The organism is Companilactobacillus sp. FL22-3, from assembly GCF_054881455.1.
The window spans coordinates 1-46,152 of sequence record NZ_JBTYYZ010000012.1; the positions used below are offsets into that span (position 1 = coordinate 1).

Here is a 46,152-nt window from a genome sequence, read left to right on the forward strand (position 1 = left end):
AATTTATAATCTGCAAAACACAGTTGCTTTTCTTCGTATTTAGGATTAGTATTTTGCATGCTATATTTCAATAATTAGCGTTGGAGGCAAGCAAATATGAATAAGCAACTAGAACGTGTTTCTTTTGCGGGGGCACTTGTTACTTTAGGAATTGTGTACGGTGATATTGGCACTTCACCATTGTATGTTATGAATGCATTGATTGGTGACGCCGGTAAAATGGGAAATATTTCTCCCGATTACGTGATTGGATCGATCTCGTTGATTTTTTGGACATTAATGATTATTACAACGTTGAAGTATGTTGTAATTGCAATGCAAGCCGACAACAAGCATGAAGGCGGTATTTTTGCTTTATATGCCTTAGTTCGAAAAAATGCAAAATGGTTAATTTGGCCAGCTTTGATTGGTGGGGCGGCTATTTTGGCCGATGGAACATTAACTCCTGCAGTAACTGTGACTTCAGCCATTGAGGGATTAAAAAAACAACACCTTGGCCCTGTGGTGTTTAGTAATTCTCAACATAACGTCTTGATTATCACAACAGTTGTTTTACTCGTATTATTTATGATTCAACGTTTTGGAACAGGTGTGATTGGGAAATCCTTTGGACCAGTGATGATTTTATGGTTTGGCTTTTTGGCTGTCTTTGGAATCGTTAATCTAATCAATTATCCAATGATATTGAAGGCTATTTCTCCCTATTATGCAATTAAGGTACTCTTCAGTCCAGTTAACAAAGTGGGAATCTTTATACTTGGAAGTATCTTTTTGGCAACCACAGGAGCAGAGGCTTTATATTCCGATATGGGTCACGTTGGCAAGCAGAATATTTATGTAACATGGCCACTAGTATATAGTACCCTATTTTTAAATTACTTAGGTCAGGGTGCTTGGATAATTAGACATGCAGGTGATACTGCTTACAGGAACTTATCGAACTTAAATCCCTTTTATGAAATGCTCCCCGGAACTTGGCGCCTAGTTGGCATTTTGCTAGCCACACTCGCTGCAATTATTGCCTCTCAAGCGTTGATTACGGGTTCTTACACTTTAGTCGATGAAGCAATTGGCTTAAAATTTTTACCTAGAATGGTTATTAGACATCCAAGTAATATAAAAAATCAAATTTATATTGCAACTGTTAACTGGATACTATGTATAATAACAATTAGTGTAGTCTGGTTCTTTGGTAGTTCACAAAAAATGGAGGCCGCGTATGGTTTAGCAATCACTATTACCATGCTTATGACTACTGTGCTTTTGCATGAATTCTTAAAGAAACACCTGGCTAAGGGAGCAGCACTTATAATTGCCTTGTTTTTTGGTTTTATTGAGTTAATCTTTCTAATTTCAAGTTTGGTTAAGTTTATTCATGGCGGTTATGTTACGTTAACAATCATGTTGGGCATTCTTTATATTATGTGGCTTTGGTACTTTGGAAATAAACGAAGAGACCATTATGAGAAAGAAAGCGAGTATGTTTCACTTCTTGACTATCGTGATCAACTCTCTAAATTAAGCGAAGACAATACAGTACCTTTGTTCACGACTAACTTAGTGTATATGACTAAAATTAAGGGTGATTACCAAATTAAGCGTAGTACCATGTATTCTATTCTCGACAGACAACCTAAAAGAGCTAAAGTTTATTGGTTTGTTACAGTCAATGGAACCAATGCGCCTTATGAAAGTAATTATACAGTTGATTTACTTGAGACGCATAATGTTGTTAACGTTCAATTTTACTTAGGGTTTAGGAAATCTCAATCCGTTAGTGTCTATTTACATCAAGTTGTAAATGATCTAGTGGAAAAAGGTATTTTAGAACCACAAATACCCACGTATTCAACAGAGCGACAACGGAAAGTCGGCGACTTTAAGTTTGTTATTATAAAGGAACAACCAGCAGATTTAATTGTCAATGATAAGTTAAGCTCGTTAGATAGAAGATTGATTGGCGGGCGCATCTATTTGCAGAAAATTACGGCCTCACCTATTTCATGGTATGGTTTGGAGTTTAGCAATGTAATAGAAGAAAGTTCTCCGTTATTTATTAATCAAGATCAGGATCAATACTTAATCCAAAAGAAAATTTATCATCGAGGCAGATTAAGTAAGACTGAAAAATGAGTATGCAGTAGTTTAAGTGCAACAACTAAGTTAGAAAAATTATATTTAGTTTTAATTAATGGTCTGATCTCAGTACTTTACTGAGATCAGACCATTTTATGGAAGTTTGTCAAATGGTGTTGAAGGATAGTTTCTATCCTTTGGAGATCTCCTCGTGTGGGAGATCTTTTTTGTTGTTTTATTAGTTGCGGCGTTTAATCTGGTGTGTTGTCTGAATATCGTACTTGAAGGCATAACAAATAAGCCTACCATCGTGACGTTATTGTAGTAGATAATCTAGGCAATCAGCTGGTAGACGCGTGTGAACATATTGGCCTGATTGGAGGAGCCATAACAAGCACGTTTGAGCTCCTTGATCTTACGGTTGATGCCCTCTATCGGTCCATTAGAGTAGGACGATTTGGCGGCGTTAATTACTCCATTAAGATTCTTTCGTAGGGTATGCATGGCCGTATCTAGGGGCGTGCCGTTAGGCTGATAGTTAGTGATGATATTCTTGAGTTCATCAGCGTGACGCCCCATCAAAGCATCGTGGAGATCGATGTAGGTTTCATAAGCTGTTTTGAAGGCCGGAAACGTATTGGTTCCAATATCAATAGCGTTCTGTTCGGTCGAGTACTCATTCAGGCCGAAGAGGTAGCGGCTCTTTTGTGCGTCAGGGTTGGCCTTGTGGAATAGGCGCCATAGTGATTTCAGTACTTTATATTCCCGCAAATGCTTGTCGAGTTGCTTTAAACATTGAGTGCGAATGGTATCCATCGTCCGGCCCATTAATTGAATAATGTGGAACCGATCAATAATGAGTTCGGCGTTAGGGAATAGTTCGTGCACGAATGCCTGATAGGAGGCGTTCATGTCCATGATGACGCGTTGAATCGCGGCCCGTTCTGCGGTGCTGTACTGACTAAGAGAGAACTGTTTGATGGTTCTATTAAGGCGGTCGCTAAGTACTTTAACTGATTTGTGAGTGTCGGCGTCAATGCAAATAAACGACATGGAGCCGTGCGTGGAACGGAATTCATCAAAGCATAGATTAATCGGTAACCGGCGGCTCGCGTGTGGATGAATATTAGCCGTCAAAATACGCTGAACTGAGTTTGTCGAAATACCGGTGAGACTGGCGATAGTCTTAGCCGGGAGTGATTTACTGGCTAGCTTCAGCACATGAGTCGCTAGTCCGTTACCGATGGCGTGGTTGGTTGATGCCACTGGAGTGGTGGCCGTACAAGTGCTATGGCAGTTACTACAACGCCAGCGTTGCTTGTTTAGCTCTAGAATTACGGGCCGGTCCATGGGTCCTGCAATGTGGACATGAGTGAGCTTGTGTCCGTTAGGGTGCAACGTATTGTATCTACAGCTGGGACAGCGCCTGAGTGTATAGGTAAGCTCTGCCTGGATGACCAAATACTTTTTGCGACCCGAGCCCCGACCATGAAATTCATCACGAGTACCGAGCACCTGAATGTTTGTGTCTGTAATTCCCAGTAATTTAAGTGTATTATCTAGTTGAGACATCTATTCCTACCCCGCTTATCTTGAGTTTCGTCGCTTAAAGCATAGCACTAGGGAGGCTTAGATGCCTTTTTTTGTTATCAAAAAGGGCCTAGTACTTTTGGAATGGAAATACTTTCCAACACCAAAAATTCTAGACCCAATGGTTCCACCACTAATCGTCAAGGTATCGTTCGCAATTTGCCAAGTGACACCTCCGTCAAGGGTGCCGCTGTTATTGTCCTCTGCTTGGTCTTGAGTGGCAATAGTTGTGATCGGTGATGTTTGGGTCGTGGAAGTGGGGCTGGTGGTAGCAAAAGCTGGCTGCATTGGCGGTGAAGGCTGGTGCGATACTGCCAAATCCTAATAGGGTTGAAGCAGAGATCATGAGTAGCTTTGATGTTAATTTCATTGATTAATCCATCCTTTTTCTATTGGTTTTTATCCGGTAAAATATTGTATTTGGTGACTAAGCGGTGAAACAGCTTCTCCCATGGTTTGTAAAATAGCGCGATGAGAAAGGCATTGGATGCTGCGTGGAACGTGTCAAATGGAAAGAAACTGGCCGCAAAAGCCAAGATAAAACTCTTGATGGTCAGCGGTGATACGTAGGCCAGGGCGTACCAGAGGTCCATGATCCAGCCAAACAAATAGCCCCAGACGCAGGCAAACACGATCATAAAAATCAGACTATGGGACAATCGGGCCTTCATGAAGAGGCCAGCGGTTAACCCCATTAAGCCCCAGGCGACCATCTGCCAAGGCGTCCATGGTCCTTGACCCATAAACATGTTGGAAACCAGTGCCGTGGTAGATCCTGTGATAAAGCCCAGTTCCGGGCCGAGACTGACACCGCTTAGAATTACGACGAAGCTGGCTCCCTGCACACCAGGAATGGCTCCCAGTGGGACCCGGGTGGCAACCGCCAACGCAATCAAAACGGCGACAAACATCAACGTTTGGGTGCTGATTGGATCGTGTTCGAAGCGCCAGTACGCGGGTAAAAGGCTACAGATTAGGCACATAAAGCTAAATAATAGGTAGTGCTTTCCCTTCAATAAGACAATGAATAGAAGAAAAATAAACATTAACAGTAACGCAATTAATAACCGATACCGGTTGAGTAACGAAGATTGTTTCAAGTAACACTCACCCCCTTTCTGGATGGTTCGCCAGCTTCAGATCGACTGGCAGTAGGGCGTCCTTAACCTGATCACGGGCAATCCGGTTAATTGGCGTGGTGAAGAAAAAGTTATCGGCAAAAAATGATTGCGTGGCAAGCAGCGTGTTGAGATAGCCATCAAACATAAACGTGCATTTGTCGGCAAATTTAGCACAGAATTCCATGTCGTGGCTGGCAATCACAATGGTCATACCGGCTTGTTGGTACTGTTTCAGCAGGTTGCCCACCTGAATTTTGGTGTAGGGATCCAGTCCCTTGGTTGGCTCGTCCAGAACCAACAGATCAGGGGTCGCCATCAGTGCGATTGCTAATCCAACCAGCTGTTGTTGGCCGCCACTAATGTCAAATGGATTTTGTTTCTCAATACGGTTCAAATGAAATTGATTAATCATATGGTCAACTTGGGCCTTAGCGTCTGGCAACCGTAATTCAGTCGCCTGAACTTCCAGCTCCTCACGAACGGTATCGGCTGTAAATTGGAGACGGGGAGTTTGCGACAGAAATGCCAGTTTGGCCATTCGCTGGTTAATGGCCATTTTCCAAACTAACTGGTGGACGAAACGAATTTTGCCGTGCTGCGGCGTCATTAGTCCACAAATCAGCGTTAACAGGGTTGATTTGCCGGAGCCGTTTTTGCCGATAATTGCCAACCACGTACCGGGATTAATCGCCAGGTTCAGGTGATGGAGGACGTTATGTTGGCCGTCGAAGCTAAAGGAAATGTTATTGACGGTTAGAATTGGTTTTTCGGCTGGGGGTAATTGCGCAACCTTGCCACCGGTCGTCCCTGATTGAAATTGAAGATGGTGAGTCCGAATCGCCGACTGGGCATCGGCTACTGAAATCGGCAATTGGGAGGTTCGAATCTGTTGATCTAAGAAGAGCTTGGGAATTGACGGTACGAAATAGGTCAAGTGGGCATCAGTGGCCATTTTTGCCAAGCCGCTGTGGGGATCACCGTCAAAGGTCAGGTGGTGATCCTGCAGGAGAATCATCCGGTTGGCCATGGCTGCTACCGTGCTCAGCCGGTGTTCAGTCAACATAATTGTAATCCCTAATTCTTGATTAATCCGCCCTAAAACGGTGAGAAAATGCTGAGCGGTCAGCGGATCCAACTGGGACGTGGGTTCGTCCAGTAAAATTAATTTTGGGCGCAAGATGAGAACCGAAGCCAGGTTTACCAACTGAAGCTGGCCGCCGGATAATTGATGTATTTGGCGATCGAGGTTTTGATCCAAACCTAAGAAATTTGCCAGTTCGGTAATCCGGCGTTCGATTTCATTGCTGGGACAGCCAATATTTTCTAATGGGAAGGCCAGTTCTTCGATCACCGTTGCCATCACCGGCTGGGTTTGTGGATCTTGGGCCACATAGCCGACGGTTTGGGCACTCACCAACTTCGGCATGTCAGCAACCGGTGTTTCGTCAATTTGAACGTCACCAGTTCGGGCTCCTTTGGGCATGAGCTCCTTTTTCAAATGGTTAAGCAGGGTCGTCTTGCCACTGCCGGTATTACCGGCAATCACAATAAAATCGCCGGGGTCAATGGTGAAGTTGACGTCGTCCAGAACGGGGGTTGATTGATCGGGATAGGTGAACGTGAGATGGGTCACGGTAGCTAATTTTTGCATGAACGATAGACCCCCTCTGAGATTAATGGTAGTAAGAATAGGAGTGCCGTGACGACGATGGGCCAAGTATCGCCCGGCGTAAAAATGGTGGTGAAATTGGTGACTGAACGACTGGTGCCCATTGAAAGAATCCGGACGCCGATAGTTGCAACTAGCATGACGGTGGCAATCGTGATGAACAGCAGGTCACTAAACTGCCAGTGATACGAGCGGTAGTGGGTCCGCTTGGCAGCGCCAAATCCGCGGGCGTCCATTAAATTGGCGGTTTCCATCGCAGAAGACAGGGCGTCCTGCAGAAGAATTTCGAAGATGTGGAGCGTCTTTTGGGTGCGGGTCTTCAATGATCCATTAACCACGTCGACGTTGCGGGTTTTTTGCAGGCGCAAAATCCGTTTGAGCCTATCGGTGAAGCTGGTGACCAGCGTAAACGAAATGGTGACCAGTACTGCCAGCCGGGGCGCAATCGGCGAGAATACGTAGATCAGCTTGCTGGGGGTCAGAACCGCGTTTAGGACTGAAAAAACAAACAGCATTGCGATCAGGACAATTGCCATCGCAATGCCGTACAGAAATGCCGGATACGAAAATTTGAACGTCAGAATGCCCCATTTGAAATGCCAAAGAATCGGCGGAAACTTTTGATTGAGGAGCGTATTGAAAAATAGAATCATTAATAGAAATGAAACGGCGTATTTCAGTTGGCGCGCCGTCTTTCGGCCACCAAGGTAGTAGGTGGCTGTGATCGTGAGCGCGATGAACTCAGCCACCGCGACCGCCACGTGATTAAACAGCAGGAGGCAGACGATCAGCTCAGTAAAGTACAGTGTGAGCGCTACTGGATGAAGCTGCGAAAAAAACGTCATCTTTATTGGTGTGTGTGTCATGGAAAATCCCGACTTTCTAAGGTTTAGTAAGCCCTTCCGACAGTATATCATCGTTGCCAAGGGTGGTAAACGGCATATCTTGTGTGGTGGCTAGTATTATTTTGAGGCGTTTTTAAATGGTGAAATTTGCGAACTGATTTATCACCTTTTGGATATTATGTACAGCCTTTTTACACCATTTTTACACTAAATTTACCGTGACCTGCTAAGCTGTCATTTATACGGGTTCATCCGAACAAGCGAGGTGGTTAACACGTAAATAACTTTCTGAAAATCATTGAAAGCAAAAGCTGCAACATCCTTCAAGCAACATCTCGAGGCGGAAAAAGTCATCCGTGTCGGGGCTTTGCTTTGGTAAATTTTATAAGAATATTACTATCTCCCTGGTCGACAGTAGCGCTCTACTACTTAGTAGAGAGAAGCTTGATAAGCTACTAATAATTCCTGGTAATTCAGTTGGTTTTTGTGGATATTTGCCTGGAGAAGCGGCAGCTTATCATCAGCTTTGAATTGGTTGAAACGTCGATAGGTCGGGCTTTCTAGCCGTGGCGTTTTGGAATGAAGATAAATATTTGCCAGTTGGGTCATTAGAATCAAAATAAATTGTTGTTGAAGCTTTATTATCTTAACTAAATACGCTAATAATTGTGTAAGAACTTGTCTAGATCCCTTTCTGGTTCAGTTTTTGTGTTTGTGTGGTGCTTACACTATGCTGGAACTTTAGGGGGAAGGATATTTTGAAATAAAGCTAAATATCCCCACCCATCTCTGATACAATTGAAAAGGAACTAAGATTGATTATTATGAGGAGGATTTTGCAATTATGACACAATCAGATCGACTGAAGCTCCTCACCCTAGCCGCCATGCTCTTGGCGCTCTGCGTGATTGGCGCAAACGTCAAAATCATGGGCTCAGTGGCCTTTGATTCAGCCCCGGCATTCTTAGGAGCAGTGTTGCTAGGCCCGTGGTTTGGCGCAACGTTGGGATTATTCGGGCACCTGGTGTCCGCCGCGTTGGCGGGGTTTCCTCTGACGTTGCCGATTCATTTAATTATTGGCGTTGCCATGGGGATTTGCATGCTGATATTTGGTCTGGTTCGTAAATGGTTGGGCAAGGATACGCTGAAGGGCGTGCTGACTTCTGACGTGCTGGGCTACGCGATCAATGTGCCAATCGAGTTGGTGCTTCTTTATCCGCTTATGAAGCAGGCGGTTTGGGCGTTCTTTGTTCCACTGACCATCGCAACGATTCTAAACTTAATTGTTTGTGAAGTGATTTATGCGGCACTGCCCCATCGAGTGAAGGATGCGCCGTTTCTGACGCCGCAGAAATAGGGGGAGCCGATTAAATGAACCAAATGAACCCACGATTTCGTGATTTATCGGTGGTGCCAACGAGTCCCACAACAGCGCTGGTGATTGCCTGTGACAGCAGTGCGGGGATTGGTGAGAAGCCCTTGGACGCCGTTCAAATTGATTCGGCAATTACCGCGGCGTATTCACTGCGGGTACCGCTATTGGAGCTGCTGTGCTTTGGGGCTCGGCCAATTGCCGTCGTTGACACGGTTGGCAACGAAATGGTCCCAACTGGCCGTCGGGTGATTCAGGGACTTAAGCGTGAATTAACCAAGGCTGGATTTTACGATATTCCATTGAATGGTAGTACCGAAGATAATATGCCGACCCGGACAACGGCGATTGGGGTGACCGTGATTGGCCAAATTAATCGGAAAGATATTCCCACGACATCGATCGATGACTCTCTGATCGTTTATCAGCTTGGAACACCCTACGTTGGGGAGGCGGTCAAAGCCCATTTGGCAACGATTTTTTCTTACGATCAGGTTCGAACCATTCGCGCCACCCCAGCAGTGGTGGATATGCTGCCGGTGGGCTCAAAGGGAATTGCCAACGAACTGGCCCAGATGGCCGCCACCCATACCGCAAAAATTTCCGCCGTGGTTGACCTGGCGGATGCTGAATTTACACAATCTGCCGGACCGGCGACCGTGTTACTAGTTGCCGTGGTGGCCGATAAACGTCAATTATTTGAAAGGCAATTTCCCGAGCTGACCGAAATTGCTCAGCTTCACCAAAACTCAGATTAAGGACGGCATTGATTCTATGTTTGGTTCATTGATATTGTTAACCCAATTTTTCACCAGGATTCCCATTCCGTATGAAATACCGGATGCAGCGGCAAAGTTCAAGAAGAGCATCCGGTATTTTACCCTGTTTGGATTTTTGATTGGCTGCCTCGAGGCCCTCTTTTTCTGGCTGATGACCTTGGTATTTCCCAGCTGGTTTGCTTGGATCTTATTCTGGGTGGCCGATGGGGTTCTAACCGGCGGCTTTCACTTGGATTCCTTGGCCGACACTGCCGACGGTCTTTATTCATCGCGGACGGTGGACCGGATCAAAGAAATTATGAAGGACAGCCGGATTGGCACCATGGGAAGTCTGGCCCTGATCTATTTCTATGCAATTGTCATGGGTGCCGGGGTTGTCTGCAGTCAGTATTTGGCGGCCTGGCAATTCGTTTCATTGGTGGCCTGTACGACCATGGTGGCCAAGACCGGCATGGCGCTGTTATTTTACAAAATGGTTTATGCTGGCAAAACGAAGGGGCTTGGTAATCTCTGGACTGGTGTTGCCACCTGGCAAATCATGATCGCTCAGCTTTTTTCGATTTTGGTATTTGGTGGTCTGTTAGGGACTTTCGGCCTCTGCGGTTATCTCGCAGTGGTCCTGGGAGCTCTTTGGTACCGGCACTACATCACGCATAAACTGGGCGGTTTTACCGGTGACACAATTGGTGCGTATGGTGAGCTGGCTCAAGTCGCGTTTTTATTGGTAGTAACATCGTTAGTGAGGGCTTTTGGATGAAATTATTAATGACTCGCCACGGTGAGACGCGATATAACAAAGAAAAGAAATATTATGGACGTACGGATATTGAATTGGATGGCTTGGGACTCAGGCAGGCGAGAGAGCTTGCCGATAAGCTGAAGGCCACAACGATCGATTACGCAATCCGCAGTGATTTAAAACGGACTCAGCAAACCATGGACGCAATCATGCAATATCATCCGCAAACCAAACAGATTATCGAAAAGGACATTGACGAAATGCCTTTTGGAATCTGGGAAGGTTTGAACGCTGACCAGGTAGAAGCTCGGGATCCAACAACCTGGGCGGCTTGGCTGCAGGCGCCGTTTGATGTCACCCCCGCTGGCGCCGAACCATACCGAGTATTTGAAAAACGGGTGACGACCGCCCTCGACCATTATCGGGAAACGCTGCCGTCAAACAGTACATTGTTAGTGGTTGCGCATCAGGGGGTGTTGCGAACGCTGTACCGTTATTGGACCGGCGGCGACTTTTGGTCGGTGGATTTTAAAGCGGGCTGTTATTCGGTTTTTGAGACGGGAGACGGTGGTGTGTCGTTGGTGAGTCTTAATGACTAGCAAAGCCTGAAAATGCCAGGTTAGTTGATTAATTTTAAAATGATAACCAAAAAGCAGATTTCAGTGAGTAACCAGGAATGGCATGAAAAGTTGAAATCTGCTTTTGAGTATAATTAATCATTTGCGGCCATTACATAACTAAATCTAATCCCAGGATCACAATAAGGCCAACGAATGAAGTTGGATTGAAGTCAATATTTGAGACAGGTTTTAAGAGACATTCAGAACCGCGTTTACCTTTTCGGTAGATTGTAAAATTAATCCGAACGCTGTTCGGACAAAAAAGATCAGCTTCCTTTAAAATGGTGTTTACCACAAACCCATCTTTTAGGAGCTGATCTTTTGTCTAGTATAACCTATTCCGAACGAATTAAAATCGAAACCTTTTGTGAACTAGGGCTGTCCAATATCCAAATGGGCGTTCGGCTGAACCAATCACCGTCAACAATTTCTTATGAATTATCTCGATGTCAACCTTATCAGGCTGAATTAGCACAAACAGATGCCGAATACAAGCGATCACGATGTGGTCGGAAAACTAAGCTGAGCGATGAGTTAAAGCAAAAAATTCTCAACCATTTACGTCTAAGCTGGTCACCAGGAATGATTGCTCACGAATTTAAACTAGCTACTAAATCTATTTATAATTGGCTAAATCAGGGGAGAATTGGTTTCTCCTTGAATGATCTACCTGAACATGGCGTACGCCAACGGCGTAACGTTGACCAACGATCCAAATATAATCAATCTTTGGGGCGATCAATTGAACAGCGTCCCATGATGATTAATCAACGTAATCGCATCGGCGATTTTGAACTAGATACAGTCGTTGGTCCTCGTGGGCATAGTAAGGCAGTTTTATTAACTTTAATCGATCGCAAATCACGGTTCCTTTGGGCATACCGGTTAAAAGATCGGACGACAGCGACTGTTAATGAAGCACTAACTAAGTTCCTAACCACTTTTAATGGTCCGGTGCACAGCTTTACTGTGGACCGTGGCACTGAGTTTAGTGGGCTAGTATCACTTGAATCACAATATGGTATTAAGACCTATTACTGCCATGCTTATACTCCAGCTGAACGTGGTAGTAATGAACGCTTTAATCGGAATTTACGTTATTTTTATCCTAAAGGGACTCGTTTTGAGCACATTAGTGCTCAAGATTTAACGACGACGTTACTCCAAATTAACCAGCGACCGCTTAAAATACTCGACTGGCAAACACCGTATCAGGTTATGCTGACAAATTTGTCCAAAAATTCGGATTAAATTTGCAATCTACCATTAATTAAATTATACGTAGTGTTTAGAATGTAACCAATCAGAAATACGGAGATTAAAGGACCAATAATAAGATGCTGATTAAGCAACCAAGCAATAATAAAGAGACACAGATCTCCTAAACTTCTAATCAACCCAATTGATTTCTTAGTGACCTTACTAATCCAAAAAACACATGCATCATAAGGCACTTTCCCTAGATTTGCACTAGTATATATACCGGCTCCAATCCCAAGTAATAAAATACCCATAATTAAGAAAAGAAAGTTGCCCGGATTACTGAGTCCTCGGTTTAATGTATATTCGGCAGTTGCTCCAACAATATACGGTTGGAGAATACTCCCAATACCTAATTGAGCGCGGTCATAAAGTAAAGGTGAAATCAGCATTAGTAAAGTGATGATCATATTGGATTGATTTAAAGTTAAATTAGTATGAAGTGAAATCCCTTGCCAGACCCAAGAAAGAGAATCGCTCCCATAACCTGTTGATATGGATAATGAAACTCCAAAGCCCATGACTAAAGATCCGAATAAAAGAAGAAAGAAACGAAATAATGAGGTTAGTTTAAATTTATTTTTCATTTAAATTTTCACCGTTACTTTTAATTACTTCTTGATACCAATAAAAAGATTTTTTCGGAATACGTCTGAATGTTCCCTTACCGAAATTATCTCGGTCAACATAAATAAAACCATAGCGCTTAGCCATTTCACCAGTTCCATTAGAAATAGAATCAATACATGCCCATGATGTATAGCCGATTAATTCGACACCATCCAGAGTGATTGCGTCAGACATGGCTTTGATATGTTCTTTATGGTATTCAATTCTATAATCATCATGAATCTCACCAGTTTCTGTCAAATTATCGACAGCCCCTAAACCATTCTCTACAACAAACATAGGTTTGTTGTAACGATCATAAATTTCATTGATTGTAATTCGAAATCCTAATGGATCAATTTGCCAACCCCATTCGCTAGTTTCTAAATAAGGATTGATTTCTGAAGCGAAAATATTGCTTTCGGTTTGATTCGCAGCATCAGGTTGGGCGCTGCTTACTCTTGAAGAATAGTAAGAAAAGCTAATAAAATCTACAGTGTGGTCTCTTAAAACTTCGATATCACCGTCTTTAATAGGAAGAGTGAGGTTTTGTTGTTCGATTTGTTTTAAATAATAATTAGGGTAGCTTCCTCTTACTTGGACATCTGAAAACATATAGCTTTCACGTGAATCTTGGATAGATTTCCATACATCTTCTGGACGCGGCGTCTGAGCATAATAACTTCCAGCAGCCAACATACATCCAATTTGAAAATCAGGGTTTATTTTTTTAGCAAGCTGAGTTGCTTTAGCGCTGGCGACTAATTGATGATGGATCACATCAGTTGTAATCTGCTCTCTATTATACTCTGGTTTAAAAGTTAAGCCTGTTGCTACAAAAGGGAAATGTGAGACCATATTGATTTCATTAAAAGTAAGCCAATATTTGACATAATCTTTATACTGATGAAACACTGTTTCAGTGAATTTTAAATAAAAATCAATAGTTTTACGATTCTTCCATCCACCATATTCGTCAACCAAATACATAGGGATATCAAAATGATTGATGGTTACTAAGGGTTCAATATTATATTTTCGACACTCTTTAAAGACATTCAGATAGTGATTCAGGCCTAACTGGTTAGGTTTGGATTCATTTCCCTTAGGATAAATTCTTGACCAAGAGAGTGATAAACGATAGACTTTGAATCCCATTTGGGCCATCAGTGCAATATCCTCTTTGTAATGGTGATAATGGTCAATGGCGACTCTTGATGGGAAAAAAGTATCCTCTGGTAGAGATTTAGGATCCAAATTTCCTGTACCTATTTGGAAACGTAATTCCCCGTAAGGCATATAATCTAAATTTGAAAGGCCTCGTCCATCAATGTTGTAAGCTCCTTCTGTTTGATTCGCAGCAGTTGCTCCGCCCCATAAAAAATTGTTTGGAAATGACATATATATTCCTCCTTGTTCTTATCACTAAGTATAAGGGGTATATTGCTAATCAAAAAGGAAGTTTCTTTAATGGAAACTTCCTTGACGAACAAGTTTAATAGGTTTGCTTTAAATTGAGGATTAATAAGTCAATAACATATTTAAAAAAGTAGGCATTGAATTTTTCATATTGTATGGGAACATGTAACTGTTTCCCTTTGAATCTTATATTACTTTGACAACTTATGAGCCATTTTGTTCCATTTGTTTCCTCAATTCTCTTCACTACGCGTTTGTTGTACTTGAAAGTATTGCCGTCTATACTGAGTACTAATAATAAATCATTGTCGTTAATATCGTAGGAATGATTAAAATCAACATCGCAAATAATAACATTCTTGTTGATCACTTGTAGTTCTGTTTGGATCTGATGGCAGAGGTAACGAGCATCACCTTGAGCAAACACATATATAGTATTTGCTGAGGTAAGCTGTTTAATTAATAACTCCAGGCGATTATAATCTAAAGAATTTGTTAGAGAGTTAAGAAAATAAATCATAGTATTTGTAAAATTTAAAATATTATCTTTCATATTATCATATACTTTAAAATCGTGACGGCGTCTCTCTAAGGATTCAAGGTATTCTAAGCAGGCGTCTTTAAAGTCAATGTACGTTTTATAGTCTAAATATCTGACATATTTAGAAATTTGACTTTTTGATACAAACGTTCTAATAGCAACCTCATCCATTGTAATATAAGGAATCTCATGAATATGTTCTTGAAAAAATAAACTCAATATATAGAAAGTTGAATTTTTTTTATAGGAATTTGTCACATCATTTAGTTTATCCATTATCAATCGTATCAGTCCTTTATAATGTGAAGTTAAAACAGAGAGAATAAATAGCTCAATGAGTGACTAAGGGCTTATTCAGGTAGCGTCAAGAATCTTGTGTAAATGAAATGCCTTCGTACATATAATATGTATCTAACTTAAATAAATGATGCTTCCAAGGTGTCCTGGAGTCCTTTGAACCCTCGGTGGATCCGCTTCAGAGACTTCTCGTTATAAACATTAAACTGAGAAACCAGGAAGCGATCCAGTGAATCTTCCGTTGGAAATTGTTCTTTGTGGTGGGTGGTGCGCTTGAGATGCTTATTAAAGTTCTCAATCAGGTTAGTGGAGTATAGTGATTGCCGGATAGCTGGTGGAAAGTCCATGAAAGTGAGTAAATTCGGCATTTTAAGCAGATCTTTGATTAATTTGGGATAGGTCTGATGCCAGTTGTTGGCGAACTCATTCAGTTTCAGTTCAGCTGCTTCACGGTTGGCGGCCCGATGAACTTGTTTAAAGTCACTGATCACGGCCTTGCGGTCTTTTACGCGAACTTTGTTCATCAGATTCCGCCCAACATGAACCAGGCAACGTTGTCGTTTGGCTTTAGGGAAATGCCGATTCAAGCCTTCATCCAAACCAACTAACCCATCGGCCACAAACAACAGCACATCTTTAACGCCCTGCTTGATCAAGGTTCCCAGCAGTTCAGTCCAGATTCCAGTCGATTCCGTTGGCGCCACTTGGTAGTTCAGCACTTCTTTCGTACCATCTGGACGAATGCCAATCGCAATATGAACGGCTTCTTTTTGAACGGTATCCCGCTTTAACGGCAAGTAAGTGGCATCTAAGAAGATGGCCGCATATTGTGAAGCCAGTCGACGTTGCTGGAAAGCTTGAACCTGTTCATTGACGGCTTTAGTCATGTTGGAAACCGTGGCTTTGGAGTAGTGAGCACCGTACATTTTCTCAATGAGTTCGGCAATTTCAGCAGTGGTAATTCCCTTGGTATACAACTGAATGACCGTTGTTTCTAAATTATCACTGTGCCGACCGTAGGCTGGCAAGGTATGATTTTCAAACCGGCCATTGCGATCTCGAGGAATGGTTAAGTTAAGTTGGCCGTACTTCGTATCAAACGAGCGCTCATAACTGCCGTTGCGGTTATTACCAGTGTTCATCCCAGCGTATGAGTAGCGTTCGTAACCCAAAAACTCTGCCAATTCGGTTTGAAGCAGCTGGTTAATCGCAATTTCGAGGTGGTGACGAAAAACTTCGTCCAAATCTTGCTTTTGGGCTAGTGCAGCGATAATTTCTGTGGTAAGTTCATTCATGGGGAATGCCTCCTGTGATGTTTTCTGTGGTTACTAAATATCATAAGGGAAGGCATTCCCTATTTCTATACAATTCAGAAATCTTTTATGCATTTACACAAGATATTTTACGCTCTTAATTCTCATTACCTGATTTAACACAACAGGAACGACGTAGCCAATGACACACAAGATAATAACGGTCTTTTGAATAACGGTTAAGTCCTTAAAATCATGCCAGAATCCCACAATTAGACAAATAACACCAATTAAAATTAAGAATGGAATTAAAACTGCAATATTAACCCAATTAATCGTATGATCACCTCATCAACTAGCTATACCAATTTCTACTTCACATAATGTACATAAAGCGAAGTTAGGCCTCTAACTACTGGTACATCAGCATTTCATTTTTGAAAGTTTGTGAAGAATAATTGGTATAGGTCAGGAATGTTGATTTAATGGGATTCAGTCTTTCCCTTTCTTTGTGAAAAACGACTATCTTTCTCTCATTTGATATTCCTGACAATTCCCACACATTTCTATATCATATCCGTAGGTTCCTTGTTTTATTAAATCTCCACAAGCCGCACATTTGACATAACCTTTCTCTTCAATTAAATATTTATTTCTTCTTTCCAAAGCTTGTTCTCTTTCATCTTCCATAATAAATAGATCTCCAATCATATATTTTTTTGTTTATTTGTTGCTTTACCCACGTTAGCTTAGAGGTTTGATCGCTGTTGAACGCAGATTTGTACCCTTAAATTTAAGGATAGGATACAAATCAATTATAGCTCGTCAGTTCTCACGAGTCTCACTTTGTCACTCATTTGCGTGTTGTGTCCAACACATTACTTAATATTGAAACTGCGTTTCAGACCAATAAAAAAACGCCCTTATTGGCGTCATAATCTTTATTTATATTTGTTTGATTATAACTATTGAGTAATACCGTCTCCACCACCTTATGATCAGTGGTTTCAACCGTTTTACCGCCCTGTGCTATTATATAGTAGCTTCGAGTCTACCAGCTAGCACCATGCTGCCCCACGCCTGCGAGTGATACAGTTATTCACGTGAGGACCTATTTTTCTTTTTGCGGTGGCGAGTAGATGGCTCCCCTGTCTATTTGTTTTCACGCTTCCCTCAACGACTGTCACTGGCTTCAATTCACCAGAAGCTGGGTTCACATTATTCCTCGTGGTTTGGCTTCCACGTTTTTAGAATCAATCGCATTGACAATCGAGGAAAACGATTATACAATGAACCTACATATTAATGTTGCTATTCAGGTTGTCACCAATTGGCGTTGGTGGCGATTTTTCTTTTATAAGGGAGTTTCGAGAAATCGGAGCTCCTTTTTTTGTTGTCTTAAATATAACGCATCTTTGTTACATCAGTCAATAAAACTTTTTATTTTTATAAAAATGTCAAGATATAATTTTATAAATTTCCAATTTTATAAAATTATAAATTTATAAAATTATAGGTTTATAAATTTATAAATTTGGAAATTTATACTTTTATACTTTTATACTAAAAATAAAATTAACTATATAGACTTGATTAATCAGCACAAAAAGTTGTATTATATTTTTATAAAGTTATATTTTTATAAGTTTATAAAAATGGAAAATTATAACTTTATAAAAATATAATTTTGGAAATTTATAAAATTATAATTTTATACTTGGAGATTAATTATGACAAAAGTTATAACAACAGGTAATTTTAAGGGCGGTGTAGGTAAAACGACCAATGCCGTAATGTTTAGCTACACTCTATCAAAAATGGGAAAGCGTGTCCTCATCGTGGATTTGGATCCACAGGCTAATGCAACAGACTTACTTCTAAATACAATGAGCAGCGTGTACCAACAGAAGCCAGTATTTAAGGAAACACTCTTTGAATCTATAAAGAGCAAAAAATTATCAGGTGCTCTAATTAGTATAAAAGATAATTTAGATTTGCTTCCTTCCTATGAAGACTTACAGGGTTATGAAAAATTTCTTTATTCAAACTTTGAAGATGACTATTCTCAAGACCATTATTTCAATACTTTGTTAGAACCAATAAAAAAAGATTATGACTATATTATTATGGATGTTCCACCTCAGCTAAATAAATTTACAGATAGTGCACTAGTAAGTAGCAACTATGTGGTAGTAATTTTGCAAACTCAAGAAAGAGCCTTAAAGGGTGCTGAAAAATATATTGAACATCTTTTACAACTTCAAGATGATTATAATCTAGACCTAGATTTATTAGGCGTACTTCCAGTACTTCAACAAAATGGTTCAGACTTAGATTTAGATATAATTACTGATGCAATAAATAGTTTTGGTGAACAGAATATATTTAAAAGTAGAATTAAACAAATGGCGCGGTTAAAGAGATTTGATAGAACTGGAATAACTGATAATGTTAAAGATATTAATGATAGACGGGTTCACGACGTTTACAAAAAGGTAGTCAATGAGTTAATTGAACGCATGAATTTGATTGAAATGGAAGGAAAAGAATAATGACAGATAAAATTGGATTAGAGGCATTTCGAAAAAATAAAACTAAACGGCCTATTACTATTTCTCCAGAAAACTCTGTAGAAGAGAAAAGAAGTATGCCTAATAAAAAAATACTTACTCATCCTAATCGAAGATTAACGTCAAAAGATTTACCTAAATCGATTAGACTTCCTTTAGATACACACTCTGCTATTTCAACGATTGCAAGTATTCAAAATAAAAAAATGTATGAAGTAGTAAATGATGTTATGGAACAATACATACAAGAGCTACCATCACAAAGTAAAAAGCTAGTTAGAAATAACGTTGAAGCAATAAAAAATAATAACAAGCTTAGGGACGAAAGCAATGACTAAATATCATATAGATGGAGATATAGACTTCGTTGAAACTAGAAAAGCCCACAATAAAAAGGGTTTTGCTAATCAAAAAGTATCTATTAAAATTAATAAAGACATTAAAGCAGACCTTGACACAATTAAAATGATACAAAAAATAAAATTTGATTATGAGACTATACAACTACTTGTAGACAATTATAAAAAATATCTATCTTCAGAGGACAGGCGTAGATATTCAACTCTAAAGGACACTATTTTATAAGAAAAATTTTGTTTTTTATTTCTATATTCCATTAAAAACAGCAAAAAATACCCACCACCTAAATTAATAGATGATGGGTATTTGTGCATTTTGAAATTTATTCAATATCAAGTTGAAACAATTATTGTTAAAGAGATTTATTTTTTAACATGGCAAATTACAAGTTTAATCCGAACAAGCCCGGAATCTTTCAATGGCAGTCTGTTGATGATGTATTTTTAATGGTCATTGATTAAACTTGTAATTTGCCCATCATTAAGAAAATATCGTAAACAAGTATTAAATGCACTGAAGCTTAAATATTCCAACGGATTTTTAGAGGGAATCATTGGAAGAATAAAAAAGATAAAAAGTAGTGCCTATGGATATCGTAGTTGGAACAACTTTACTGAACGTATAAATATTCAAATGTTTTGGCTTCGAGCAAGCTCATCAGCCAAATAAAAAAACAGCTAGACCATTTATGGTCTAACTGTTAACTTGAACCGCCATCAACTTGATTTGACGAACAGCCATTATACATAATTGGCCTCAGGGCCATTATTTCTTCAGTTCTTGAAGTCGCTGTTTTAACTCCTCAATTTGTACTTGTATTTCGCGACCTATATCAGTTTCTGCCACGGTACGCCGCCTATCTTCAGTCTCTACGACTCGTTTAGTCGACACAATATCAGTTAAATCGCGTATTGCTGCTACTTTAGAAATAAATGGCTCGTGTGTGACCAACTGCATACCAAATGAATTATCGAGCAACGTATACCCACCAATGCCGGTCACCTTCTGATATGGTCGTGAAAAGCCACCATCAATGACCACCATCTTCTTATTTGCCATGATAGGCGAAGTTCCCTTTTTTACCGGTGTATGACCATTTACGACATGACTAGTATCCGGGTCAAGCCCGAATGCCCCCAATAACTTTCTTACAAACTTCTCATTATGTCGCAATTGATAGTATGGATTTGGGTTTTCATTGTGTGTAGCCTTATCAGCGATAAAGTAACGCTCAAATTTAGTCATATTTTGTTTGCCAAATAATGGGGAGTTGGGGCCAGCCCACATATACCACAACAAATCCATAGACAGATTGTCTTGTCTGTTGAAATGCATTAAATTCGCCATGAATATCACTCATAAAGGCCTCGGTTGGCTTGGGTAATTTCAAAATAGATTCCAGGTTAATCAATTCTGTTGTAATTGAAGCAACAGTCTTGTATTTATTTATTCTGTTTGACATAATATTTTTTCTTCCCTTTTGACAGATGACTTTTATTTTTATACTCATTGTTATGACTTTTCGTTTGTAAATTAAGTTATTAAAAATCGATGATCATCTTACCATAGAATGACTAACTAGAAAGAACTATCATATCGATCAAGCGTGCTGTCAAAGTTCCAAGGACAGTTAACGTTTTCTAAGTGATGATGATGCTTTTATTGATTCCTAACAACGTTATCGGATTAAAAACAATATTATGATCATAAGCTAATTCGACTATCCCTGATAAATTGTTTTAGATTCAAGCAAAAACGCCAGCTATCTGGTGACCAAATACGAATATTAATCGTCCAGAACACTTTTTAAATTATAGTATATAAACACTTTACAATACACGGTAAACATCAAACTATTAGGGGCATCACACGATTATTAAAAATCAGTCAAAATAGGAAATAATTTAAAATATCCTTTTCATGATCTTTCACCTGTCTTAGATTTTAGAAGTATCACTTGGTTTCTCAATTAACTTAAACCGTCGCTGCTGCGTGCGTTTACTAATCCCCGTCTTTCGTTCAATCATCTTGTAGGTCATGCCTTGTTTTCGCAGCTCATAAGCAAATCTGATTTGTTCATCAGAATACGTTTTCGGTCGTCCTTCCCGAAACAACGGATCATGTTGCTTGGCATACAATTTACCTTCTTGTGTGCGCGTGACAATCATGTCGCGTTCAAACTGCGCAAAGGCGCTAAATATTGTAAAGACTAATTGGCCAGTCGGCGTATTATCAATTAAGCCCATGTTCAAAATATTAACTTTGACATTTTCTTTAAACAACTCTTGGATAATGGCTAATGCCTCGCGCGTGTTCCGTGCAAACCGATCCAACTTAGTGACAATCAAAGTATCGCCTGTTTTTAGAACGCGCAACAGTTTTTGAAACTCCGGTCGTTCAGTAGTTGTGCCGGTAAACTTTTCCTGAAAGATTTTTTCTGCTCCTGCCAATTTTAGTAACTCAATTTGATTTGCTAATTTTTGATCAGTGGTACTGACCCGCGCATAGCCATATTTCATCTTTTTATCTCCTTATTTATGTCATTAAGTAATGACACGGTTCTAACCCTTTAATTATACAGCATCAAAAAAGAGGCCACAACTGTTAAGTTATGGCCCCGCTTTACTCTATCTAAACACTTTAATCATTATATATCAAAAACGTCAAGAAATATTTTTATCTAATCCTCTTTAACAGGGGAATGCTTAGCCACTTGTAGTGCCTGATTGATTACCTTGGCGTATAAAATATCACCAGTCCGAATGCCACCGAAGTGTACGCCATCTATCCCTTTGAAGACTTCTGGATGTTGCGCCGCAATCTTGCCCCAGTCGGCAATCGTAATGAACTTATACTTAGCTGGCAGACGCCGTTCCAAAACGGCCAACTTTGATGAATTTCAGTCAGCGTCGGCCCGGGCATTATAAGGTGTCATCAGAATCAACTTGTGCCCCGGCTCCAATTCATGAATGATCTTCATGGTTTGCTCTTCGTAATCATCCAGCGCGTTGGTCCCAATACAAATCACCGCGTACTGCCGTAACGTATAGCTTCGCTGCTGGTTCATCATGACTTTATACGCCAAGTTCATCGTCCAATCGCCCTTAATCTTTAAGCTTTGCCATTTTTTTAATAGCATGCCTAAATAGATGGTACACATCGCCGCAGGGCAGTGCTTTTCTAACATTCCAGCTACCAAGTGTTTTGGTAAAAATGTCCCTTATTCAGATAATTATTACAGGCAAAAATAATCTTAATGTTTAAATTTGCAATCTACCAACAAATGTTGAAAATCTTCCTCAATGATCTTTGGAATAGGGATAGTCTTAATTATGATCGGATTAAAGAAAACGATCAGATAAGTCGAAGGCTCTTTAGGCCTCACACCGCACCGGCCACGCTTGAAAATGGTACCGTAATCGAAACAAATTTCTCCGCTTCGGTTATTCTAGCCATTGTTACCAGGATTTCTGAAATTTGTGATATTACAGACCAAGTCTCATATACGGTGAAATAATGTATGTGAGTACCTTGCGAATAATAGATTCACGTGAAGTTGAAAAGTATTAACTCAATTAGATGATCAGTTATCAAATAGGCGTTTCATAATTTGCTATGCTATGGGTAATCACTGATGGTAAAATATGAATGTAAATAAAAAAGCGAGCCGCTTTAAAGGCAGTGGTAAAGTGCTCCATAACTGTTAGATTTCTTGTCTAACAATTATGGAGCACTTTACTTTGGCCGGTTGCGGACGATCTTTTATTAGATAAAAAGCAACTATGCCATATACATCATAATGAAATCACTTTAAAGAAGTTCATAATTTACGATATACTGATTGAAACCATAAATTATGGGTCTTCTATTCTTAACTATCTAATTGAACCATCTGATAACCGACTCCAATGTGTGTTTTAATATACTGATTCTGAGTATTAACTTCAATCTTTTTTCGCAAAGTTGCAATGGTCACTCGAAGAGAAGATGTATCTTCAACCGATTCTGTCCCCCAGACCTCTTTCAACAGATAGTGGTGTGTCAACACGCGGGAAGTGTTTTCAGCAAGAATACTCAAAACCTTATATTCGATTGGTGTTAAATGGATTTCATTTTGGTTTACTTTGACCGTTTGTGAATCAAAGTTGATAGTCAATTCTCCATTACAATAATTATTAATATTGGTTTTTCCGTTGTTATATATTATGTTAGTCCTTCTCAAGGAAACACGAATTCTAGCCAGTAATTCATCAATAGAAAAGGGTTTTGTTAAATAATCATCAGCACCCAAATCTAGAGCCTGCACTTTGTCGGCGTCCTCATCACGTGCTGAAATAACAATAATAGGTATATTATTGTTGGCAGCTCGTATTTGCTTAATAATGTCCATCCCATCCATATCGGGTAACATTAGATCAAGTAAAAGTACATCTGGTTGAAAAATTGGAATAAATTGGAGCGCTTTATTGCCATTTCTAGCTATGCCATACTTATAATCTGCGGATCTTAATGTCATTTGTATTAATCGAGCTACTTCTGGATCATCTTCGACAATCAAAATTCTATTTTTCATTTTTTTTGCTCCAAATAGGTAAAGTAAAGTAAAAACATACGCCGTTATTTAAATTTTTAGCCCAAATATTACCATTATAAGCTTCAATAATAGATTTACACAATGATAAGCCAATTCCAAGCCCTCTTTGAGTCCTTAATGGTTGCTTTTGTTTGCCAGTGTAAAACAGTTCAAATAGGTGAGCCAGATCACCATTAGTTAATTTTGGTCCGTTATTTGAAATCTCAAATTGGACTTGATTGGTATTCTTTTGAAAAATTCTAATCGAAATTTTGGTTTTTTCCGGTGTGTGTTGAATAGCATTGTTAACTATATTAATAATGACTTGGGTAATTAAGTGTGCGTCAGCCATGACCATTAATAATGGATCAGACAAGTTAACGGTAATCTTATGATCTTCAAATCCTGGGCTAAGATGTTGCAAAGATTCTTGAATAATATCATCAACTAACTCTGGAGAATGACGTATTTGAAGACTACTCTCTAAACGAGTCATTGCCAATAGATTCTCCACTAGACTAATTAACCATGAAGAGTCATTAAATATTGATTCATATAATGTATACTTCTCAACATCACTAAGCTTATTTCCTTCTCGTTTCAATATATCTGCACTACCAGAAATATTTGTTAACGGTGTTCGTAAATCATGGGAGATTCCTCGTAGCAAGTTAGCCCTGAGTTTTTCCTGATGCGATTTAATTTCAGCTTTTCTTTTTTCATTTAGGATTCTCATCCTTGATAAGGCTTGACCACATTCATCTAATATCGAAATAATTAAATTACGATCAAATATTTCCAAAGATCGTTTTGAATTTATTGCTAAGCCTATAACCGCAACAACTGATGAAGGGGAATTTCCAAAAATAGGTAAATACAAACACTTTGCTTGTGGTAAAGTATTAGTAGTTAATCCAGCTTCTTGACCATTCTTGAATACCCAGGTTGCAATGGCTTTCTCGTTATCACTGGAAAACTCATAAAAAGAGCTCTGGCTTTGGTTTAACAGATAAATTTTAGGTTGCAGTAACTTAGAATCCTGGCATTCATAAAAGACCATTGTAGCACTATAAATTTTTTGTAGTTGTTGAACAGTCGTGTCAATAATATCGGTTGATAATTTGGCTTGTTGCAATTTACGAATAGTTTCCAACAGCACCTCTGTTTGGTAGACACGGTTAGAGTTATATTGAACTTGGTGCTTCAATTTTAGTGTCCAATAATTACTGATTATTGAAACTAGTAGCATTAAAAAAAATGTCAACAAGTAAACTGGACTACTACTAAGAGAAAAATAGGGTTTGGTAAAAAATAAATTGAAACTAATTACTGCTAAAAAAGCTGATAAGAATCCATATACTTGATCTTTTAGGTTAATTGCGCAGAGCATGATCCCTAACATATAAACCAAAACGACATTTACCAATGGTACTTGTGCAAATATTAATAGTTCTCCAACCACTGTGCTTCCCAAAATAATACTTGAAATCATTAGCATATTTTTAGCCATGCGCTTAGAGCCAGACTTACTAAGTGAACCTTTAAAATGGGTTAAAAATGTACCATTTAAATGTTGGACTTGATTCAAATTAGTTTTAGCACTATTAATTACATACTCATCAACTTCTGGTAACAGATATCCTATTTGATCCACAAGTGTAGATCGTGTTTGCCATATTTTTTTATAAGGACTAGCCCCAAGTACAATTTTGGTTACGCCGCTTTCTTTGGCATACTCTGTAATTTGCAGAGCTGGGTTCTCACCCTGCAATTTAATAATCTTTGCACCTAGTTGATGGGCAAGGCTAATGTTATTATTTAAGTTTTCCTCCCATTTATTAAACTGATTGTTCTTAACATAAACCGCAATGAAGTCACTATTAAAAGCTTGAGCCATTTGTGCAGCAGAACGAATGACACGTTCATTACTCTTAGATCCGGATAAACAGACTAGTAGCCGATCAGTATCTACCTTTGAGTGAGTAGCCAATCTTAAAGTCATTTTCCTCAATGCAAGTTCTCTTAACGTAGTAAGATTTTCAGATTTAAAAAAATTAGCTAATGCTTGTTTTATATGATTTCTAGAATATATTTTTCCAATTTTAAGTCTATTGATCAGATCATTGGGTTCGATATCAATTAACTTGACCTGATTTGCCATATCAAATATATAATCTGGTACTCGTTCTTGAATATCAACGTTTAATTGTTCAAAAATTATATCGTGCAGGCTTTCTAGATGTTGAACATTTAGCGTTGTATAAACATTGATACCAGCAGTAAGTAATTCCTGAATGTCTTGATAACGTTTCAAATGGCGACTTTTTTTCGTATTTGTATGTGCTAACTCATCAACTAAAATTGTCTGTGGATGTCGTTCCAGTGCACCATCGAGATTGAATTCTTGAAGATACATTCCCTTATAGGATTCTTTTTTTACAGGGATTGATTCTAACCCCCTAGCAAGATTGCGTGTATCTGCCCTGCCATGATCCTCAAGGTATCCAATAATGACATCCTGGCCCTCCTGCTTCAAGTTCTGTGCTTCTGCTAGCATAGAATAAGTTTTGCCAACACCAGCGGCATAACCAAAGAAAATCTTTAATTTCCCCCGGCCTGAAGTTTCAAGATTTGCATCTTTTAAGTACCTACTTGCACGTTCATTTTGATTCATCTAGTTATCCCTCCAAATAGAATACAAGAATATCCTTGGTAAGTATACTATCGTTCTAACTAAATTTACCCAAAAATAAAGTCTTATCTTTTATAATCTTCAAATCAAGATCTTTATAGGCTCTATTACATATGACAAAAAAACCCTAAATGATTATCACATATGGTAATCATTTAGGGGCTTAACCCGCGACTTATCTCAGCTAAGCTTCAAAAGTTATTTTGATAGTTTATCCAAGGCCAGATTAGTTTCTAGCACGTTAACCCGAGGTTCACCAAGAATTCCCAGAGTGCGAGTTTTGGTATTTTGGTCAATCACTCGTTGAATTTTTTGAACACTGACATGCCGAGCCTTAGCAATTCTCTTAACCTGATATTTAGCAGCAGTTGGTGATATTTCTGGATCTAAGCCACTTCCTGAATTAGTTACTAGGTCAATGGGAACATGTCGATAAGTGGCATTAGGATTCAATCTTTTTATTGTCTTTTCTTTATCAATAATCTCCTTTTGATAACTTTTATCGTTAGGGCTCATTTGTGAGGCCACAGAGTACATAATATTTTTATTGTTTTTTTGTCCAGTTATATCGCCAACAGTAATATCCATCTGTCTACCCCACAGGTATTTTTTGCTTGTGAATGGTTGTGCAATTAGTGCTGATCCCTTTACTGTTTGACCAGATCTAACTAAACTGCCATTTGCTTGTGAGGTAAAAAAGGTTTGCCCAATTGCACTAACAATTAAGGTATAGATACCACAAATAATCGTTATGACAATTACTGCCAAAATTGACTTACCTAATGTCTTAACTACCATTATTGTCTTTCTCCCTTCTCATAGAATCTGTAGTATGAGTGCAATGATCAAGTCGATCAACTTAATTCCAATGAATGGAGCAACTATCCCACCAAGCCCATAAACTAGCAAATTATGCCGCAGTAACTGACTAGCTGGAACTTCTCGGTAACGTACTCCCTTGAGTGCCAGGGGAATTAAGGCGACAATAATTAGTGCGTTAAAAATCAATGCTGACAGGATTGCACTTGTTGGGCTATACAAATGCATAATGTTAAGCACATTTAACTTGGGATATAATCCTACAAACATAGCCGGAATGATAGCAAAATACTTAGCAATGTCGTTTGCAATTGAAAAAGTGGTTAAGCTTCCTCGAGTCATTAATAATTGTTTACCAATTTGGACAATTTTAATTAATTTAGTTGGTGAAGAATCTAGATCAACCATATTACCAGCCTCTTTTGCAGCCTGTGTACCCGTGTTCATAGCTACAGCAACGTCGGCTTGAGCCAAGGCAGGAGCGTCATTAGTTCCATCGCCAGTCATGGCAACTAAATGTCCCTTATTTTGATATTCACGAATGGTTTTCATTTTACTTTCTGGAGTAGCCTGAGATAGAAAACTATCAACCCCAGCTTCAGCAGCAATGGCAGCAGCGGTTACTGGATTATCGCCAGTAATCATGATTGTCTTTATGCCCATCTTCCTTAGATCAGCAAATTTTTCCTTAACGCCGGGTTTTATGATATCTTTCAAGTAGATAACACCAAGTATAACACCATTCTTGCATACTACTAAAGGTGTCCCTCCCTGTTCAGCAATTCTCTTAACTGCTATTTGGCATTCTTCGCTGTATTTATTTTTTTTTGTCAGGACATATTGTTTGATATTCTCCGCAGCACCTTTACGAATTTCATCTCCAGCAAAATTAACACCACTCATTTTAGTTTGTGCTGAAAATGGAATAAACTTAGCCTGATTTGCTTCTAAGTTCTGTTCTCTAAGGCCATACTTTTCTTTTGCTAATACAACAATTGATCTTCCTTCCGGCGTCTCATCAGCTAAGGATGAAAGCTGTGCCGCAATTGCTAATTCTTTTTCTGAATGGCCATCGACTGGAATAAATGCTGAGGCACGTCGATTGCCTAATGTTATTGTCCCAGTTTTGTCCAGGAGTAATACATCGGTATCGCCAGCAGCCTCAATGGCCCGACCACTCGTTGCTAAAACATTAGCTTGATTCAATCTACTCATGCCAGCAATACCGATAGCTGAAAGAAGTGCTCCAATGGTTGTCGGGGCTAAACAAACCAGTAATGCAATTAACCATACAATAGACATTGGATTTCTCATATCAAGTATCTGAGATGATAACTGAGAATACGTGTATAATGCCGCCACTACCAACACAAATATGATAGACAATGCAACTAAAAAAATTTCTAGTGCAATTTCATTAGGCGTTTTTTTACGGTTAGCACCTTCTACCATTCCAATCATTTTGTCCAAAAAACTAGCACCTTGTTCTTGTGTTACCTTGATGACCAAATGATCTGATAAAACAGTAGTACCACCGGTAACAGCAGAGCGATCTCCGCCAGCTTCTCGTATTACCGGCGCAGATTCACCGGTAATTGCACTCTCGTCAACAGAAGCAGCTCCTTCGACAACTTCACCATCTGCTGCAATGGTGTCCCCAGCTTCAGCAAGGAATAGATCACCTTTATTTAAGTTTTCTCCACTAACTTTTTCAATATTTGATAAATCGCCAACTTTATTTAACCTTTTTGCCATTACTGAACGTTTTGATTTTCTCAACTCTGCCGCTTGAGCTTTACCGCGCCCTTCAGCGACAGCCTCTGAAAAGTTCGCAAACAGGCAAGTAATCCAAAGAATTACAGCTACTGTAAAGATAAAACCACTACTTACAATTCTGTCTGAGATGCCAAAAAGCGATAAAATAAATAAGATAGTTGTTGCAATTGCTGATACATAAACTAGAAACATCACTGGATTTTTAATTTGTAGGTTAGGCTTTAACTTAAGAAAAGTTTCTTTAAGTGCCTCTCCTAACATTTTTCGGTTAAACATTTGATTTTTCTCTATTTTTTCGTTCATAGTCAGACCCACCTTACTAATTTTAGAAACGCATAATGTAAAATCATATTAATGTGTCAAAAAGTCCGCTATTGGTCCTAATGATAGTGCTGGAAAGAAACTAAGCACGCCAATGATTAATACAACGATTATTAACATAAAAACAAAGGTTGGACTTGTAGTTGATAATGTTCCCGAACTACTAGCAACAATTTTATGCTGTCCCATTTTACCAGCAATCGCCATTATAGCGATAATAGGAAGAAAACGAGAAATGATCATCGCAACAGCTAATAAAACATTGAAAATAATGGTATTACCATTGAACCCTCCAAAGCTGGAACCATTATTTGCCCCTGCTGATGAAAAAGCATATAAAAATTCAGAGAATCCATGTGCTCCACTATTGCTAAGACTAGTTAAAGTACTCTTTAACATTGCTGGAATAGCGCTGCAAGTTAAAATTGCAATTGGCGTTGATAGGCAAGCGATAACAGCCATACGCATTTCGTAAGGCCCAATTTTTTTACCTAAATATTCTGGTGTACGTCCTACCATTAGCCCAGCAATAAAAACTGTTAGGATGATAAATCCAAGCATGCCGTACAATCCAGATCCTACACCACCAAAAACAACCTCGCCTAATTGCATTAAAGCCATGGGCATTAATCCGCCCAGAGAACTAAAACTATCTAATGTTGCATTCGTTGCGCCTGTAGATGTTGCAGTAGTAGCAATACTCCAGACAGCTGATCCAGGAATACCAATTCTAGTTTCTTTGCCTTCCATAGCCAAATTACCAATATGAGCTAAAGTGGTCCCATGTTGTTCAACAATTCCTTCAAATATTAACGCAACTACAAACATAATTGCCATAGCTGAGAAGATTGCCCAACCTTCCTTACGCCGCTTTAAAGATTCACCAAAGCTAAAACATAGCGCCATGGGCAGAAGAAGCATTGCCGTTGTTTCAATAAGGTTTGTAAAAGGTGTTGGATTTTCATATGGATGGGCAGAGTTAGCACCTAAGACCCCCCCACCATTAGTCCCCAATAACTTAATTGATACCTGGGAAGCTTGTGGGAATAACGGTAAGGTTTCTTTAGTTATAATTTTTGCCCCATCAATTTTATGATTTTTAATCCTAACTGTATTTTTTTTGACGTTAATTTCAGCCCCATAAATCGCCTGGTTATGTTTATCAACGGCAACAGGTTGTACCAAGGTAGCAGTTTTATAACCACCAGTTGTTTGAGGAACACCACCTGCCATGAGCATAATAGACATAAACAAACTAAGCGGGATTAAAAGATATAGAAAGATCCTGGTCAAGTCTCGCCAAAAGTTTCCAATTGCTTTTGCTTCTGTACGTTGGATACCTCTAATTAATGCAAAAAGAACCGCAATTCCAACAGCCGCAGAGGAAAAGTTTTGAACAGTTAAACCAATCGTCTGAGAAAAATTAGAAAGAGCCATTTCCCCAGAATATGATTGCCAATTAGTGTTGGTTACAAAACTAACAGCAGTATTAAACGCTAATGACCAAGAAAGCCCCGAAAAATGTTCTGGATTCCCAGGTAAATAATTTTGGAATCTCAAAATACTAAACAAAACTAAAAAACTAACTAAAGAAAACATTAAAATACTTATTAAATAAGTTTTCCAACTCATCTCGCGATTAGACACACGAAAAAATTTATATATTTTGTTTTCAATTGGTCGGATAATTCTGCTCATAAAATTGTTCTGATCATTAATAATATGGCTGATGTACTTGCCTAATGGAATGGCTAATAATAATGGAACAATGATATATGGTAAATATTGAGCCCATGTTGGCATACTATGATTCTCCTTTCACTAGAACATAAATTAGATAAGCTAATAAAAAGATTGTTAAGATCGTTCCTAAGACCAAAACCATTTGTCTCACTTCCAATTATTTTTTTTATTTAATCAAGGGTGCTCCAACACGTTAATGCGTTGTTCCCAAAATTTTCTAACACTAATAGGAACTTTGTCTGAGAATCCGTAGTCAAATTTAAGATGCTGAGCAGTATCGAAAAAATGAAAAATTGTAACATCTGCTATGAAAAGGTCTCCTGAAGTACTTTGAATGTAGCCCCCCCATCTTTTTTTTAATATCATTATCAATTAAACAAATTACTTTTTCTCGACTATACTGGTCCGAATAATCTTTGTAATAATAATTATCAATCATTTTGAACATCTCCAAAACATATTCAAATCAACCAAAGATATGATATATGAAAAGGTGTTAAAATGGTGTTAATATTTAAAATCTCATGTTAACATTTTGTTAAAAGCATATATTTAATTTGTCTAATCTCATAATAGAAATTTTGACCGATAGCAAATCAATGGTTAATCAGACTAGCAACAATAAAAAAGGTAGGAGAGAATTACACGCCATTCTTTCCTACCTTTTATTAGCTCTATACTATTATGATAATGATTGCTGCCTACACAATTAAACCACTGTCATTCATAAGTATATTTCCAACTTATGTTTATTAACCTATCCATAACAGTTTATCGAAGAATTTCACTGCCAATCTAACCGTCGCTCTTGGGAACTCAAACGAGCGTAACCAATTTTAGCAAGTCTCAACGTTTTCCTTTTTGACAGTCCTAATGCACGTCTACAGCTCCTAGTATAGTATAAAAACGCAAATGACTATTAGGGTATACCCTAGTGGCTAATCATACATAAAAGCTTTCTTATATCATTATTTTTTTTGGCAGGTACTGTGTAGGTGGAAATGAACGAATGCTTTAATAGTTTTGTGTCACAAAATAAATTTTGGAGATTTTCAGCACTCCAGTAGTTCAATGATTCCTGGCATATTCCATCAGCAAGTTTATATATTGCTTCTTTGAACAATTGGAGCTTACTTTCAGAAACTACATGAACTTTAAAGTTGGTATGGTAGATTGTAAAATTAATCCGAACGCTGTTCGGACAAAAAAGATCAGCTTCCTTTAAAATGGTGTTTACCACAAACCCATCTTTTAGGAGCTGATCTTTTGTTGGATGTAAGCTGATTCCTGAGACAACTTTTAAGAGAGCGTATAAATATTCAAATGTTTTCGCGCATTTTAGAATCAAGTTAGCCACTGTCTCAAAATTTTTTGGACAATAAAAAACATCAAGAACAGATATCCTGTATCATTGAAGTTCCTACACAAACAATGGAAGAGGATATTGTCTTGATGCAGAAACAGGATAGCACACACCGCCAAAAAGGTCAGCACTTAACATCACTCGAGCACGGAAAAGTGGCCGGATTCCGCCAAGCTGGGAAGTCCAATCGTTGGATTGCTGCTGAAATTGGCGTCTGCCCGCAGACCATTAATAATGAAATCAAGCGAGGTACAGTAGATCAGGTCAAGAAGAGTAATGGCAAGCGCGTCTACCATCGACAATACCTACCAGAGGCTGCTCAGGCACGTTACGAGACTGCACGCTTGAGCTGCCATCGTCCTGACAAGTTCGCCAGCGTACAGGTCTTCTTAGCCTGGTACGTACAGCGAGCTAAGCAGGACAAATGGTCGCCGGATGCTTCAATCGGCTATGCCAAGCGACACAAGCTGTTTACTCCTGAAGAGCTTGTTTGTGCCTCGACTTTGTATCAGTACATTGACGACCAACGCCTAGAGATTCGAAATATCGACCTGTTGGAGAAGACTAAGCGGAAGACCTCTCACCAGCACCACACCAAGGATAAGCGCCTGGCTGGCCGCAGTATCGAGGAACGGCCTAAGGTCGTTGAACGACGCAGGCAGTTCGGTCACTGGGAGATGGATACCATTGTCGGTAAACGCAATGGCAAGGAGAGCGTCATCTTGACTCTGATTGAGCGCAAGACCCGTTGCCAACTTCTCCGCTTGATAGAAGGACGAGATGCAGACTCTGTGAGCTATGCATTGCGTGGAATCAAGCGCGAATGGGGAGCTTGCATCAAGACCATCACAGCCGACAACGGACCCGAGTTCACCGCCTTAAATACTGCTTTTGCTGGGACGGAAACTGAGATCTTCTACGCCCATCCTTACACGTCCTGCGACCGTGGCACCAACGAGGCACATAACCGGATGATCCGCCAGGACTTCCCTAAGGGCATGTCCCTAGATGACATTAGCCCTAGTCAAGTGCAGGCCACGCAAGACCGCTTGAATCAGTTGCCTCGCAAACAACAGGGCTACTGCACACCCCAGCAAAACTTTGAGGCCGAAGCTCGGCGCGTTCGCCGCATGGCCCAGTAGTCTCTCTAGCGCCACAACTTCTATTTGATAACGGCCTGTTCTGGGATTGTCCTCAACGACTGGCTAACTTGTTCTTGCAATTTACGGCAAAATAAATACATCTGCCTAAATCATTAGTAAACAACACCCGCTACTCTACACCAACTAGAGTTAGTCTTATCATAAAACAAATACACGTCGTCAACTAGATCAGATCGATCTTATCAACAACGTGCATGATTCAGTTATTTCAATCGTTTCAACAACCATACTGGCCGGTGCCGCTCAGACTTGTGCACCCGGGTATTAACGACTTGTAGCAATTGTAAAATGGTGAAAATTAGTGAATTACGTTTTCGGTACGCAATGTACTTCGGTTCCCACTCGGTCACATACTTCTCTTTGTACGACCGTAATCCCTGAAAACCATATAACTGGTAGCCATATTCGTAAATTAAATGAGCAATTTTTTCTTGAATAAAACTGTAGCGTGAAACCCCCACACCGGATAACGGTGCCATTCCCATATTGAAATAAGCATAGCCATCGTCACGCGCCTGTTCAAATAGGTGCACAAAGACCGTGTCCATAATGCCGGATGGCGCCGATTTGCTTGACCGCATTAAGTCAATTGAAGTCGTCTGATGATTTCCCTGCGGCATAATATTCGCAAACGCGACAATTCGGTGGTCAGGATCATAAACGACCGCTACGGGTGCCTGATTGAGATACTGCTCATCAAAAAATCCGAGCGAGAATCCTTTTTCCGTCTCACCTGCTAACCAACTATCCGAAACAGCTCGTAATTCAGCCATAACGTTGGCACTGAACGGTGGCTGCAAGATGGCAAACTCATAGTGATCCCGGGTAAACTTATTCATTAGGGCCCGCTCACCCCGTAGCCGTTTACCAGCCAAACTAAAGTCTGCCAATTTGACGTGCCCTTCTTCACCGGTTTTGATAAAGTCAAAGCCCATTTCGTGTAGGCGCATCGTCAGCATCTCACTAATTTCGTAAAAGACTAGCGAGCAACCGTCACTATCTGCGTCATCCAATAACTGTTCCAAGGCAGCTTGTAATACCGCTTGATTACCGAATGGCTCTCCCATAATGATCAGTTTATCAGCCTTCTGCTGGTATAAGAAGATCAGTTGATCGACCCCATCGACTTGATAGTAATATGCTAACTTATCATTCAAATAAGCCAAGTGTGAGATTTCATTGCCGCCATAAGTTTCAATCACTTGTTTGACCCGAGCCGCATCCATCTTTTGACGCAATCGGGCGTTATAGCCACTCGCAAAGTAGCGGTACATAATAATCAAAATCATTGCCGCTAAGACTAACCCAATCACCCCAAATAACCAGAGCTTTTGTGATGGGAAGAACAGCGCTTCAGGAACCGCATGCCGATGATGAATTTGGGGCGCGTTATAGACCCCCACAATCGTATACAAGATAAAGGTCACCACATACACGCAGCTAACCCACAACGTTTGCCCCCACGAAAAAGCCAACCGATCACGATAATAAGCATGCCGCGACAAAGCCACTAGCGCTAGAATCACAATCAAGAAAATCACAAATTTCATCGAAATTGCATCATAAACGACGAGCCAGCGAATCGTATTCAAAATTGCAATCAGCAGGACAATCACCGTTGGCCAAAAAGCTTTTTTGACCCGGCCAGCAGTTCCCAACGCCACCCCAATCAGTAAGAAGGCCATAATAATACTGCTGGCCTGATTAATAAAGAAAAAGGTGTACGGATAAAACTGTAAGAAGAGTTTATTGCTATATGCAAAGGTAGGGACCGTTGACATCAACAACATCAGAAAACCAGAAAAGTAGAGAAAAACCGTCAGTACCATCTGAGCAACACGTTGTAATGCCTGCTTAGGAATACCCGCTAAGCACACGTTTAAGCGATGGCCGGTGTCATGGATGAGTAAGACCATCCCGATGGCAAACGGGATAATATAGTAGAATAACCGGTAAAATAAGAGCCATACGACGGCGTCTGGTCGAGAAACTCCGACCGCACTGAGACCAAAAATCATGAAAACGTCGAATGACCCAATACCACCGGGTACCATTGACACTTCACCGACAACCGAAGCAATCACGAATAACGGCACGACTGCTGCAAAATCAATGGGTAATCCCATAAAGTTTCCAATTAATAAGAAGAACAGCACACAGCCAGTCCATTCACCAAACGACCCACTCAATAACCGAACGACGTTGCCGAGCGTAAGGCCATCGAAGAATTCCGAATCGTTGATCCGTGTAAAAATAAAGATAGCTGGAAAATACAGTGCACCACCGACGAGCCAGATCCAGTAACTGCCATACATGTTCCCAATGCCAAAGCCATAGACTAGCACGAGTGAGATCATACAATATAATGACAATCCCGAAACTAAAAACAAAGCGATCTTGGAAATGGCAAACACGATTTGTTTTTTAGTGGCTTCGCGATTATAAAAGTTAGCACGCAGTGAGGCGCCCAGCACGCCCCCAAAACCACCGATATTCGTAAATGTATTGGTGATCCATCCAGCTTTTAAGATATAGCCAAGTGAATAGTGGTTGGGTAAAAACTTTGTAATCATGACGTCATACGTCAGCATTGGTGTCACTGCGATAATACCAATCACGACCATGCTCAACAGATGCCACCAGCTTTGCGAAGCAAGCGCATTCGCCAACTGCGCGCCACTGACTTCCTTCGCAATTTTGCCGACTTCCGTAATCACAAATAACAGGACAGAGAATACAAATAATGCTTTGATGATCCCCATGCGTTTATTGAGTGCCGTCCCGATTTTCTGTAACGTTGCCTTCAAAAAAATTCTCCTTTCCCTAGATTATCTGTATTTAATCTTAATTTTACAATCTACTCTTTATGATCAAGATAGCGATGTTACTGGTCTTTCAACTGGATATAAGGATCTTGATGCCATGACTACTGGTTTGCATAAGGATGAATTAGTTATTTTGGCTGCCCGTCCGGGTGTTGGTAAAACTGCCTTTGCTTTGAATTTAGCGCAAAATGCTGCGACTAAGTCGAATGCAACGGTAGCGATATTTTCTCTAGAAATGGGTGCTGAGTCTTTAGTTAACCGTATGCTATGTTCTGAAGGTAGTATTGATGCTAACGCTCTGAGAACCGGAAAATTGGACGAGAATCAATGGAACAGTCTGGTTGTAGCAATGGGAAGTTTGTCACGTACCAATGTGTATATTGACGATACTCCTGGTATCAAGATGGCTGAGATTAGATCAAAGTGTCGTCGACTTCTTAAAGAAAGTGGTCAACTTGATTTGGTTATTATTGATTATTTGCAGTTGATTGAAGGTACTGGTCAAGAAAATAGACAACAGGAAGTTTCTGTTATCTCTCGTAATTTGAAAAAATTAGCAAAAGAATTACATGTACCAATAATAGCATTATCACAGCTTTCCCGTGGTGTTGAAGCTCGTCAGGATAAAAGACCAATGTTGTCAGATATCCGTGAATCTGGTTCAATTGAACAGGATGCTGATATCGTTGCTTTCCTTTATCGTGATGAGGATGGCGATGGCGATGGTGACAATAATAATGAACCACAAGAGGAACCAGAAGACCCTGATGTAGGTGAAGTTGAAGTAATTATCAGTAAGAACCGTTCAGGTCCTCGTGGAACGGCCAAGTTATTGTTCGTGAAATCTTATAATAAGTTTTCATCGATAGCGAATATTCCAGAAAATTAAATAGTGTAGGTGTAGAAGAGATATGACAACAGTTGTTGTAGTAGGTACCCAATGGGGCGATGAAGGTAAAGGTAAGATTACCGATTATTTCAGTGGTGAAGCTAACATTATTGCACGTTACCAAGGTGGAGATAATGCCGGTCACACTTTAAATATCGATAATCACGTTTACAAGTTAAGATCTGTTCCATCAGGTATTTTGTATTCAGATAAGACGAGCGTTATTGGAAATGGTGTCGTTTTGAACCTAGAGTCACTTCAAGAAGAATTGGGACGTCTTCACGAGCAAGGTGTTGATACAACTAACTTGAAGATTTCTAACCGCGCACAGTTGATTCTTCCTTACCACATTCAATTAGATAAACTTCAAGAAGCCGCTAAGGGCGATTCTAAAGTTGGAACAACTAATCGTGGTATTGGACCTGCTTATACTGACAAAGCTTCACGTGTTGGTATTAGAATGGCTGATATTCTTGATAAAGAATTGTTCAAAGAATTATTAACTGAAAATCTTAAACAAAAGAATGAACTATTTACAAAGATTTATGGTGTTGAACCAATGAAATTTGATGATATCTTTGAAAAGTATTATCAAATTGGTCAAGACCTAAAGAATCGTGTCATTGACACATCTGCATATTTGAATAAAGAATTAAAGAATGGTAAAAATGTTCTATTTGAAGGTGCACAAGGGATCATGCTTGATATTGACCATGGTACTTATCCTTATGTAACCTCTTCAAATCCAGCTGGTGGCGTAACTACTGGTGCCGGTGTTGGTGCTCCATTGATCGATAATGTCATTGGCGTAGTTAAGGCTTATACATCACGTGTTGGTGCGGGTCCATTCCCAACTGAACAACTAAATGATACTGGTGATTTCTTGCGTGAAGCAGGTCATGAATATGGAACAGTTACTCATCGTCCACGTCGTGTTGGTTGGCTAGACCTAGTTGTCCTAAAGCACTCATGTAACGTTTCTGGTGTTACTCATCTATCACTTAACTGCTTAGACGTTTTAACAGGTCTAAAAGAAATTAAGGTCTGCACAGGTTATGATCTTAATGGCAAGATTATTGATGAATACCCAGCTAACCTAAATGTTTTGGCCAAATGTAAGCCTGTTTATAAGACCTTTGAAGGCTGGACAGAAGATATGACTCAAGCCAAGAGTTTGGATGAGTTACCACAACAAGCTAGAGATTATCTTGACTTCATCAAAAATCAATTGGGTGTTGAATATGCTACAGTTTCAGTTGGTCCTGATAGAGAACAAACAATTGAAGTAAATGATGTTTGGAAAAATTAATTAGATAAATATATGAGGATTGGTTGATTACTATTCCTTGTAGGATAAGTCGGTTTCATCATTAAGATGGCCGGCTTTTTTGTTTGGAAAAAAATATGATGATTGTTTCATCGTTAGGTAGATTGCAAATTTAATCCGATTACAAGTGCATGCCCCCATCTTCATGCCGATTTCGAGTTTGGTGTTGCCGTTGCTTTTTCGCCATTTCCCACTCAGTCTCTTTTAAACCTTGCGCCTGTCTTTGTCGTTGGTAATCTTCATCACGAGCATATAGAACAGTCATGATTGCGTCACTAAAGGCTGTTTTTAAGTAGTAGTTTGGACTAACTGGCTTATAATTTAACGGTTGATAATGCCCCATATTTGCTTTTCGGTACTGGTCGTCCTTATCTTGTTGCTCTTTTAACTGCTTTTGGATTTTTTCAATCTGGCTGGTTTTAATAGTTGGATCAGCTTTACACTCACCAAGAAAAATTTGTTTCGTTCCGTCATGCTTTAAAACTCGTTGTAAGTTATGATTTTCTAACTGATCTAAGCTAAACTGCCCCGACAAATAAGCTAACCCTAATTGATGTTCTTGGGTACTGAAAACCCTCGGTGGGTTTTCTTGCCATTGTGCCATTGTTTCGACTTTTAATGGCTTTAAAGTTGGATCATAGTACATCACGGCTGTATAAGCCTGTTCTTGTCTAACTAGTGAAAGATCATCTAAATCACCATTAGGAAAGGCTCTTTTCAATACCTCATGGTATTGCGTTTGAATGACTTGCTTAACTGCCATGATTGTCCGTAGGTCTTTGACTGCTCTCGTAATCTTTTGCTGTTCTGCTGGTGAATACTTTTCTAGTAGTCCTTTATCGACGTGTTTTAGGCTTTCTAAGCTATCAGAGTGGATCATTAGCGTATATTTCAGATCGATTTTGGCCTCTTTTTCTTGTTGCATTAATAACTTAAAACCAACGTATGGCCGCTTGGTAAAGGTCAATAATTGCTGGGTCGATAAATCATCACGAATATTCATTAAACGTTCGTTTAATTCACTGCCTTTGAAAACTGTTTGCTCGCTTTCGGTTTCCTTAATTAATTCTTGTCTTTCAGCTTGTGTGGTCTGTTCAAAATTAAGCTCTGGATAAAGTTTTTTCGTAGTACGATCGACCACTTTATTTAAGAGTTCGTCTGCCTTTTTTAATGAGCTTTCTTGTTGGTTAATTGTCAATAATTCTTTAGTCACATCTTCACCAACTGCATGTTTAATTAAGGTGCTATTTTTCCAATTAAATAGCATGCGCCGTTTATCATCTAGGCTCTCCAAACTGATATAAGTTTTCAGTTCATGACTTAACTCATTGACCACCCGTTTTTCATTAAACGAGAAGTGTTTGCTTAGACTATCTAAATGACCTCTATTGATTACTTTTTCTTGGTTGTTTTTATAACTGGCTTTGGCCTTGCGATAGTTTTTTACTTGTTGGTTAAATTCTTTTCTTTCATACCGCTTGCTATTAATTCCCTCATGTTGAGTTGGTGTATCATCTATTCCTTGATCGACAAATGATTTTTCGCTAATTCGATCGGGAATATTTTTTTGTGCTAAAGACTGATTAACACTTGTTGCCCAATTATGCCGCCACTCATTAATTTTTTCCTTTTTATCCCAATCAACTAACCAAATTTTTCTTTGTTTTGGGAACCCACTTTTAGTTAGAAGTTGCTTTCCATTTTCATCTTTAATGTACTGCGTTTTTGCCTTTAATCCCCAAGTACCATCGGGGTTAAAGGGCCGATTAGTTAACATCACATGAGCATGCGGATTATCCGGGTGATCACGATGAATTGCGACATCAGCTACCATACCTTGATCGACAAAATTCTCTTGCACGTATTTAGTTAATAATTCTTTTTGTTCATCTGTACTTAACTCAATTGGTAAAGCTACGTTAAACTCTTTTGCATACCGTGAGTTTGCTTTACGATCTTTCTTTTCAACTTCATTCCATAACTGCTCCCGATCACTCGCCCATTTTGGTGCATTCTTTGGTGTTAAAATAAAGCTTTCTGGCATAACCGAACGCGCATAAAAATAGCTTCGTCCTTCTTTTTGATCGAATAACTTTTCACCACTTCTATAAGCAGATCCAGCAATGGCACTACGTCCTTTACCAGCACTAATATTTTGAAAACTCATGTGAAAAATTGCCATGTTAATCACCGTCTTCCTTTGATTCTATGAGTTTGACTTTGTTGTCGCCAACGGCGACTTCTAATACAGGTTTTAATGGGGTTAACACAACATAGAATTTATTCTATGTGTAAGTGCGCATTGACCTCGTTTAACTCGGTCTGCTGATTCTCCTGAATTTACTTTTAGTGTATGCCTTCCTCTTCGCTATTTCAACTTTTATACTTTGACTTAACGTTTCCTATATGATATTGTTTCGGTGATTATTTCTAATATGATTGGAGGGATCGTTATGTCTAAAAGTAACTTAGAAAAACAAGAAGCTAAATTAAAAGCCCTTAATCAAAAAATTAAGGACGAAAAAAATAAGATTGAACAACGGCTAGGTAAACAAATCATCAGTCAAGCCAATTTAGATTATGCTAATTTGTCTAACGATCAGATTAAGCTTCTAGCTAAGCAATTTTCTGAATTTTTAAAGGTAAAGTCCGTAGATCATTAGCCATACGAGATGGGGAAATTCCATGTCTAATCAATATGAAAAACTAGTCGAGCAGCAAGCGCGTTTAAAACAAAAAATTGATCGGGAAGATTTTAAATTACGACAATCTAAATACTATGAAAGCCGACAAGACCGCAAAGCACGTTCTCGCCGATTAATTCAAAAAGGGGCTTTGCTCGAAAAATACTTTCAAGCTGATAATCTCTCGGTCGAACAAACCGAAGAGCTTTTAAAGATATTTGCCGATTACATTAATGCCCATAAACCGAATAAACTCAAAAACGATCAACCTAATAACTAGGCCGATCGTTTTTATTTTCTGGATCATTTTTTGGCTTAATTTCTGGGTTTTGATCCGCAAAATCTTTTAATTGTTCTTGGATTCTTTTACCAATTTCGTCTTCAACTGATTTAAGCTCTAAGTTTGCTCTAATTTGTAATCCTTGAATGCCATTGTCATATGTCCACCGTTTAATTTTAGCCATGTCATTAGTTCGATAATAATTGGCAATTAGTTCGTTCCATTGATCCCACTTATCTAACGGCACATTGATTAAGCCTGCACCACCGTCAATCATAATTTTATTAGCACTTAAAGTCGCCGTCCTTTTGTTCCCGTCCCAAAAGATTTGTTGGCGCATATTATGATACATAACAGTCAATGCTTTATCAGTGGTCGTTGTTTGCGGATCAGCCAAAATTTTTTGTAAAAAGGATTGTTCTTGTTTTTCGTTAATTAAGGGTGGTTCAAAAAAGTCTTCACTGCCTAAATCAACTCCTCCTTTTCCTTGCCGTAATTCTCCTGGTACTAAGGCGTCTTCTGCGGCCACAATCTTGTTAATTTGTTTTTCCATGGTTAACGTTAAAGGGGCATTTTGATCAGTGATATATTGCCACCCACGCTTTAAGTTAACAATTGTCAAAATATCTTCAACAGGAACGCCTGCCACACTCATGCCGTCCATAATGGTTTGTGTTTGCGGCAAAGTGGTATTTACGCCTTCAAAGCGGGCATTAGTGTGCACTAGCTTGGTAAAATTTGTTCGAGCAAACCGTTTGTTTTCTGCAACTGTAAATTGATACTTGTCCATATATGCTTGTGTCTTAGTCATATTTTGTACCTCCTTTTCATTCCAACCACTGATTCATTGACTCGTCCATGTTAAATCACGAAATGCTTTTCGTTGATAATTTGCTCTTGGCGCTTATCTAAGAGGTAAGTGTGTAACGCGTCAAACAGCTTGCGTTTATCAGGATCTGGATTATGAGCTGCTTGCTCCCAAATGTCTTGAATATTGACTGTCCAGGGGTCAGCCAACAATTGCTCTATTTTTTCGATTTCTTTGCTTGGTTTGGTCATTAAAAAAACTCCTTTCCCATCTTTCTAGATTAATTATCGCCTATTCAGCTATTTAAGACGCCTATTTTAGCTTCTAAACGATTTTAAACCAGTTTTAATATAATTATGTGTCGAACACTCAAAATGGCTTAGATGAGCTTATATGCTGTTTAATTCTAAAAGCACTCATTGTCAGCGTTTTGCTCTTCGGGGTGTTTGGCCGCATATTTTCTAGCCGCTTGTTTATTCCACCAAACCCCAAATAGGTTTTGCATGGTGCCGTACAGGTAGTTTTCAACGTTCTTAATGTGCTTCTCATTGCTTCTAAGAGCGTTAAAGTAGCGTCTCAAGGCTTTGGTCATTAAAGGCTTCAGCTCCTCATCATCAAGTGGGATTAGGACCCCAATATCCTGATGATCCTTCTCAACTCGGTACTTAGCATTTAAGATAATGCCGATGAAGCGACGCATTTGTTGTGGGGTTCGGCACCAAAAGCTAAGTAGTTGCACAGCTTCGGGTTCTAAGAAAACTGGTAACCCACTGTCTTCATCAGTTAAGAAGTCCTTAGCATGTTTCACGAGATCATGGTTTTGCTTTTCTAGTTCTGCTGGTGAGAATTGGGCTGTGGAAAAGTCCAACTTTTGAGTATCTATATTATATCTATTAGTATCTAAATTATTAGTATAGTCTAGATTGTGACTCTTTTTGACACTTTCGCGTGTATCAAGGGCTTGTGGTGTATCTTTAACGAACTTCCGCGAAGGTTCCGTTTTGACACTTTCGCGTGTACCAAGGGTTCGTGGCTCTTGTTGCCGAGATTTTGTATAAATGTCTGTTGCCGTAACTTCTAAATCTGCTAAATACAATCTATTTGGTTCATTTTTACCAGTTTTGGGATTAAAGTGCATGGTTTTCTGAAATAATAATCCTTGGTTTTCAAGTTCATTTTTTACCCTAATCACTTTCTTTTTTGACCAGCCCATAAGATCTGTTAGTTCTTGATTTGTAAAAATGAAATAAACCCGGTTATCTTCATCAACCCAGTTGTTTTTCAATGAATAATCTAGTCTATCGCGTAAAATCATATATCCTAATTTTGCACTATCACTTAATGTCTTATATTGAGATCCATAAATTAAAACCTGTGGGAATTGGAAAAAACGAGTTGCATAAGCTTTTTCCGACTCAATAAAATTGAAATGAGTTTGATTCATTATAAAACTTCCCTTCTCAACTGACACATACTGTCTCGAAAGAGAGTTGCTAAAACATTAGATTTGCTTTAAAATACAAATCTGATATGCTTTAACTAAATTACAAAGCATTCATTTAGCCGTGAGGGCTTTGTAATTTACCAGCATGTGTCTATTCTTGGTTGCCCATTCGGCAACTTTTTTAATTTCTAACAACAAAAAATGGACTAAATAGCTTCGGTTAGCTACTTAGTCCATTGGCTTTGATTTGTTTTTAACTATCCTTCACTTGTCCTCTAGGACTGGTTTGTGGTATAATTAGCCTACAAATTAAGAACCATATTCAGTCGATTTTCACCGCCAAGTTAAAATCGACTGAATCTAAGTAGCTGTCTGATAGCTACTTGCTAAACAGAAAAAGTCCCTGATTCCCCGTGAATCAGGGACTTTTTCTGTTTAGCTTTATCTTCTATTCGGTTGTTAAATTAGTTTTAATCTAGCATAGCGCTTATCTTCCAGCAACATTATTTGATCTTGTATACTTTACCAGCTCTTAGTTTGGAACCAACAAGCGATTGAATATACTAGCAAATATTATTCAATCGATGTTTTAATTAAATTAACCAAAAAATGTAACATTTATTGTAGTTGCTGTTGTACTTATGCATTTTCTAGCTGATCATAATTATAGATTGAACTCTTTTTTCAATAGCTGTTCTAAATATCTGGAAGCTGTTAACTCTTTTCCTTTGGCACGTCTGGCCAATTCATTAGCAACGTTTTGTTTTAAAGTATAAGACTTTGAAACTCTAGGTGTAGGAGGTTCATTTGTTATTGGATTGCTGTTCATACTGTTTTTTAATTGGTCCATTTTATCTTCAAATGCCATGATGTTGATCCTTTCGATAGCATATCATGCTATGTCATAGCATGATATGCTTATTGCTTAGTAAACGTATCAAATATTTTGTCAATTTTCTCAAAAAATTCCCTTGCTTTTGGAGTTGAGCTTTTGCCTTTTTCCATGTTGATCAGTGGTTCATGATTAAGAGTTGTTTTATTGAATACTTCTCTTTCAGGAATTAAGGCAATGGTTCTGGGATCTTTTTTCATTTGTTCCACAAATTCATGTGAAGATTTAGTATTATGTTTTATTCTATTTCCAATAAATTTTAATTCTGCTGTGATAAAGCTTTTACGACTTTCAACATTAATTACTTCTTGCTTTAATTGTTCCATTCTTAATTCCAAATTACTTTTGGAAATAAAACCGTATTCACTTGGTTCAATCGGACTAAATACTAAATCTGAAATTACAATCATATTTTGCGTGATTGTCGAAAAATCCGGATGTGTGTCGATTAATACATAGTCAAATTTTTTCAGTTTGTCATAATTGTCTGAGAACCACATGTACATTAGTAATTCTTTGTTGGCTCTCGTTTGAAGATCATTGTTGACCATATCTAAATTCATAGAAGCAGGAATAATTGATAAGTTTTTGTGCAATTCAATAATTTCTACTTTTTCACTATCTTTTGTAAAAATGTTAGCTAAGGTGCCATGGTCTTTATAAATATCATAGGTTTGGGTCAGACTACATTGGTGGTCGCTATCAATCAGCAAAACGTTATAGCCTTTGCTAGACAGCCATTCACTATAATTGAAAGTTAACGTTGTTTTGCCAACCCCTCCCTTAATAGCAGAAAAAGTAATTATTTTCATAGGGCGCCTCCTTGTTTGCAGTTAAAGCATATCATAGCATGATATGCTATGCAATGACTGAATATAGCACAGCATGTTTTTTATATCTTTTTTCTTTGTTGTGTATGTTTGCTAATGTCCGTCTTTCTAGTAGCTTCTGGTCTCACCGAAATGATTTAAATAAGTAAATGGCCAATTGTTAGGTAGTAATGGTTGATATTCAAAAGGATAAAGCGATGAGTGGGGATAGAAACAAGCTTAATTAGAGGTTTTGTGTCCTAAATCTGTTTAGTTGTTATTCAAACTATTAGCTAATTGCTGAGCAGCCAATAACATTAAATCCTTAATTTGCTCTGGTGACTCAGGCTGATCTTGCCTAACCAGACACGTAGAATATTGGTAAAACCACCTAGTTGAAAAGCCATCACATAATTCACTTGGGTAGGAGTGCCCTGAACATGTCAGGGAGCCGCAAACTGTTGATAACGGGGGATTGCTTTTTGCTACCAAATTTCATTCATGTGATCAAATAAGCCTTGGCGGATCAATAATTGAATTAAATCCCGTTTTCGCCAGGCAAATTCTATAATTAATCCGAACAGAAATTAAAAAGCCCAAAGCAACCACTTACAATGGTAGTAA

General features: G+C 39.1%; 37 protein-coding genes and 5 pseudogenes. 16 read left to right on the forward strand and 26 right to left on the reverse strand.

Annotated features, from left to right (window positions below; all coding sequences use genetic code 11):
• Nucleotides 1-96 precede the first annotated feature (96 nt).
• Nucleotides 97-2,133, forward strand: coding sequence for a KUP/HAK/KT family potassium transporter (locus ACYT32_RS10880; RefSeq protein ID WP_395266264.1), 2,037 nt, complete (start codon nucleotides 97-99; stop codon nucleotides 2,131-2,133).
• A 276-nt stretch (nucleotides 2,134-2,409) separates the two neighbouring features.
• Here the strand turns inward: ACYT32_RS10880 and ACYT32_RS10885 are convergent, their stop codons facing one another.
• Nucleotides 2,410-3,648: an ISL3 family transposase gene (locus tag ACYT32_RS10885; RefSeq protein ID WP_395266266.1), complete on the reverse strand. Its 1,239-nt coding sequence runs from the start codon at nucleotides 3,646-3,648 to the stop codon at nucleotides 2,410-2,412.
• Between the two features lie 102 nt (nucleotides 3,649-3,750).
• Between ACYT32_RS10885 and ACYT32_RS10890 the strand changes: the two genes are divergently transcribed.
• The gene (locus ACYT32_RS10890) at nucleotides 3,751-3,906 is read left to right on the forward strand and encodes a hypothetical protein (RefSeq protein WP_395266268.1); all 156 of its coding nucleotides are present in this window, start codon (nucleotides 3,751-3,753) and stop codon (nucleotides 3,904-3,906) included.
• Between the two features lie 149 nt (nucleotides 3,907-4,055).
• On the opposite strand, the gene ACYT32_RS10895 is transcribed toward ACYT32_RS10890, so the two are convergent.
• Genes ACYT32_RS10895 through ACYT32_RS10905 form a run of 3 tightly spaced genes read right to left on the reverse strand, consistent with a single transcriptional unit; the run spans nucleotide 4,056 to nucleotide 7,322 of the window.
• Nucleotides 4,056-4,766 carry an ECF transporter S component gene (locus ACYT32_RS10895; protein WP_003636323.1) on the reverse strand — a complete coding sequence of 237 codons (711 nt, stop codon included), beginning with the start codon at nucleotides 4,764-4,766 and terminating at the stop codon, nucleotides 4,056-4,058.
• A gap of 7 nt (nucleotides 4,767-4,773) precedes the next feature.
• Complete coding sequence (locus ACYT32_RS10900) at nucleotides 4,774-6,438, reverse strand: ABC transporter ATP-binding protein (protein ID WP_395266271.1); 1,665 nt, start codon at nucleotides 6,436-6,438, stop codon at nucleotides 4,774-4,776.
• Complete coding sequence (locus ACYT32_RS10905) at nucleotides 6,426-7,322, reverse strand: energy-coupling factor transporter transmembrane component T (RefSeq protein WP_125591218.1); 897 nt, start codon at nucleotides 7,320-7,322, stop codon at nucleotides 6,426-6,428. Before ACYT32_RS10905 ends, ACYT32_RS10900 begins: the two co-directional genes overlap by 13 nt.
• A gap of 823 nt (nucleotides 7,323-8,145) precedes the next feature.
• On the opposite strand from ACYT32_RS10905, the gene ACYT32_RS10910 reads away from it, so the two are divergent.
• From ACYT32_RS10910 to ACYT32_RS10930, 5 genes are all read left to right on the forward strand, one after another.
• The gene (locus tag ACYT32_RS10910) at nucleotides 8,146-8,658 is read left to right on the forward strand and encodes an ECF transporter S component (protein WP_125591217.1); all 513 of its coding nucleotides are present in this window, start codon (nucleotides 8,146-8,148) and stop codon (nucleotides 8,656-8,658) included.
• 14 nt (nucleotides 8,659-8,672) lie between these two features.
• Nucleotides 8,673-9,431 carry an AIR synthase family protein gene (locus tag ACYT32_RS10915; RefSeq protein WP_080952785.1) on the forward strand — a complete coding sequence of 253 codons (759 nt, stop codon included), beginning with the start codon at nucleotides 8,673-8,675 and terminating at the stop codon, nucleotides 9,429-9,431.
• Between the two features lie 16 nt (nucleotides 9,432-9,447).
• Nucleotides 9,448-10,209, forward strand: a complete 762-nt coding sequence (locus tag ACYT32_RS10920) for an adenosylcobinamide-GDP ribazoletransferase (RefSeq protein ID WP_395266274.1) — start codon at nucleotides 9,448-9,450, stop codon at nucleotides 10,207-10,209.
• Nucleotides 10,206-10,790 (forward strand): histidine phosphatase family protein, encoded by a 585-nt coding sequence (locus tag ACYT32_RS10925; RefSeq protein WP_395266276.1) that lies wholly within the window; start codon nucleotides 10,206-10,208, stop codon nucleotides 10,788-10,790. Before ACYT32_RS10920 ends, ACYT32_RS10925 begins: the two co-directional genes overlap by 4 nt.
• A 342-nt stretch (nucleotides 10,791-11,132) precedes the next feature.
• The gene (locus ACYT32_RS10930; protein WP_395266278.1) at nucleotides 11,133-12,062 is read left to right on the forward strand and encodes an IS30-like element ISLpl1 family transposase; all 930 of its coding nucleotides are present in this window, start codon (nucleotides 11,133-11,135) and stop codon (nucleotides 12,060-12,062) included.
• Here the strand turns inward: ACYT32_RS10930 and ACYT32_RS10935 are convergent.
• The 5 genes from ACYT32_RS10935 to ACYT32_RS10955 all read right to left on the reverse strand — a co-directional run bounded on the left by ACYT32_RS10935 (nucleotide 12,059) and on the right by ACYT32_RS10955 (nucleotide 16,880).
• The gene (locus ACYT32_RS10935; protein WP_395266280.1) at nucleotides 12,059-12,658 is read right to left on the reverse strand and encodes a YczE/YyaS/YitT family protein; all 600 of its coding nucleotides are present in this window, start codon (nucleotides 12,656-12,658) and stop codon (nucleotides 12,059-12,061) included. The genes ACYT32_RS10930 and ACYT32_RS10935 overlap by 4 nt on opposite strands.
• The gene (locus ACYT32_RS10940; protein WP_395266282.1) at nucleotides 12,648-14,081 is read right to left on the reverse strand and encodes a 6-phospho-beta-glucosidase; all 1,434 of its coding nucleotides are present in this window, start codon (nucleotides 14,079-14,081) and stop codon (nucleotides 12,648-12,650) included. The genes ACYT32_RS10935 and ACYT32_RS10940 overlap by 11 nt, the downstream gene beginning before the upstream one ends.
• A 94-nt stretch (nucleotides 14,082-14,175) precedes the next feature.
• On the reverse strand, nucleotides 14,176-14,916 hold the full coding sequence (locus ACYT32_RS10945) for a MurR/RpiR family transcriptional regulator (protein ID WP_235708403.1): 741 nt from the start codon (nucleotides 14,914-14,916) through the stop codon (nucleotides 14,176-14,178).
• Nucleotides 14,917-15,056: 140 nt separating this feature from the next.
• Nucleotides 15,057-16,232, reverse strand: coding sequence for an IS256 family transposase (locus ACYT32_RS10950; protein WP_395266284.1), 1,176 nt, complete (start codon nucleotides 16,230-16,232; stop codon nucleotides 15,057-15,059).
• Between the two features lie 480 nt (nucleotides 16,233-16,712).
• On the reverse strand, nucleotides 16,713-16,880 hold the full coding sequence (locus ACYT32_RS10955; protein WP_164509456.1) for a hypothetical protein: 168 nt from the start codon (nucleotides 16,878-16,880) through the stop codon (nucleotides 16,713-16,715).
• A 1,040-nt stretch (nucleotides 16,881-17,920) separates the two neighbouring features.
• Here ACYT32_RS10955 and ACYT32_RS10960 point away from each other — a divergent pair.
• The 4 genes and pseudogenes from ACYT32_RS10960 to ACYT32_RS10975 all read left to right on the forward strand — a co-directional run.
• On the forward strand, nucleotides 17,921-18,742 hold the full coding sequence (locus tag ACYT32_RS10960) for a ParA family protein (protein ID WP_041501694.1): 822 nt from the start codon (nucleotides 17,921-17,923) through the stop codon (nucleotides 18,740-18,742).
• The gene (locus tag ACYT32_RS10965) at nucleotides 18,742-19,098 is read left to right on the forward strand and encodes a hypothetical protein (protein WP_041501693.1); all 357 of its coding nucleotides are present in this window, start codon (nucleotides 18,742-18,744) and stop codon (nucleotides 19,096-19,098) included. The genes ACYT32_RS10960 and ACYT32_RS10965 overlap by 1 nt, the downstream gene beginning before the upstream one ends.
• Nucleotides 19,091-19,345 carry a hypothetical protein gene (locus ACYT32_RS10970; RefSeq protein ID WP_053085050.1) on the forward strand — a complete coding sequence of 85 codons (255 nt, stop codon included), beginning with the start codon at nucleotides 19,091-19,093 and terminating at the stop codon, nucleotides 19,343-19,345. The genes ACYT32_RS10965 and ACYT32_RS10970 overlap by 8 nt, the downstream gene beginning before the upstream one ends.
• Before the next feature lie 252 nt (nucleotides 19,346-19,597).
• Nucleotides 19,598-19,789 (forward strand): annotated as a pseudogene (locus ACYT32_RS10975) (transposase); the annotation flags it as partial.
• Nucleotides 19,790-19,885: 96 nt separating this feature from the next.
• Here ACYT32_RS10975 and ACYT32_RS10980 read toward each other — a convergent pair.
• From ACYT32_RS10980 to kdpA, 9 genes and pseudogenes are all read right to left on the reverse strand, one after another.
• Nucleotides 19,886-20,434 (reverse strand): annotated as a pseudogene (locus tag ACYT32_RS10980) (fructose-bisphosphatase class III); the annotation flags it as partial.
• Nucleotides 20,358-20,630 (reverse strand): fructose-bisphosphatase class III, encoded by a 273-nt coding sequence (locus tag ACYT32_RS10985; protein ID WP_395266288.1) that lies wholly within the window; start codon nucleotides 20,628-20,630, stop codon nucleotides 20,358-20,360. The gene ACYT32_RS10985 and the pseudogene ACYT32_RS10980, both read right to left, overlap by 77 nt.
• Nucleotides 20,631-21,057: 427 nt before the next feature.
• Nucleotides 21,058-21,639, reverse strand: coding sequence for a recombinase family protein (locus ACYT32_RS10990; protein ID WP_003636336.1), 582 nt, complete (start codon nucleotides 21,637-21,639; stop codon nucleotides 21,058-21,060).
• Between the two features lie 161 nt (nucleotides 21,640-21,800).
• Nucleotides 21,801-22,223: pseudogene (locus ACYT32_RS10995) on the reverse strand (SGNH/GDSL hydrolase family protein); the annotation flags it as partial.
• A gap of 768 nt (nucleotides 22,224-22,991) precedes the next feature.
• Nucleotides 22,992-23,693 carry a response regulator transcription factor gene (locus ACYT32_RS11000; RefSeq protein ID WP_395266292.1) on the reverse strand — a complete coding sequence of 234 codons (702 nt, stop codon included), beginning with the start codon at nucleotides 23,691-23,693 and terminating at the stop codon, nucleotides 22,992-22,994.
• On the reverse strand, nucleotides 23,683-26,367 hold the full coding sequence (locus ACYT32_RS11005; RefSeq protein WP_395266293.1) for an ATP-binding protein: 2,685 nt from the start codon (nucleotides 26,365-26,367) through the stop codon (nucleotides 23,683-23,685). Before ACYT32_RS11005 ends, ACYT32_RS11000 begins: the two co-directional genes overlap by 11 nt.
• Before the next feature lie 216 nt (nucleotides 26,368-26,583).
• Nucleotides 26,584-27,183, reverse strand: a complete 600-nt coding sequence (kdpC, locus tag ACYT32_RS11010; RefSeq protein WP_395266295.1) for a potassium-transporting ATPase subunit KdpC — start codon at nucleotides 27,181-27,183, stop codon at nucleotides 26,584-26,586.
• Between the two features lie 18 nt (nucleotides 27,184-27,201).
• Nucleotides 27,202-29,283 (reverse strand): potassium-transporting ATPase subunit KdpB, encoded by a 2,082-nt coding sequence (kdpB, locus tag ACYT32_RS11015; RefSeq protein WP_395266296.1) that lies wholly within the window; start codon nucleotides 29,281-29,283, stop codon nucleotides 27,202-27,204.
• Nucleotides 29,284-29,331: 48 nt separating this feature from the next.
• Nucleotides 29,332-31,104, reverse strand: coding sequence for a potassium-transporting ATPase subunit KdpA (kdpA, locus tag ACYT32_RS11020; RefSeq protein ID WP_395266297.1), 1,773 nt, complete (start codon nucleotides 31,102-31,104; stop codon nucleotides 29,332-29,334).
• 1,392 nt (nucleotides 31,105-32,496) lie between these two features.
• On the opposite strand from kdpA, the gene ACYT32_RS11025 reads away from it, so the two are divergent.
• Nucleotides 32,497-33,549: an IS30 family transposase gene (locus tag ACYT32_RS11025; protein ID WP_395266303.1), complete on the forward strand. Its 1,053-nt coding sequence runs from the start codon at nucleotides 32,497-32,499 to the stop codon at nucleotides 33,547-33,549.
• 224 nt (nucleotides 33,550-33,773) lie between these two features.
• On the opposite strand, the gene mprF is transcribed toward ACYT32_RS11025, so the two are convergent.
• Entirely contained in the window at nucleotides 33,774-36,377 is a 2,604-nt protein-coding gene (gene mprF, locus ACYT32_RS11030; RefSeq protein ID WP_395266298.1) for a bifunctional lysylphosphatidylglycerol flippase/synthetase MprF, read from the reverse strand.
• Nucleotides 36,378-36,432: 55 nt separating this feature from the next.
• Between mprF and dnaB the strand changes: the two are divergent.
• A pseudogene (gene dnaB, locus ACYT32_RS11035) lies at nucleotides 36,433-37,284 on the forward strand (replicative DNA helicase); the annotation flags it as partial.
• Nucleotides 37,285-37,306: 22 nt separating this feature from the next.
• Nucleotides 37,307-38,593, forward strand: a complete 1,287-nt coding sequence (locus ACYT32_RS11040; protein WP_119327510.1) for an adenylosuccinate synthase — start codon at nucleotides 37,307-37,309, stop codon at nucleotides 38,591-38,593.
• A 139-nt stretch (nucleotides 38,594-38,732) separates the two neighbouring features.
• On the opposite strand, the gene mobQ is transcribed toward ACYT32_RS11040, so the two are convergent.
• Nucleotides 38,733-40,793, reverse strand: coding sequence for a MobQ family relaxase (gene mobQ / locus ACYT32_RS11045; RefSeq protein ID WP_395266299.1), 2,061 nt, complete (start codon nucleotides 40,791-40,793; stop codon nucleotides 38,733-38,735).
• Between the two features lie 253 nt (nucleotides 40,794-41,046).
• On the opposite strand from mobQ, the gene ACYT32_RS11050 reads away from it, so the two are divergent.
• A complete protein-coding gene (locus ACYT32_RS11050) occupies nucleotides 41,047-41,274 on the forward strand; it encodes a hypothetical protein (RefSeq protein WP_071665499.1) in 228 nt (75 codons plus the stop codon).
• Nucleotides 41,275-41,296: 22 nt separating this feature from the next.
• Nucleotides 41,297-41,575, forward strand: a complete 279-nt coding sequence (locus ACYT32_RS11055; protein WP_395266300.1) for a hypothetical protein — start codon at nucleotides 41,297-41,299, stop codon at nucleotides 41,573-41,575.
• Here the strand turns inward: ACYT32_RS11055 and ACYT32_RS11060 are convergent.
• From ACYT32_RS11060 to ACYT32_RS11085, 6 genes and pseudogenes are all read right to left on the reverse strand, one after another.
• The gene (locus ACYT32_RS11060) at nucleotides 41,565-42,386 is read right to left on the reverse strand and encodes a Fic family protein (RefSeq protein ID WP_064618883.1); all 822 of its coding nucleotides are present in this window, start codon (nucleotides 42,384-42,386) and stop codon (nucleotides 41,565-41,567) included. The two genes, ACYT32_RS11055 and ACYT32_RS11060, sit on opposite strands and share 11 nt — an antisense overlap.
• A 50-nt stretch (nucleotides 42,387-42,436) precedes the next feature.
• Complete coding sequence (locus ACYT32_RS11065) at nucleotides 42,437-42,634, reverse strand: hypothetical protein (protein WP_395266301.1); 198 nt, start codon at nucleotides 42,632-42,634, stop codon at nucleotides 42,437-42,439.
• 155 nt (nucleotides 42,635-42,789) lie between these two features.
• The gene (locus ACYT32_RS11070) at nucleotides 42,790-43,827 is read right to left on the reverse strand and encodes a replication initiator protein A (protein WP_395266302.1); all 1,038 of its coding nucleotides are present in this window, start codon (nucleotides 43,825-43,827) and stop codon (nucleotides 42,790-42,792) included.
• A gap of 664 nt (nucleotides 43,828-44,491) precedes the next feature.
• Nucleotides 44,492-44,695, reverse strand: coding sequence for a hypothetical protein (locus ACYT32_RS11075; RefSeq protein ID WP_015474751.1), 204 nt, complete (start codon nucleotides 44,693-44,695; stop codon nucleotides 44,492-44,494).
• Between the two features lie 50 nt (nucleotides 44,696-44,745).
• On the reverse strand, nucleotides 44,746-45,531 hold the full coding sequence (locus tag ACYT32_RS11080; RefSeq protein ID WP_015474752.1) for a ParA family protein: 786 nt from the start codon (nucleotides 45,529-45,531) through the stop codon (nucleotides 44,746-44,748).
• A 267-nt stretch (nucleotides 45,532-45,798) separates the two neighbouring features.
• Nucleotides 45,799-46,070, reverse strand: a pseudogene (locus tag ACYT32_RS11085) (TetR/AcrR family transcriptional regulator); the annotation flags it as partial.
• Nucleotides 46,071-46,152: the final 82 nt, after the last annotated feature.

Bases quoted from the DNA above. Each gene is read 5' to 3' on its own strand.
- ACYT32_RS10880 (WP_395266264.1), top strand. From the start codon at position 97: ATGAATAAGCAACTAGAACGTGTTTCTTTTGCGGGGGCACTTGTTACT.
- ACYT32_RS10885 (WP_395266266.1), bottom strand. From the start codon at position 3,648: ATGTCTCAACTAGATAATACACTTAAATTACTGGGAATTACAGACACA.
- ACYT32_RS10890 (WP_395266268.1), top strand. From the start codon at position 3,751: ATGGAAATACTTTCCAACACCAAAAATTCTAGACCCAATGGTTCCACC.
- ACYT32_RS10900 (WP_395266271.1), bottom strand. From the start codon at position 6,438: ATGCAAAAATTAGCTACCGTGACCCATCTCACGTTCACCTATCCCGAT.
- ACYT32_RS10905 (WP_125591218.1), bottom strand. From the start codon at position 7,322: ATGACACACACACCAATAAAGATGACGTTTTTTTCGCAGCTTCATCCA.
- ACYT32_RS10910 (WP_125591217.1), top strand. From the start codon at position 8,146: ATGACACAATCAGATCGACTGAAGCTCCTCACCCTAGCCGCCATGCTC.
- ACYT32_RS10915 (WP_080952785.1), top strand. From the start codon at position 8,673: ATGAACCAAATGAACCCACGATTTCGTGATTTATCGGTGGTGCCAACG.
- ACYT32_RS10920 (WP_395266274.1), top strand. From the start codon at position 9,448: ATGTTTGGTTCATTGATATTGTTAACCCAATTTTTCACCAGGATTCCC.
- ACYT32_RS10925 (WP_395266276.1), top strand. From the start codon at position 10,206: ATGAAATTATTAATGACTCGCCACGGTGAGACGCGATATAACAAAGAA.
- ACYT32_RS10935 (WP_395266280.1), bottom strand. From the start codon at position 12,658: ATGAAAAATAAATTTAAACTAACCTCATTATTTCGTTTCTTTCTTCTT.
- ACYT32_RS10940 (WP_395266282.1), bottom strand. From the start codon at position 14,081: ATGTCATTTCCAAACAATTTTTTATGGGGCGGAGCAACTGCTGCGAAT.
- ACYT32_RS10945 (WP_235708403.1), bottom strand. From the start codon at position 14,916: ATGGATAAACTAAATGATGTGACAAATTCCTATAAAAAAAATTCAACT.
- ACYT32_RS10950 (WP_395266284.1), bottom strand. From the start codon at position 16,232: ATGAATGAACTTACCACAGAAATTATCGCTGCACTAGCCCAAAAGCAA.
- ACYT32_RS10955 (WP_164509456.1), bottom strand. From the start codon at position 16,880: ATGGAAGATGAAAGAGAACAAGCTTTGGAAAGAAGAAATAAATATTTA.
- ACYT32_RS10960 (WP_041501694.1), top strand. From the start codon at position 17,921: ATGACAAAAGTTATAACAACAGGTAATTTTAAGGGCGGTGTAGGTAAA.
- ACYT32_RS10965 (WP_041501693.1), top strand. From the start codon at position 18,742: ATGACAGATAAAATTGGATTAGAGGCATTTCGAAAAAATAAAACTAAA.
- ACYT32_RS10970 (WP_053085050.1), top strand. From the start codon at position 19,091: ATGACTAAATATCATATAGATGGAGATATAGACTTCGTTGAAACTAGA.
- ACYT32_RS10985 (WP_395266288.1), bottom strand. From the start codon at position 20,630: ATGAGTATAAAAATAAAAGTCATCTGTCAAAAGGGAAGAAAAAATATT.
- ACYT32_RS10990 (WP_003636336.1), bottom strand. From the start codon at position 21,639: ATGAAATATGGCTATGCGCGGGTCAGTACCACTGATCAAAAATTAGCA.
- ACYT32_RS11000 (WP_395266292.1), bottom strand. From the start codon at position 23,693: ATGAAAAATAGAATTTTGATTGTCGAAGATGATCCAGAAGTAGCTCGA.
- ACYT32_RS11005 (WP_395266293.1), bottom strand. From the start codon at position 26,367: ATGAATCAAAATGAACGTGCAAGTAGGTACTTAAAAGATGCAAATCTT.
- kdpC (WP_395266295.1), bottom strand. From the start codon at position 27,183: ATGGTAGTTAAGACATTAGGTAAGTCAATTTTGGCAGTAATTGTCATA.
- kdpB (WP_395266296.1), bottom strand. From the start codon at position 29,283: ATGAACGAAAAAATAGAGAAAAATCAAATGTTTAACCGAAAAATGTTA.
- kdpA (WP_395266297.1), bottom strand. From the start codon at position 31,104: ATGCCAACATGGGCTCAATATTTACCATATATCATTGTTCCATTATTA.
- ACYT32_RS11025 (WP_395266303.1), top strand. From the start codon at position 32,497: ATGCAGAAACAGGATAGCACACACCGCCAAAAAGGTCAGCACTTAACA.
- ACYT32_RS11040 (WP_119327510.1), top strand. From the start codon at position 37,307: ATGACAACAGTTGTTGTAGTAGGTACCCAATGGGGCGATGAAGGTAAA.
- mobQ (WP_395266299.1), bottom strand. From the start codon at position 40,793: ATGGCAATTTTTCACATGAGTTTTCAAAATATTAGTGCTGGTAAAGGA.
- ACYT32_RS11050 (WP_071665499.1), top strand. From the start codon at position 41,047: ATGATTGGAGGGATCGTTATGTCTAAAAGTAACTTAGAAAAACAAGAA.
- ACYT32_RS11055 (WP_395266300.1), top strand. From the start codon at position 41,297: ATGTCTAATCAATATGAAAAACTAGTCGAGCAGCAAGCGCGTTTAAAA.
- ACYT32_RS11060 (WP_064618883.1), bottom strand. From the start codon at position 42,386: ATGACTAAGACACAAGCATATATGGACAAGTATCAATTTACAGTTGCA.
- ACYT32_RS11065 (WP_395266301.1), bottom strand. From the start codon at position 42,634: ATGACCAAACCAAGCAAAGAAATCGAAAAAATAGAGCAATTGTTGGCT.
- ACYT32_RS11070 (WP_395266302.1), bottom strand. From the start codon at position 43,827: ATGAATCAAACTCATTTCAATTTTATTGAGTCGGAAAAAGCTTATGCA.
- ACYT32_RS11075 (WP_015474751.1), bottom strand. From the start codon at position 44,695: ATGGCATTTGAAGATAAAATGGACCAATTAAAAAACAGTATGAACAGC.
- ACYT32_RS11080 (WP_015474752.1), bottom strand. From the start codon at position 45,531: ATGAAAATAATTACTTTTTCTGCTATTAAGGGAGGGGTTGGCAAAACA.